Source organism: Mesorhizobium sp. CU3 (assembly GCF_006442965.1).
Taxonomy (GTDB): Bacteria; Pseudomonadota; Alphaproteobacteria; order Rhizobiales; family Rhizobiaceae; genus Mesorhizobium.
Map to the genome: position 1 here is coordinate 1 of NZ_VFWX01000027.1, position 50,997 is coordinate 50,997.

52 protein-coding genes are annotated in these 50,997 nt (G+C 64.1%); 26 read left to right on the forward strand and 26 right to left on the reverse strand.

The window, feature by feature from the left end:
* The first annotated feature begins 170 nt into the window (after positions 1-170).
* Positions 171-1,148: a threonine/serine dehydratase gene (locus FJ988_RS29355; RefSeq protein WP_140822642.1), complete on the forward strand. Its 978-nt coding sequence runs from the start codon at positions 171-173 to the stop codon at positions 1,146-1,148.
* A 9-nt stretch (positions 1,149-1,157) separates the two neighbouring features.
* On the opposite strand, the gene FJ988_RS29360 is transcribed toward FJ988_RS29355, so the two are convergent.
* Genes FJ988_RS29360 through FJ988_RS29375 form a run of 4 tightly spaced genes read right to left on the reverse strand, consistent with a single transcriptional unit; the run spans position 1,158 to position 4,859 of the window.
* Entirely contained in the window at positions 1,158-2,294 is a 1,137-nt protein-coding gene (locus FJ988_RS29360; protein ID WP_140822644.1) for an ABC transporter permease, read from the reverse strand.
* The gene (locus FJ988_RS29365; protein ID WP_140822646.1) at positions 2,291-3,211 is read right to left on the reverse strand and encodes an ABC transporter ATP-binding protein; all 921 of its coding nucleotides are present in this window, start codon (positions 3,209-3,211) and stop codon (positions 2,291-2,293) included. The genes FJ988_RS29360 and FJ988_RS29365 overlap by 4 nt, the downstream gene beginning before the upstream one ends.
* Complete coding sequence (locus FJ988_RS29370) at positions 3,208-4,161, reverse strand: HlyD family secretion protein (RefSeq protein WP_140822648.1); 954 nt, start codon at positions 4,159-4,161, stop codon at positions 3,208-3,210. Before FJ988_RS29370 ends, FJ988_RS29365 begins: the two co-directional genes overlap by 4 nt.
* On the reverse strand, positions 4,158-4,859 hold the full coding sequence (locus tag FJ988_RS29375) for a CerR family C-terminal domain-containing protein (protein WP_140822650.1): 702 nt from the start codon (positions 4,857-4,859) through the stop codon (positions 4,158-4,160). The genes FJ988_RS29370 and FJ988_RS29375 overlap by 4 nt, the downstream gene beginning before the upstream one ends.
* A gap of 90 nt (positions 4,860-4,949) precedes the next feature.
* Between FJ988_RS29375 and FJ988_RS29380 the strand changes: the two genes are divergently transcribed.
* From FJ988_RS29380 to FJ988_RS29390, 3 genes are read left to right on the forward strand one after another with little or no spacing between them, the layout of a single operon-like run.
* Complete coding sequence (locus FJ988_RS29380) at positions 4,950-5,423, forward strand: CYTH domain-containing protein (RefSeq protein ID WP_140822652.1); 474 nt, start codon at positions 4,950-4,952, stop codon at positions 5,421-5,423.
* Positions 5,420-6,352, forward strand: coding sequence for a CHAD domain-containing protein (locus FJ988_RS29385; RefSeq protein ID WP_140822655.1), 933 nt, complete (start codon positions 5,420-5,422; stop codon positions 6,350-6,352). Before FJ988_RS29380 ends, FJ988_RS29385 begins: the two co-directional genes overlap by 4 nt.
* A 41-nt stretch (positions 6,353-6,393) precedes the next feature.
* The gene (locus FJ988_RS29390) at positions 6,394-7,200 is read left to right on the forward strand and encodes a lipo-like protein (protein ID WP_140822657.1); all 807 of its coding nucleotides are present in this window, start codon (positions 6,394-6,396) and stop codon (positions 7,198-7,200) included.
* Positions 7,201-7,217: 17 nt separating this feature from the next.
* Here the strand turns inward: FJ988_RS29390 and FJ988_RS29395 are convergent, their stop codons facing one another.
* On the reverse strand, positions 7,218-8,003 hold the full coding sequence (locus FJ988_RS29395) for a helix-turn-helix transcriptional regulator (protein ID WP_140822659.1): 786 nt from the start codon (positions 8,001-8,003) through the stop codon (positions 7,218-7,220).
* 112 nt (positions 8,004-8,115) lie between these two features.
* Here FJ988_RS29395 and FJ988_RS29400 point away from each other — a divergent pair, with 112 nt between their 5' ends.
* Positions 8,116-8,976, forward strand: coding sequence for an SMP-30/gluconolactonase/LRE family protein (locus FJ988_RS29400; RefSeq protein ID WP_140822661.1), 861 nt, complete (start codon positions 8,116-8,118; stop codon positions 8,974-8,976).
* Positions 8,977-9,072: 96 nt separating this feature from the next.
* Complete coding sequence (locus tag FJ988_RS29405) at positions 9,073-9,993, forward strand: DMT family transporter (protein WP_140822663.1); 921 nt, start codon at positions 9,073-9,075, stop codon at positions 9,991-9,993.
* A 61-nt stretch (positions 9,994-10,054) separates the two neighbouring features.
* On the opposite strand, the gene FJ988_RS29410 is transcribed toward FJ988_RS29405, so the two are convergent.
* The 4 genes from FJ988_RS29410 to FJ988_RS29425 form a co-directional block, all read right to left on the reverse strand.
* Positions 10,055-11,764 carry a SulP family inorganic anion transporter gene (locus tag FJ988_RS29410; protein WP_140822665.1) on the reverse strand — a complete coding sequence of 570 codons (1,710 nt, stop codon included), beginning with the start codon at positions 11,762-11,764 and terminating at the stop codon, positions 10,055-10,057.
* 130 nt (positions 11,765-11,894) lie between these two features.
* Entirely contained in the window at positions 11,895-12,164 is a 270-nt protein-coding gene (locus FJ988_RS29415; RefSeq protein ID WP_140822667.1) for a helix-turn-helix domain-containing protein, read from the reverse strand.
* A 91-nt stretch (positions 12,165-12,255) separates the two neighbouring features.
* Entirely contained in the window at positions 12,256-12,957 is a 702-nt protein-coding gene (locus FJ988_RS29420; protein ID WP_140822669.1) for a phosphatase PAP2 family protein, read from the reverse strand.
* An 18-nt stretch (positions 12,958-12,975) separates the two neighbouring features.
* Positions 12,976-13,314, reverse strand: a complete 339-nt coding sequence (locus FJ988_RS29425; RefSeq protein WP_140822671.1) for a hypothetical protein — start codon at positions 13,312-13,314, stop codon at positions 12,976-12,978.
* 227 nt (positions 13,315-13,541) lie between these two features.
* Here FJ988_RS29425 and FJ988_RS29430 point away from each other — a divergent pair, with 227 nt between their 5' ends.
* Both FJ988_RS29430 and FJ988_RS29435 read left to right on the forward strand, forming a co-directional pair.
* Positions 13,542-15,539 carry a PhoX family phosphatase gene (locus tag FJ988_RS29430; RefSeq protein WP_140822673.1) on the forward strand — a complete coding sequence of 666 codons (1,998 nt, stop codon included), beginning with the start codon at positions 13,542-13,544 and terminating at the stop codon, positions 15,537-15,539.
* 122 nt (positions 15,540-15,661) lie between these two features.
* Positions 15,662-15,886: a hypothetical protein gene (locus tag FJ988_RS29435; protein WP_140822675.1), complete on the forward strand. Its 225-nt coding sequence runs from the start codon at positions 15,662-15,664 to the stop codon at positions 15,884-15,886.
* Between the two features lie 115 nt (positions 15,887-16,001).
* Here FJ988_RS29435 and FJ988_RS29440 read toward each other — a convergent pair whose 3' ends face one another.
* Together FJ988_RS29440 and FJ988_RS29445 are read right to left on the reverse strand one after the other, a co-directional pair.
* Complete coding sequence (locus FJ988_RS29440) at positions 16,002-16,682, reverse strand: GNAT family N-acetyltransferase (protein WP_140822677.1); 681 nt, start codon at positions 16,680-16,682, stop codon at positions 16,002-16,004.
* Positions 16,679-17,161, reverse strand: coding sequence for a MarR family winged helix-turn-helix transcriptional regulator (locus FJ988_RS29445; protein ID WP_140822679.1), 483 nt, complete (start codon positions 17,159-17,161; stop codon positions 16,679-16,681). Before FJ988_RS29445 ends, FJ988_RS29440 begins: the two co-directional genes overlap by 4 nt.
* Before the next feature lie 239 nt (positions 17,162-17,400).
* Between FJ988_RS29445 and FJ988_RS29450 the strand changes: the two genes are divergently transcribed.
* From FJ988_RS29450 to FJ988_RS29465, 4 genes are all read left to right on the forward strand, one after another.
* Positions 17,401-18,438 (forward strand): phosphatidylglycerol lysyltransferase domain-containing protein, encoded by a 1,038-nt coding sequence (locus tag FJ988_RS29450; RefSeq protein ID WP_140822681.1) that lies wholly within the window; start codon positions 17,401-17,403, stop codon positions 18,436-18,438.
* A gap of 174 nt (positions 18,439-18,612) precedes the next feature.
* Positions 18,613-18,939: a PadR family transcriptional regulator gene (locus tag FJ988_RS29455; protein WP_140822683.1), complete on the forward strand. Its 327-nt coding sequence runs from the start codon at positions 18,613-18,615 to the stop codon at positions 18,937-18,939.
* Positions 18,936-19,502 (forward strand): DUF1700 domain-containing protein, encoded by a 567-nt coding sequence (locus FJ988_RS29460; protein WP_140822685.1) that lies wholly within the window; start codon positions 18,936-18,938, stop codon positions 19,500-19,502. The genes FJ988_RS29455 and FJ988_RS29460 overlap by 4 nt, the downstream gene beginning before the upstream one ends.
* A gap of 31 nt (positions 19,503-19,533) precedes the next feature.
* Complete coding sequence (locus tag FJ988_RS29465) at positions 19,534-20,238, forward strand: GIN domain-containing protein (RefSeq protein WP_140822687.1); 705 nt, start codon at positions 19,534-19,536, stop codon at positions 20,236-20,238.
* Positions 20,239-20,264: 26 nt separating this feature from the next.
* Here the strand turns inward: FJ988_RS29465 and FJ988_RS29470 are convergent, their stop codons facing one another.
* From FJ988_RS29470 to FJ988_RS29500, 7 genes are all read right to left on the reverse strand, one after another.
* Positions 20,265-21,026 carry an ABC transporter permease gene (locus tag FJ988_RS29470; RefSeq protein WP_140822688.1) on the reverse strand — a complete coding sequence of 254 codons (762 nt, stop codon included), beginning with the start codon at positions 21,024-21,026 and terminating at the stop codon, positions 20,265-20,267.
* Positions 21,023-21,949 (reverse strand): ABC transporter ATP-binding protein, encoded by a 927-nt coding sequence (locus FJ988_RS29475; RefSeq protein ID WP_140822690.1) that lies wholly within the window; start codon positions 21,947-21,949, stop codon positions 21,023-21,025. Before FJ988_RS29475 ends, FJ988_RS29470 begins: the two co-directional genes overlap by 4 nt.
* A 256-nt stretch (positions 21,950-22,205) precedes the next feature.
* Complete coding sequence (locus FJ988_RS29480) at positions 22,206-23,903, reverse strand: phospholipase D-like domain-containing protein (RefSeq protein WP_181183716.1); 1,698 nt, start codon at positions 23,901-23,903, stop codon at positions 22,206-22,208.
* Between the two features lie 567 nt (positions 23,904-24,470).
* Complete coding sequence (msrA, locus tag FJ988_RS29485) at positions 24,471-25,214, reverse strand: peptide-methionine (S)-S-oxide reductase MsrA (protein ID WP_140822694.1); 744 nt, start codon at positions 25,212-25,214, stop codon at positions 24,471-24,473.
* Positions 25,215-25,468: 254 nt separating this feature from the next.
* Positions 25,469-25,735, reverse strand: a complete 267-nt coding sequence (locus FJ988_RS29490) for a hypothetical protein (protein ID WP_140822696.1) — start codon at positions 25,733-25,735, stop codon at positions 25,469-25,471.
* A gap of 90 nt (positions 25,736-25,825) precedes the next feature.
* Entirely contained in the window at positions 25,826-26,521 is a 696-nt protein-coding gene (locus FJ988_RS29495) for a thioredoxin family protein (protein ID WP_140822698.1), read from the reverse strand.
* 492 nt (positions 26,522-27,013) lie between these two features.
* The gene (locus tag FJ988_RS29500; RefSeq protein ID WP_348644352.1) at positions 27,014-28,129 is read right to left on the reverse strand and encodes a pilus assembly protein TadG-related protein; all 1,116 of its coding nucleotides are present in this window, start codon (positions 28,127-28,129) and stop codon (positions 27,014-27,016) included.
* 322 nt (positions 28,130-28,451) lie between these two features.
* On the opposite strand from FJ988_RS29500, the gene lepA reads away from it, so the two are divergent.
* The 12 genes from lepA (at position 28,452) to FJ988_RS29575 (ending at position 41,295) form a co-directional block, all read left to right on the forward strand.
* Positions 28,452-30,257, forward strand: coding sequence for a translation elongation factor 4 (gene lepA, locus FJ988_RS29505; protein WP_140822702.1), 1,806 nt, complete (start codon positions 28,452-28,454; stop codon positions 30,255-30,257).
* Positions 30,258-30,444: 187 nt separating this feature from the next.
* Entirely contained in the window at positions 30,445-31,434 is a 990-nt protein-coding gene (locus FJ988_RS29510; protein WP_140822704.1) for a hypothetical protein, read from the forward strand.
* A gap of 3 nt (positions 31,435-31,437) precedes the next feature.
* Complete coding sequence (locus tag FJ988_RS30995) at positions 31,438-32,148, forward strand: hypothetical protein (RefSeq protein ID WP_181183718.1); 711 nt, start codon at positions 31,438-31,440, stop codon at positions 32,146-32,148.
* On the forward strand, positions 32,112-32,699 hold the full coding sequence (locus FJ988_RS29515) for a 7-cyano-7-deazaguanine synthase (RefSeq protein ID WP_181183719.1): 588 nt from the start codon (positions 32,112-32,114) through the stop codon (positions 32,697-32,699). The genes FJ988_RS30995 and FJ988_RS29515 overlap by 37 nt, the downstream gene beginning before the upstream one ends.
* A 2-nt stretch (positions 32,700-32,701) precedes the next feature.
* Positions 32,702-33,130, forward strand: a complete 429-nt coding sequence (locus tag FJ988_RS29520; RefSeq protein WP_140822708.1) for a hypothetical protein — start codon at positions 32,702-32,704, stop codon at positions 33,128-33,130.
* A gap of 123 nt (positions 33,131-33,253) precedes the next feature.
* Positions 33,254-33,766, forward strand: coding sequence for a hypothetical protein (locus tag FJ988_RS31000; RefSeq protein WP_181183720.1), 513 nt, complete (start codon positions 33,254-33,256; stop codon positions 33,764-33,766).
* 11 nt (positions 33,767-33,777) lie between these two features.
* Positions 33,778-34,287, forward strand: a complete 510-nt coding sequence (locus FJ988_RS29535; protein ID WP_140822710.1) for a hypothetical protein — start codon at positions 33,778-33,780, stop codon at positions 34,285-34,287.
* A 205-nt stretch (positions 34,288-34,492) separates the two neighbouring features.
* The gene (locus FJ988_RS29545) at positions 34,493-34,840 is read left to right on the forward strand and encodes a hypothetical protein (RefSeq protein ID WP_140822714.1); all 348 of its coding nucleotides are present in this window, start codon (positions 34,493-34,495) and stop codon (positions 34,838-34,840) included.
* Positions 34,841-35,235: 395 nt separating this feature from the next.
* Entirely contained in the window at positions 35,236-35,607 is a 372-nt protein-coding gene (locus FJ988_RS29550; protein WP_140822716.1) for a hypothetical protein, read from the forward strand.
* 307 nt (positions 35,608-35,914) lie between these two features.
* The gene (locus tag FJ988_RS29560) at positions 35,915-36,541 is read left to right on the forward strand and encodes a CDGSH iron-sulfur domain-containing protein (protein ID WP_140822720.1); all 627 of its coding nucleotides are present in this window, start codon (positions 35,915-35,917) and stop codon (positions 36,539-36,541) included.
* A gap of 293 nt (positions 36,542-36,834) precedes the next feature.
* Positions 36,835-38,856, forward strand: coding sequence for a hydantoinase/oxoprolinase family protein (locus FJ988_RS29570; protein ID WP_140822722.1), 2,022 nt, complete (start codon positions 36,835-36,837; stop codon positions 38,854-38,856).
* A 273-nt stretch (positions 38,857-39,129) separates the two neighbouring features.
* On the forward strand, positions 39,130-41,295 hold the full coding sequence (locus FJ988_RS29575) for a malate synthase G (protein ID WP_140822724.1): 2,166 nt from the start codon (positions 39,130-39,132) through the stop codon (positions 41,293-41,295).
* A gap of 59 nt (positions 41,296-41,354) precedes the next feature.
* Here FJ988_RS29575 and efeO (FJ988_RS29580) read toward each other — a convergent pair whose 3' ends face one another.
* Genes efeO (FJ988_RS29580) through efeU form a run of 4 tightly spaced genes read right to left on the reverse strand, consistent with a single transcriptional unit; the run spans position 41,355 to position 45,504 of the window.
* A complete protein-coding gene (gene efeO, locus FJ988_RS29580) occupies positions 41,355-42,176 on the reverse strand; it encodes an iron uptake system protein EfeO (protein WP_140822726.1) in 822 nt (273 codons plus the stop codon).
* 33 nt (positions 42,177-42,209) lie between these two features.
* Entirely contained in the window at positions 42,210-43,499 is a 1,290-nt protein-coding gene (efeB, locus tag FJ988_RS29585) for an iron uptake transporter deferrochelatase/peroxidase subunit (RefSeq protein WP_140822728.1), read from the reverse strand.
* Entirely contained in the window at positions 43,496-44,671 is a 1,176-nt protein-coding gene (gene efeO / locus FJ988_RS29590) for an iron uptake system protein EfeO (RefSeq protein ID WP_140822730.1), read from the reverse strand. The genes efeB and efeO (FJ988_RS29590) overlap by 4 nt, the downstream gene beginning before the upstream one ends.
* Positions 44,668-45,504 (reverse strand): iron uptake transporter permease EfeU, encoded by an 837-nt coding sequence (gene efeU, locus FJ988_RS29595; protein WP_140822732.1) that lies wholly within the window; start codon positions 45,502-45,504, stop codon positions 44,668-44,670. The genes efeO (FJ988_RS29590) and efeU overlap by 4 nt, the downstream gene beginning before the upstream one ends.
* 242 nt (positions 45,505-45,746) lie before the next feature.
* On the opposite strand from efeU, the gene FJ988_RS29600 reads away from it, so the two are divergent.
* Both FJ988_RS29600 and FJ988_RS29605 read left to right on the forward strand, forming a co-directional pair.
* Positions 45,747-46,337 carry a DUF308 domain-containing protein gene (locus FJ988_RS29600; RefSeq protein ID WP_140822735.1) on the forward strand — a complete coding sequence of 197 codons (591 nt, stop codon included), beginning with the start codon at positions 45,747-45,749 and terminating at the stop codon, positions 46,335-46,337.
* 30 nt (positions 46,338-46,367) lie between these two features.
* Positions 46,368-46,985, forward strand: a complete 618-nt coding sequence (locus FJ988_RS29605; RefSeq protein WP_140822744.1) for a TetR/AcrR family transcriptional regulator — start codon at positions 46,368-46,370, stop codon at positions 46,983-46,985.
* A gap of 17 nt (positions 46,986-47,002) precedes the next feature.
* Here the strand turns inward: FJ988_RS29605 and FJ988_RS29610 are convergent, their stop codons facing one another.
* The 4 genes from FJ988_RS29610 to FJ988_RS29625 form a co-directional block, all read right to left on the reverse strand.
* Positions 47,003-48,532: a YifB family Mg chelatase-like AAA ATPase gene (locus FJ988_RS29610; protein ID WP_140822737.1), complete on the reverse strand. Its 1,530-nt coding sequence runs from the start codon at positions 48,530-48,532 to the stop codon at positions 47,003-47,005.
* Between the two features lie 131 nt (positions 48,533-48,663).
* Positions 48,664-49,614: a glycosyltransferase family 8 protein gene (locus tag FJ988_RS29615; protein ID WP_140822739.1), complete on the reverse strand. Its 951-nt coding sequence runs from the start codon at positions 49,612-49,614 to the stop codon at positions 48,664-48,666.
* A gap of 201 nt (positions 49,615-49,815) precedes the next feature.
* The gene (gene gshB / locus FJ988_RS29620; protein WP_140822740.1) at positions 49,816-50,757 is read right to left on the reverse strand and encodes a glutathione synthase; all 942 of its coding nucleotides are present in this window, start codon (positions 50,755-50,757) and stop codon (positions 49,816-49,818) included.
* A 78-nt stretch (positions 50,758-50,835) separates the two neighbouring features.
* A complete protein-coding gene (locus tag FJ988_RS29625; protein WP_281407764.1) occupies positions 50,836-50,985 on the reverse strand; it encodes a hypothetical protein in 150 nt (49 codons plus the stop codon).
* Positions 50,986-50,997 lie beyond the last annotated feature (12 nt).

Consider the following 50,997-nt stretch of genomic DNA (forward strand, 5'->3'; position numbering starts at 1 on the left):
AGGTGGCTCGGCGCGCAGCGCCGAGACGGAGTGGGGGTCGATCAGCGCTACATTAGACAACGCTGCGATGGATCACCGCCGTAACCTTGTCGCCATGACATTTTTTCGTTGGTGCGCCATCGTATTTTCCGTGCAGCATGGCGCAACCCATTCTCAGCGAGGCCTCCACCATGACCACCCCACCCGGCATTTCCGACATCCACGCCGCCGCGGCGCGGCTTGCCGGCCTGATCGTCGAAACGCCGTTGATCGAATCGCCGGAGCTCAACAAGCGCTATGGCGGACGCATCCTGTTCAAGCCGGAGACGCTGCAGCGCACCGGGTCGTTCAAGATCCGCGGCGCCTATAACAAGCTCTCGTCGCTCAGCGAAGAAGAGCGCAGCCGCGGCGTCGTCGCCTTCTCGTCCGGCAACCATGCGCAAGGCGTGGCGGCATCGGCGGCGCTATTCGGGGTCAAGGCGGTCATCGCCATGCCGGCCGACGCGCCGGCGCTGAAGATCGGCAATGTGCGCAAGATGGGCGCCGAAGTGGTGCCGTTCGACCGCTTCAAGGACGACCGCATGACGGTCGTGCGCCCCTATATCGAAAAAGGCATGGCGCTGGTGCCGCCCTTCGACGATCCGGCCATCATCGCCGGCCAGGGCACGATCGGGCTGGAACTGATCCGCCAGGCCAAGGCGCTCGGCGTGAGCCTCGACGCCGTCGTCATCCCTTGCGGCGGCGGCGGGCTGTCGAGCGGCATTTCCGTCGCGGTCAAGGATGCTTCGCCGAAGACCGCCGTCTGGGCGGTCGAGCCGGAGCATTTCGACGACACGCGCCTTTCGTTGGCCAAGGGCGAAAGGGTATCGAACGAACCCGGCCACAACTCGATCTGCGACGCCATCCTCACCGCCGAGCCCGGCATCATCACCTTCGAGATCAACCGCAAAAACCTCGCCGGCGCCATCGCCGTCTCCGACCATGCGGTGGCCCAGGCGATGCGCGACGCAATGGCGCATCTCAAGCTGGTGGTCGAGCCCGGCGGCTGCGTCGCGCTGGCCGCGCTGTCGTCCGGCGAGATCGATCTCGCCGGCAAATGCGTCGCCGTGGTGCTCTCCGGCGGCAATGTCGATTTCGGCACCTATGCCGGGATCATGACCGCGGCATAATTTGCCGGCTCAATCGAGCGTACGCCTAAAGCGCAGCAGCGCGGTGCCGGCGAACACGGCGACGAACACCGCCAGCCAACCGATCTCGCTGGCCACGGCATGGAGGTCGGCGCCCTTCAGCATGACGGCGCGGGTGATGCGCAAAAAATGCGTCAGCGGGAAGATCTCGCCCAGCGCCTGCGCCCAGCCGGGCATGCCGCGATAGGGGAACATGAAGCCGGACAGAAGCAGCGACGGCAGGAAGAAGAAGAAGGTGAGCTGCATGGCCTGCATCTGCGAGCGCGCCATGGTCGAGATGGTGTAGCCGAGCAGCACCAGCGACAGCACGAAGACCAGCACCGACGACAAAAGCAGCGTCAGGCTGCCGACGAAGGGGATGTCGAACAGAAGCTTCGCCGCCACCAGCACCACCGCCACCTGCACCGCACCGACGACGAGGAACGGCAGCACCTTGCCGAGCATGATCTCGGCCGGGCTCGACGGCATGGCGAGAAGGTTTTCCATCGTGCCGCGTTCGGTCTCGCGCGTCAGCGCCATGGCGGTCATCATCACCATGGTCATCTGCAGGATGACGCCGAGCAGGCCGGGCACGATGTTGTATTGCGATATGCCTTCGGGATTGTAGCGCTGATGCACCACGACCTGCAGCTGCTGCCTGGCGTTCTCGGCGGCGGCCGCCTGCATGCCTTGCGCGCGCAGCAACGCCTGGCTCGCCACCGTGCTCAGCGTCGAGATGGCGCCGCTCGCGGCGGAGGGGTCGGTCGCGTCGGCCTCGATCAGGATCTGCGGATTGTCGCCGCGCTCGACGCGTTTGGCGAAATCGGCCGGGATGGTGACGACGAAGGAGACATCGCCGCGCGCCATCAGGAACTCGGCCTCCTCGGCGCTCTGCGCGACATGGTCGAAGCGATAATAGCCGGTCGTCTGCAGGGCCGAGACCATGGCGCGCGTGTACTGGTCGTTGCTCATCGCCACCAGCGCCGTCGGCAGGCCCTTCGGATCGTTGTTGATGGCGAAGCCGAACAGCACCAATTGCAGCAGCGGTACGCCGAGCATCATGGCGAAGGTGATGCGGTCGCGCCGCATCTGGATGAATTCCTTGATCAAGAGCGCGCCGAGCCGCGCGAAGGAAAAGACCGCGTTCATGCCATGTTGTCCTTCGAGCCGGACATGAACTGGATGAACACATCCTCGAGGCTGGTCTCGCCGGGCTTCACCGTGACGCCTTCATGCTCCTTCTCGACATCGGCGAGCGCCTTCTCGAGCTCGTCCCTGTCGGAGCCGACGACATGCAGCGTGGCGCCGAACGGCGCCACCTGGTCGACGCCGGGACGGCCCTGAAGTGCTGCCGCAACCTTGTCGAGGCGCGGGCCCTGGACGACGAAGGTGGTTAGCCCCGCATTCTTCACCACTTCGGCCACGGTGCCGGTGGCCAGCATCTTGCCGTAGGAGATGTAGCTGATGCGGTGGCAGCGCTCGGCCTCGTCCATGTAGTGGGTCGAGACCAGCACGGTCAGCCCGCCATTGGCGAGGTGATGGATCTCGTCCCAGAATTCGCGCCGCGCCTTCGGGTCGACGCCGGCGGTCGGCTCGTCGAGCAGGAGCAGCTTCGGTTTGTGCATGATGCAGGCGGCTAAAGCCAGGCGCTGCTTCCAGCCGCCAGACAGCGTGCCGGCCAGCTGGTTGCGGCGGCTGGTCAGGCCGAGCTCTTCCAGCGTCTTCACCACATAATCCTCGACCGGCTTCAGCTGGTAGAGCCGCGCCACGAATTCGAGGTTCTCGCCGATCGTCAAATCCTCGTAGAACGAGAATTTCTGCGTCATGTAGCCGACTTCGCGCTTGATCCTGAGCGCCTCGGTGCGGATGTCGAAGCCGAGCACGGTGCCTTCGCCCTCGTCCGGGGTGAGCAGGCCGCACATGATGCGGATCGTCGTCGTCTTGCCGGAGCCGTTCGGCCCGAGGAAGCCGACGATCTCGCCTTCGGCCACCGTCATCGTCACATGGTCGACAACGGTCTTGTCGCCGAAGCGCTTGACCAGCCCGCGCACGTCGATGGCGTTCATTTTCCGAGATCCGCGAGCTCGACGTCGACGATCTGGCCGGGCTGCAGGATGCCCGCGTCGCCATCCGGCCGCGCCTCGACCAGATAGACCAGCTTCTGCCGGTTCTCGAGCGAGTAGATCACCGGCGGGGTGAATTCCGGGTCCGGCGAGACATAGCTGACGCGCGCCTTCACGCCGTCGCCGCAGCCGTCGCAATGGACGTCGAGCATGGTGCCGATCTTGACCGAGGAAAACGCCGTCTCCGGCACATAGACGCTGAGCTTGACGGCACCGTCCGGCAGCATCGAGATCACCGGCGCGGTCGGCCCGGCGGTGTCGCCGGGGTTGCGGATGACATCGTTGACGCGGCCCGGCGACGGCGCGGTCAGCACCCGCTTCGACAGCCGCCACTCTGCCTGCTCCAGCTCCGACTGCGCCTGCTGGACCTGGTTTTCGGCGGCCTTGATGGTTTCGGCACGCGCCGGCAGATTGCCAACGGCGAGATTGGCCTGCGCCTGGCCGACCTGCGCGGTGGCGGTCTCCAGCGAGGCGGACGCGGTGTCATAGTCGGCCTGCGTGCCGGTGCCGCGCTTGTAGAGGTCGCTGGCGCGATCATATTTGCGCTTGGCGTCGGCGGCCTGGGCCTTGGCCATGTCGACCTCGGCCTTCAGCACGTCGATTTCCTCGGGGCGCTTGCCAACCTTGAGATCGGCAAGCTGGGCCTGGGCCTGCGCCAGCGCGGCCTGGGCCTGCGCCACGGCGATCTTGGCGTCGGCGCTTTCCAGCGTCACCACCGGCTTGCCGGCTTCGACGCGGTCGCCGCGCCTCACTGCCACCGTGTCGACCTGCGCGACCTCGATCGGCGCCAGCAGCACGTAGTCGCCCTCGACATAGCCGACAGCGAGCGGCGCCGCTGGCGCGCAGGCGCCGAACAGCTGGGCCGCGAGCGGCAGCGCACAGAAGAAGCTCATGATTTGCCTCCCTTGCGGACCGCATCACGCGCGGTCAGCATGGCCTTCAAATTGCCGGTTGCGACCGCCGCCACCTTGGCGGCCTCGTCCGTGCCGATCTCGCGCCAGCCCATCCTGCGCATCACCACCTCGCGGCCGATGCGGAAATAGATGAGTTGGCCGATCATGGTGAAAACCGTTAGCCTGGTGGCCTCGCTTTCGGCCGGCTCGCCGGTCGCCTGCTCCCAGATATGGCAAAGCCGGCGATGCGTCGGCTCGAACACGCCGGCATAGATGCGGTCGAGCGCGGCGGTCGGCTGCGATAGCTCCCGAAGTCCAAATTGTACGACCTCGCCTGCCTGCGGGCTGGCTACGACGAAACTCGCCATTTGCTCCAGCGCGTTGAAGAGTTGAGCCCGAGCCGCTTCCCGGGTCGATGGCGCCGCGGATTGGATGGCGCCGAGCGCCGGGCCGGCAACTCCCTGGATCGTTTCGACGATGAAGTCGGCGACGGCGATGCGCAGGCCTTCCTTGCCGCCGAAGTGATAGGCGATCGAGCCGATATTGGCCTTGGCCTCGGCGGCGATCTCGCGGGTCGAGGTGCCGTCGAAGCCTTGCCGCCCGAACAGCTTGAGCGCCGCATGGACAAGCGCGGCGCGCGTTTGATCGGCGGGAGAGGCTTCGCGTTGCAGCTTTTTGGCGTTCGTTTGCTTGCTCATGCAATTCGTTTAATCAATCGATTGATTAAAGTCAAATTGAATCGCGACTCTGCTTGCCATCTCGATTTGCGCAGGCTTTAGTGCGCGGCCATGGTCAAGGAAGTCGAGCGCAAGTTCCTGGTCGCCAGTTCCGCCTGGCGAGACCGGGTCGAAGCGCATATTCGCATCCGCCAATTCTACGTTGCCGCCCAGCCCGGCCGCACGGTGCGCGTGCGCATCAGCGATGGGCGCTCCGCCAAGCTGACACTGAAATTCGGCGAACGGGCCCGCGAGCGCGACGAATTCGAATATCCCATCCCGCTGGCCGAGGCCGAGGAACTGATGGCGTTTGCCATCGGACGTGTCATCGAGAAGACACGTCACCATGTTAGACACCGCGGCTATCTTTATGAAGTCGATGTGTTCGGCGGAAAGCTCGTGGGTTTGACGATCGCGGAGCTGGAGACGCCGGAGGACGTGCCTGACGAAATGCTGCCCGACTGGCTCGGCCGCGAGGTGACCGGCGAGTCGAGATTTTACAACGCGTCGCTGGCCCTCGGGGGGTTACCGGAGATCGCCGCATGAGCTTCCGCATCGATCCGCGCTTGCCGCTGACCGGCGAGGTCCGGCGCATATTGGCCGACGAAATCGGCAAGGCGATCTCGCATCTGGAAACGGCGCGCGAGAGCCCGGAGCAGGGCCTGCACAAGTGCCGCAAGCGGCTGAAGAGCGTGCGTGCCTTGCTGCGCCTGGTTCGATCCGGAGACGAACCGTTCTGCCAGACCGAAAACGAGTGCTACAGGCAGGTGTCGGCGCTGCTCGCCGGCCCGCGCGAGGCGACCGCGCTGATCGAGACCGTCGACCGCTTGGCCGCCGCCTTTCCGGAGCAGAGTGCCGGCGGCGCGCTCGATCCAGTGCGCGAGCGGTTGGTGATGCGCCAGCACGAGCTTCATGCCGGCCCCGGCCTCGACGCCGCCGTCAATGCGGCCATCGCCGCTTGCCGGGAAGGCCTGGAGCGCGTCGACAAGCTCGCTTTGCCCGGCCGGCCGGAGCAGGCGGCCGACATTTTGGCCGAGGGCGCCCGCGCCACCTTGCGGCGCGCGAAGAAGGCGCTGGACAAGGCCGCGTCACGCGGCGAGGCCGAGGATTTCCACGACCTGCGCAAGGCGGCGAAAAGCCATTCCATGCACCTATCTTTGCTCGGCCGCCTGTGGCCGACGCCGATCAAGGCGCGCCGCAAGGCGGTCGACAAGCTCGGCGAAGAACTCGGCGAGTTGCACGACGTCTTTGTCATGCGCGCGCTGCTCGATGCCGACGGCGAGCCGCTCGGCGCGGCGGACGAGACGAAGCTCCTGCGAAAGCTTCTCAAGCGCTCGGAAAAGAGCCTGAGCAAGAGCTGCCTTTCCGATGCGGCCGAACTCTTCGGCGACAGCCCCAAGCGCTCGGCCAAAAGGCTTGCGCGCAAGGCGCGCGACGATCTCGCCGCGCCGCAGGAAGAAGCCAAAGCGGCCTGATCATGGTCTAAATTGCGGGTCTGTGCTAATCGGCGTCTGGCATGACTGCGCCGGCCGAAACCCTTCTGGATCGACTTGGCCGCTGGCTCGCCGGCCGGCTGCAGGATGAATCTTCGGGCTATGAGCCCTACACGCCATCAGATGCCGAAACGCTGCGCCGCACGCTGCAGCCCGGCGATATCCTACTCATCGAAGGCAACCAGAAGATCTCGGCGGTGATCAAGTATCTCACCCAGTCGACCTGGTCGCATGCGGCCTTCTATATCGGCGATGCCTTGCCGCAGCCCGAGGACGGTTCGGAGCGGCCGCGCCTGATCGAGGTCACGCTCGGCGAAGGTTGCGTCGCCGTGCCGCTCTCGCGCTACCGCACCTACAACACACGCATCTGCCGGGCGAATGGGCTGACGCCCGAGGATCGCGACAAGGTCGTTGCCTTCATGATCGGCAAGCTTGGCCTCAGATACGACCTCAAGAACATCTTCGACATGCTGCGGTTTTTCCTGCCGGCTCCACCGGTGCCGGTGCGCTGGCGCCGCCGCATGCTGGCTTTCGGCTCCGGAGATCCGACTCGGGCGATCTGCTCCACGCTGATCGCCGAAGCCTATGGCCAGGTCCGCTATCCGATCCTGCCCGAGATCACCCGTGCGCCCGGCCGCGCCTCGGCGCAGTCCAGCTATATGAAACGGGAAATCCTGCACATCCGCCACCATTCGCTCTACACGCCGCGCGACTTCGACCTGTCGCCCTATTTCCGCATCGTCAAGCCGACACTTGAGTATGGTTTCGACTACCGGACGGTCGCGTGGGAGGACACCGCGACCGATTCGGAAGAAAGGGCCGCCGAGTAAGTTCCTCCAGCGGCGGGTTATGCCGGCAGCGGCTGCTTCTCGGCACCGGCCCTTGCGCCCGCATCGCGCGGATGCGGTCCGATCGGCATGATCGCCGGGAACGGCGTGGCGCCGAAGGCAAAGGTCCATTTGCAGCCGACCAACTGTTCCTCCGGCGTGGTGTGCTGGTCGTGATGGGCAAGCAGTTTTGCGCGGTCGGCCAGTTCGTCGGCCTCGCGCCGCAACATCTCCGCCGTTTCCGGCCGCATGCGCCTGGAGAAGCTGACGAAGGTCGCTTCCCGCTCCATATGGCCGATCGCCCAGCCGATGAAATTCTTGTTGGTCATCTCGAAATGCGGCTTCAGCGGGCCCTCGAAATCCCACTGGATCGGCGTCTCGACCAGCAGCCTCGCCGAGAGACCGCGCCCGAGCGCCACCAGCCCGAGCTCTTCCAGATCGCGCAGATAGAGGAACATCGAGGCTTCGCTCAGGCCTTGCGATCGCATGATGCCTTGCGGCGTGAATTTTTCCGACAGCATGATGAAGACGAACAACAGCGCCGGCCGCGCCGCCAGCCGGCGCTCGATCTCCGGTCCGACGCGGTTCGCCGGGCCGGGGCCGCGATTCATGGCGCCCAGCACATTCTCCAGCTCTACCTCGGCCGCGGCGCAGATCTCCATCAGCCGGTCGAGCTTGCAGTTCTGTTCGTGGAAGATGCGCTTCACCGTCGGCTCGGAAACGCCCATGCGGTCGGCCAGCATGCGATAGGTCAGGCCCTTGGCCTTCAGCGTCCGTTTCAGCGCCTCGAAGATCGGACCGTTCATGGAATGCACCTCGCATGGCTGATTTCGTATCGATATTCGATACTAGCGCCAAAGCGTCTTCCAGAAAAGTATCGAAAAACTTAGCTCTTCGCCATCACCACAGGAGAGCACCATGAAAATCTTCATCGCTTCGGCGGCCTTCGCCGCCATCGCTGCAGTCGCCCCGACGCAGGCCGCCCAGGCGGGCGAAATCTGGCGCGCCACCGGTTTCGAGCAGCCGGAATCGGCGCTTGTCGACACCGCCAACAACCGCATCGTCGTCTCCAACATGGTCGGCGACCCAAGCAAGGCCGACGGCAATGGCTATTTGTCGCTGCTGTCGATGGACGGCAAGATCATCACCCGCCATTGGGTGGACGGCATGGACGCGCCCAAGGGCATGGCGATCTCGGGCGGCAAGCTTTATGCCGCCGACATCACCAAGGTCCGCGTCGTCGATCTGGCTAGCGGCAAACTGGTCTCCAGCATCGACATACCGGGCGCTGTCTTCCTGAACGACATGACGCAGGACAGCGAAGGCCACGTCTATGTCAGCGACATGCTGGCCGACACGATCTACCGCATCGACGGCGACAGACCGGAGCTGTTCGTCAAGGATCCGCTGCTCGCCTCGCCCAACGGCGTCTTCGCCGACGGCGACCGGTTGATCGTCGCCTCCTGGGGCAAGGGTATCAAGGCAGATTTCAGCACGGCCGAGCCCGGCGGCCTGCTGTCGATCGATCTCGCCACGAAGACAATCACGCCGCTGCCCGGCGCGCAGAAGTTCGGCGACCTCGACGGCGTCGTCGCCATCGGCGACACCATCTATGCCACCGCCAATCCGGTCGGAAAACTCTATCGCTACCGCGTCGGCGGCACGCCGGAAGTGGTTGCCACTCTCAAGCCCGGCTGCGCCGATATCGACACTGATGGCAAGCGCATCTTCGTGCCGCAGATGAATGAAGGCGAAGTCGTGGCGCTTAAGATGGACTGATTGTCGTTGCCCGCGGCGCCGTCGATCGGTATTGGACCGGCATATCGGCGGCGCTGCCATCTGGCTCCGTGCTTCGCTCCCGGATATCCGGCTCCGATGAACCAAGCCGTGAAGACACCCAGCCTGAGTGGCACCGCGACGATACCCGTGCTCACCTGCGCGCTGGCGATCTTCCTGCTGTGCGGAATGGACGCGGCGATGAAGTCGCTGATCCTCGCTATCGGCGTCTACAACACCTTGCTGTGGCGCAGCGTGGTCTCGACCGTGGTCGCGGGCGCGGCGTGGTCGGCAGGGCCGCGCGCATGGCCGAGTTTTTCGGTGCTGCGGCTGCATGCGCTGCGTGCCGCGATCGTCGGCGTCGTCCTGGTGTCCTTCTTCTGGGGTCTGGGCAGGCTGCCGCTCGCCGAGGCGATCGGACTGAGCTTCGTCGCGCCGCTGTTCGCGCTTTTCCTCGCAGCACTTCTGCTCAGCGAACGCATCCGGCGCCAGGCGATCTGGGCCTCGCTTGCCGGCATCGCCGGCGTCGCCATCATCCTGTTCGGCCAGTTCGGGCGCGAAAGCTATTCGCAGGACGCTTTGCTTGGCACCGCGTCGGTGCTCGTGTCGACAGTGTTCTACGGCTACAATCTGGTGCTTGCCCGGCAGCAGGCGCTGTTGGCCAAACCGGTCGAGATCATGCTGTTCCAGAACCTATGCGTCGCCATCATTCTTGGCCTCGCGGCGCCTTGGCTCGCCGTCGCGCTGCCGCCCAATCTCTGGCTTCCGCTCGCCGGCGTGGCGATGCTGTCGCTCGCCGGCCAGTTCCTCATGAGCTGGGCCTATGCGCGCGCCGAAGCGCAGTATCTGATCCCGACGGAATACTCCGCCTTCATCTGGGCGATCGCGTTCGGCTGGTTCTTCTTCGGCGAGGACGTGGCCTGGACCACGCTGGCGGGCGCCGCCCTGATCGTCGCCGGCTGCCTGATCGCCGCGCGCGCCAACCCGAAGCTGGCCGAGCCGATCGAAGCCGCGGTTTGAAGACGCTCTAAGGTGTGCTGAGATTCAGGTCAGGCCGGCCTCACCTGAATATCAACACACCTTAAACCGTCTCCCGTTTTCCCTTCAGCTGCGCCCGCGCGTCGCGGATCGATGCGGCATAGGTCACCAGCGGCCGCTTGACGCCGTGGTTGATCAGCATGCGTCTTATTGATGGTGCCGCGCCCGCGATGATGAAGCGCACGCCGGCGCGCTCGGCCTTGTGCGCGGCGCCCTCGATGACGTTGGCGGCGGTGGAATCGAAGAACGGCACGGCCGAGCAGTCGAGGATGAAGTTCCTGCGCTGGTCGGCGATGCGGTCGAGCACGGCGCCGACCGTCGAGGCAGCGCCGAAGAAGAAGGCGCCGGAGATGCGGTAGACGACGGTGTCGCTGTCGGCCGCCTCGTTGGAATCATAAGCGACGGCGCGGTCGGCGACATCCTCCGGCACCAGCGGTTGATCGGCCTCGACGGCTATGGATCTCGCCATGCGGTCGATGAACAGGATCGAGCCCAAAGCGAAGCCGACGACGATGCCTTCGGTAAGGTCGCGGAAGACGACGATCAGGAACGTCGCCAACAGCACCAGCGCATCGCCGCGCGAGCTTTTGAGCAGCGTGGCGAAGGCCTGCTTCTCGAACATGTTCCAGCACACCACCGCCAGCACGCCGGCGAGCGCCGACAGCGGGATGTAACTGGCCAGAGGCGCGGCCACCAGCATCAGCACGAGCAGCACCGCCGAGTGCAGCATGCCCGAGACCGGCCCATGCGCGCCGGCTCGCACATTGGTGGCGGTACGGGCAATGGTGCCGGTGGCGCAGATGCCGCCGAACAGGGCCGAGGCGATGTTGGCGAAACCCTGCGCCACCAATTCGCAATTGGAGCGGTGACGCCGCCCGCTCATGCCGTCGGCGACAACTGCCGACAGCAGCGATTCGATCGCGCCGAGCAGAGCGAACGCGATCGCGTCCGGCAGGACATCGATCATCCTGTCGATGCTGACCGGCGGCAGCGCCGGCCATTGCAGGCTGCGCGGGATGCCGCCATAGCGCGTGCCGATCGTTTCCGCCGGCAGCGCGAGCAGCGCCACCAACAGCGAAGCGGCGGCGATGGCAATCAGCATCGCCGGCCATCTCGGCCGCCAGCGTCGCATCAGGACGATCGTGACGATGGTCAGCGCGGCCACGAAAGCCGCCGACGGATTGACCGTGCCGATTGCCTCGCCGATCGCCGCCAGCTTGGGCACCAGCGGTCCGGGCTCCTTGCCGGCCAGCTTCAGCCCGAGCAGTTCGACGATCTGGCCGGAGAAGATGATGACGGCAATGCCGGCGGTAAAGCCGACGGTCACCGGATAAGGAATGAATTTGATGTAGGTGCCGAGCCTCAGATAGCCGATGGCGAGCAGGAAGATGCCGGCCATCATGGTGGCGAGCAGCAGCCCGTCGACGCCGACGCGCGCCACCGTCGCCGCCACCAGCACGATGAAGGCGCCGGCCGGCCCACCGATCTGAAAGCGGCTGCCGCCGAGCGCCGAGATGATGAAGCCGCCGACGATCGAGGTGTAGAGGCCGCGCTCCGGCGTGACGCCGGATCCGATGGCGATCGCCATCGACAGTGGCAGCGCGACGATCGCGACGGTCAGCCCGGCGATGGCGTCGGCCCTGAAATGCGCCGCCGTATAGCCCTCGCGCAGCACCGTCACCAGCTTGGGCGTGAACAACTCGGCGAAGGTCGGCCGCGCCTGATGGTGGATTGCCCGCCTCGCCTGATCCATGGACTGAACCCGCTCCCCAAAGCGGCGGGATCGTCGGCTTGATGTCGGCGGTCGCGTCGCGAAACCCTTACGACGCCGCATCGTACTTTTCCGAAATCGAAGACGATTTCGGGTCGATGCGGTTGCGGTCTCAGCCTTGCGGGTTCTGCGGCGTGGTGGCCTTGAGGCGCACGCCCCGGCCGCCGCGCTCGCTGGTCTGGTTGTCGCCGATCAGCTCCACCCCGGCCTCATCGAGAGCCTGGATGACCTTCATCAGCGTATCGACCACGCCGCGAACGACGCCGTCGCTCGCTTCCATGCGCTGTATCGTCGGAAGCGAAACCCCGGCGCGCTCGGCCAGCGTCTTCTGGTCGATGCCGGCCAGCGCCCGCGCGGCGCGCATCTGAGCGGCGGTGATCATCGGCCAGAGCCCATGTCTGAGTCTGCTGTATCAACGTATAATACAATCATAGTGATGTTTCAAGCATCATTAAGCATGGATGAGACATGGGTCACTCACTGTCCGCCACCATTTTGCGCCGCTGCAACAACCGCGCGACCAGCCAGCACAGCATGGCCCAGCCAAAGCCGGCGCACCAGCCGGCAAGCACGTCGGACGGCCAGTGAACGCCGAGATAGACGCGGCTCAAGCCGACCAGCAAGGTGATGAGCACGGCAAGCCCGAGCGCGAAGATCTTCGTGCGGCGGTCCGGCAGGAAGCGGGCAGCAAGCGAGCCGAGCGTCAGATAGGTCACCGCAGACAGCATGGCATGGCCGCTCGGAAAGGATAGAGAGGTCTCGTTGACCAGATGCGAGACGAGATCGGGCCGCGGCCGGTCGACCTCGAGCTTGAGCACGCTGGACAGAACCTGGCCGCCGGCGACCGCCGCGAACATGAACAGCGCCGTCGCCGGCCTGCGGATCAACAGCAGATAGACGATCGTCGCCGTCGTAATCAGGATCAGCACAGCGGAACTGCCGAGCGCGGTGACGTCGCGAACCGCGCCTTGCAGCCAGAGCGGGCCGATCGGGCTGTCCGGCTGTCCGGCATGGCGGAAGGCGAGCAGGATTTCGGTGTCGAAGGCGTGCGGCGTGGTGGCGCGCGCGACCTCCATCAGCTCGACGAAGCCCCAGCACGCCGCAGCGATCACCAGCCCGGCGATGAGGACAGGAAATTCCAGCTTGTTGAGTAGCGCGGTGGCGGTCGATTTCATTCCAGGCCTTCGGTTCAGCTACAAGCGCTGCATATAGGGCCCGAGCGTGATCAGCGCGACCGCGGCGATCGCCAGCACCACGCCGGTCGCCTGCAAGGCATTGAGCCGTTCGCCGAAGAAGGCCAGCGCCACGACGTTGACCGCGACAAGCTGGATGACGGCCGACAGGCTGAACGACACCGACATGCCGAACTCGCGCACCAACCTCAGCATGATGAGGTTGCCGGCAGTGTAGAGCGCCAGCGTCAAAAGGAGCTTGGCGGCGCTCGGCGCCATCCCCCATTGCTTGGCCGCCATCGCCGCCAGCAGGAACATCACCGTCGACAGGCCGAGCTGCCCCAGTCCCCAGAAACTCACTTTTGCCATCCCTCTGCCGGCTGTCGCCGGCGCTCTTGTTCCCGAAGCGCGCGATACCGTCAAGCTGATCCCTTAGCGAAAAAGGTGCCTGGACCGGCCGCGCCTTGACCAGCCGGCAAACAATTGTCCACGATCGATCACGGCGATGTCACGAAAATGTGATCGGCACGCTTTACGGGTCCAAAGGTCAAAGCTCCAGCCATCTCAAGAAGCCAGAGGAACAGCCGATGTCCGACTTGCCCGAAACCCGCTTCCGCACCAGCCAGCTTGAGGAGAATGACGGCCCGCCCGTCAATCCGAGCGACAACCGCACCATGGGCGAGATCATTGCCGCGCGCTTCTCGCGCCGCGGTTTCCTGATGGGATCGCTGGCCGTCTCGGCCATTGCCGCGACCGTCAGCCCGCTGGCGCTGATCGCCGCCGACGAGGCGCGAGCCGCAGAGGGCTCCGCCTTCAAATTCGACGAGATCGAGGCCGGCATCGACGACAAGCACCATGTCGCGCCGGGCTATGACGCCGACGTGCTGCTGCGCTGGGGCGATCCGCTGTTCGCCGACTCGCCGGAGTTCGACCCTACGAAACAATCGGCCGCCGCCCAGGCCCGGCAGTTCGGCTACAACAACGACTATGTCGGCTATATCGCGATCGACGGCTCGGCCGAGCACGGCCTGCTGGTCGTCAACCACGAATACACCAACCCGCATCTCATGTTCCCCGGCATCGTCTCGGTCGTCGAGAAGGACGGGAAGAGGAAGGCCGAGGTGGCGCCGCTCTCGAAGGAGCAGGTCGATGTCGAGATGGCCGCGCATGGCGGCACCATCGTCGAGATCCGCAAGGACGGCGGCAAGTGGCAGGTGGTGCGCGACGGCAAGCTCAACCGCCGCATCATGTCGACCACCGAAATGGCGATCTCCGGCCCGGCCGCCGGCCATGACCGCCTCAAGACCAACGCCGATCCTTCGGGCACCAAGGTCATCGGCACGATGAACAACTGCGCCGGCGGCGTCACGCCTTGGGGCACCTATGTGATGGCCGAGGAGAACATCCACGGCTATTTCTCGGGCGAATTGCCGGAGGGCCACAAGGAGGCCTCCAACTACAAGCGCCTCGGCATCCCGGAAGGCGCCTATGAGTGGGGCGCCCATTACGATCGGTTCAACCTCGCCAAGGAGCCGAACGAGCCAAATCGCTTCGGCTGGATCGTCGAGGTCGACGTCAACGACCCGGCCTCGACGCCGAGGAAGCGCACCGCCATGGGCCGTTTCAAGCATGAGGGCGCGGAATCGATCGTCGCCAAGGACGGCCGTGTCGTCTTCTATCTCGGCGACGACGAGCGCTTCGACTATGCCTATAAATTCGTCACCGCCGGCACGTTCAACCCAAATGACCGCGCGGCCAACATGAACCTGCTCGACGAGGGCACGCTCTATGTGGCGAAATTCGCCGAGGACGGCTCGGTCGAATGGATGCCGATCGTGTTCGGGAAAGGCCCGCTGACGGCCGAGAACGGCTTTGCGTCCCAGGCCGACGTGCTGATCGAGACGCGGCGCGCCGCCGACCTGCTTGGCGCCACCAAGATGGACAGGCCCGAGGACATCCAGCCCAATGCCGGCAACGGCAAGGTTTATGTCATGCTGACCAACAATTCGAAGCGCAAGGCCGAGCAGGTCGATGCGGCAAACCCCCGCGCGGAAAACGCCTTCGGCCACATCATCGAGATCGTCGAGGACGGCGGCGATTTCACCGCGACCAAGGGCAAGTGGGAAGTGTTGCTGAAATGCGGCGATCCATCGGTCGCCGATGTCGGCGCCACCTTCTCGACCGCGACGACCGCCAATGGCTGGTTCGGCATGCCGGACAATTGCGCGGTGGATTCGGCCGGGCGGCTCTGGGTCGCCACCGACGGCCAGGGCCCGAAGGCAACCGGCCGCACCGACGGTCTGTGGGCCGTCGACACCGAAGGTGCCGCGCGAGCGACGTCGAAGTTGTTCTTCCGCGTGCCGATCGGCGCCGAAATGTGCGGCCCGCTGTTCGCGCCGGACGACCAGACCGCCTTCGTCGCCGTCCAGCATCCGGGCGATGGCGGCGAGGATTGGGAAGGCTTTGGCCGCCCGTCCTACTACGAGGATCCGTCGACCCGCTGGCCGGACTTCAAGCCGGACATGCCGGTGCGGCCGTCGGTCGTGGCCATCACCAAGCAGGGCGGTGGCAAGATCGCGGTTTGACGCGCCAGATGTGGCATCGCGGAGGGGCTCGGCGGACCGAGCTCCTCTGTCGCCTGCTCAAGCCTTGGGAAAGACTGGGCTTTTACACTGGGTGCCCTAGGTCTTTATCCGGGAGACCCGCCATGCCGAAGTCCATTTATGACCGTGGCCTGCTGAAACCCGCCCAAGTGGCCACCTTGCAACGCGTGTTCGACGAAGCCTGCCGGAAGCGCGAGGCGCATCCGGAATCGCCCGAGGCGCGGGAGATCGCGCTGACCGTGCTTGCGCTCTACAATGCCGGCATGGTCGACGAAGAGATGCTGATGGAGACGGTTTGCTTCCGTCGGCCGGACTCGAGATCCGCCTAAAGCGCGTCGCGTAGAAACGGATCCACGCGACGCGCTTTAGGTCTTTGTTTTTATGCATGTCGTCTTCCCAAAGCCGAGGTCACTTTTGGGCGACATGCATTGATCCAGGCAGCCGCTATCCCGCCCGCTGAACCACGGCGATGTTCATCGCGCTGCGCAAGCGAAAGCCGATGGACTCGTAGAGCTTTATCGCCGCGGCATTGCTGGCATAGGCGTGCAGGTAAGGCACCTCGCCGCGCGCCATGATGCGGTTGGCGACAAACAGCGACAACAGCCGGGCGAGGCCGCCGCCGCGGAAATCCGGATGCGAGCAGACGCCGCTGAGTTCGGTATAGCCGGGCTGCTTCATGCGCTCGCCGGCCATGGCGGCCAGCCTGCCGTCGATCTTCACGCCCCAGAAGTCGCCGAGACTCAAGGCTTCCAGCGTGAACGGGCCAGGCCTCGTCAGCGAAGCCAGAGCGAGCATCTCTGCCGCATCCTGCCGCGTCAGTTGCTCGATGCGCGGATCGGAGACGGCCTGCAAGGGTCGCTCGGCAATCATCTGCACGGCATCGGCGGTCATCGTCGCGACAAGCGCCGGCGGCAGGACGATCGCATCGGCCTGAGCCAGGATAGCGCTTTCGCCGGCCGGAATGAGCGATCCCAGCGCATGCAGGTTTTCCGCATCATCCACTGCCGTGGCGGCAAACGGGATGATCGAAGGCCGGAAGCGGCGCGCGAGATCGCCGCCTTCGGCGAAAGCCCTCTGCCGCGTCTCGAGCGCACTCCAGACGGGGCGGTCGAGCATGTGTTTCATGGCGTGGCCTTTTCGGCGCGGCGGTCGAGCGAGGTCTCGGCGAGGCGGTCCTCGATGGCTGCCAGCTGGCCGAGAAGCGGCCCGGAAAGATCGGCGCACAGTTCCGCGACGGCGCTTTCGATGCGCGGCCAGGCGTCGCGCTTTGCCTCGGCGACCAGTCGGCGGCCGTTCTGCGAAAGCGAGACGATGCGCCGCCGCTGGTCGTCCTCGGACGCGCTGACCTCGACCACGCCGAGCTCGACAAGCAGCGCAACGCTGCGCGTCACGCCCGGCTGGGCAATGCCCAGCGACTGCGCCAGTTCGCCGACCGGAAGCGGCCCCAGCCTGTCCAAGGCCGCCAGCAGCGGGTATTGGCTGGACTGGATGCGCACATCCAGGCGATCGAGCACGCGCTGCGTGTCGGCCTGCAGTTGCTCGCCGATCCGCTTCAACCTGCTGCCGAGGCAGACGAAGCCAAGCGATCGCAAGATGTCTTCCATCGGGGCCACCTGAACAATAACCATAACTTGATATATAACGTCATATGGAAAATCAAGATGGTCGCCGGAAACCGCTTGCCCACCGCCAGCGAAGCGCGCGCCGGATCGTCGCGGATGTTTGCCCTTCATTCGCCACCGATTGCATCCTATATCGCGCTGACGCGACGCGGCCGGCATCGGCCGCCAACGATTCGCGACCTGAGGGGCGGCAGGTCTTCACTTCTTGGCATGCGGAGCTCATGGCGCCCCTGCGCATCTATTTCGACAGGCTTCTCGAGGCCGCGGCGCCCAAGGTGCCGCGGCGCGCGCTGAGCGATGCCGAGCGCATGGCGCTGGTGCGCCGCCATGGCGACTTCTCGCTTGCCTATTCCACCGCCGCGCAGCAGAAACTGTCCTATTTCAGCGACGACGAAGGCTACATCGCCTTCGGCACCAAGATGAGCCATCATTTCGCGCTGGGCGATCCGGTGGCCGATCCGGCCGACCGATCCCGCTACATCAAGCGCTTCGTCGAGGCTGCCGGCAGCCCCTGGTTCGTGCAGGTCGGCGCCGAGACGGCGAAGGTGCTGGCCGGGCTTGGCTATCTGGTCAACCGCCTCGGCGTCGACACCAGGCTCCATCTGCCGGCACATGATTTTTCCGGCAAGCGCAATGAGACCGTGCGCTATTCCGAGCGCTGGCTGACCAAGAAAGGTTTTACCCTCACCGAGGACAGGGGCGAAGGGCTGCACGAGGAGATCATTCAGCTGTCGGCCGCCTGGCGCAAAGAGCGCATCATCAAGCGCTGGGAGATGGGCTTCCTCAACCGTCGCTTTTCCGAAGAGATAGGCCCCGACATGCGCCGCTTCCTCCTGCACAGCCCGGAAGGCCGGCTGCTCGCCATCCTCGATTTCGACCCGCTGTTTCGCGACGGCAAGGTCATCGGCTACACCACCTCTTTCAAACGCAAGCAGGTCGACGCCACCCCGCATGCCGAGGTCGGCCTGACCAAATTCGCCGTCGACCGCTTTCGCGAGGAAGGCATCTCGCAGGTGACGCTCGGCCTGTCGCCGCTGCTCGACGTCGAGCCCAGCGGCTTTGCCGAATCCGATTTCTGGCGCGGCGCCTTCCAGCGCGCCTACAACTCGCCTTGGGTCAACCGCTCGCGCTTCAACCTGCAGGGCCAGGCGGCCTTCAAACGCCGCTTCCACGGCGTCGAGGAGCCGACCTACATCGCCTTCCGCAAAGGGACCTTTGTGGAGATGCTCGGCCTGCTGCGCCTGATGAAGGCGATCTGAGCCGGCGAGCCAGCCCGCTTTTCCGTTTACAACCCATTCAACGACCGGTCCTGACGAGGGAGGCCATTTCGCGGGTGGGTAAGATGCGTCAGCCAGTACCTTGCATAAACAGGTAGCTTGCTATATCTGTCTTGTAAACCGGAAGCTGAGCTATCCGGCGAACCGGAAGCAGGCATGACCGACTCGATCCAGGTGCAATTGCGAAAAGGCGCGCTCGATCTCGCCGTGCTGGCCGTGCTGTCGCGCGGCGAGAGCTATGGCTACGAGATCGCCAGCCAGCTGGTCGCCGCGGTCGGCATGGGCGAAGGCACAATATATCCGCTGATGCGGCGCATGCAGAATGACGGCCTTGTCGCCACGCGCATCGTTGAATCGAGCAACGGGCCGCCGCGCAAATATTACCGCCTGACGACGCTCGGCCAGCAGGCTTTCGAGGCGCACCGCCGCGACTGGCGCTCGCTTGCCGCGGCAATCGACAAACTTCTCGAGGATCTGCCATGACCAGGGACGCTTTCCTGCAGACGCTGCGGCAAGGGCTGGCCGGCCTGCCGGCGCATGAGATCGACGACATCGTCGGCGATTACAGCGCCCATTTCGCCGATGCATCCGGACGCAGCGAGGCGGAGGTTGCGGCGGCGCTGGGCGATCCGGCGCGGCTTGCCCGCGAGCTGCGTGCAGAAGCCGGGCTGCGCCGCCTCGAGGCGCATTGGAGCGTGTCGAACATGCTGGCGGCGATGCTGGCGCTTGCCGGCCTTGCCTTCGTCGACATCTTCTTCCTACTGCCGCTGCTCTTGACCGCCGTCATCCTTGGCCTCGGGCTTGGCATCGCGCTGGTCGCCATCGGCGCGCTGGGCGTCAAGATCGTCTTCTCCACGCTCATCTTCGACCCTGCCGGCACATTCTCGGCGACGCTCGGCCGCCTGTTCATCGGCGCCGGGCTGGTGTGCGGCTTTGTCGGCGGCGGCGCCTTGCTGCTGCTGGCGTTCAACGCCGGCATCCGCGTCCTCGGGCGCTATGCGCGCCTGCATTCGCGGCTGGCGCAGCCGGACCGTGACCAGGCCTGACTGTTTGTCTTCACGTTGAAGGAATTGGACCATGACTGGAAAACTGGCATTCGCCGCGACGGCGGGACTGATCGGCGCGGTCATCTTCCTGGCGGTGGGCATCGGGCTTTCCGGGCCGGACTGGGTTCATGCCGGCGGCTCGTGGATCGGCGGGGAATCGACCTGCGGCAAATCCACCTCGACGACAAAGGAGGTGACGCTGCCCTTCAGCGCCGGCGACAGTTTCACCATCGCCGTACCGGCAGCCGTGCGCTACCGGTCGGGAGACAAGGCCGAAGCCGTCGTCAGCGGCGATTCCGTCCTGGTCGACCATGTGCGGATCGAGGGTGGCAAGCTCAGTTTGGACTGCGAACCCGGTTGGTTCGACTCCAAGCTCGACGTCACCCTGTCGGGACCGGCGATAGCGGACTGGAAGATCCTGGGCAGCGGCGATCTCGCCCTGGACGGGATCAACCAGCCGGCGCTCAGGCTGGATATCCGCGGCAGCGGTAGCGTTACTGCCTCGGGGACCGCCCAGACGGTCGACCTCAGGATCTCGGGTTCGGGCGACGGGCGCCTCAGGGACCTGACCGCTCAATCCGCCTCGGTCGACGTCCGCGGCAGCGGCAATGCCGAGATCACCGCGCAGGCGGATGCCGATGTGCTGATTTCCGGCAGCGGCAACGTCGACCTCTACGGGCATCCGACCATGCGGCGTTCCGAGGTGCGCGGCAGCGGCAGCATCTCGCAGCACTAGCTGATGCTGCAAAATGAAGGGCGGCTTCAGTTCCGCAGCCGATACCCTGTTTTGAAGATCCAGGCGACGATGGCGATGCAGATCGCCAGAAACACTAGCGTCATGCCGAGGCTGACACCGACCGAGACGTCGGCCTTGCCATAAAAACTCCAGCGGAAGCCGCTGATCAGGTAGACGACCGGATTGAACAAAGTGATCGTCTTCCAGATGCCGGGCAGCATGTGGATCGAATAGAAGCTGCCGCCCAGGAAGGTCAGCGGCGTGACGATCAGCAAAGGCACCAGCTGCAGCTGCTCGAAGGTCTTCGCCCAGATGCCGATGATGAAGCCGAACAGGCTGAAGGTCACCGCCGTCAGCACCAGGAAGGCGATCATCCAGAACGGATGCTCGATCCTCAGCGGCACGAATAGAGCCGCGGTGCCGAGGATGATCAGGCCGAGCATGATCGATTTGGTTGCGGCACCGCCGACATAGGCGATGATGATTTCGAGATAGGAGACCGGCGCCGACAGAAGCTCGTAGATCGAGCCGACGAATTTCGGGAAATAGATGGCGAAGGAGGCGTTCGAGATCGACTGCGTCAAGAGTGACAGCATCATCAGCCCGGGCACGATGAAGGCGCCGTAGGGGATGCCGTCGATCTCGGTGATGCGCGAGCCGATGGCCGATCCGAAGACGACGAAATAAAGCGATGTAGAGATGACCGGCGAGATGATGCTCTGCAGCACGGTGCGGAAGGCGCGCGCCATCTCCGCCCGGTAGATCGCCCATACTGCGCGCAGGTTCATGGCTCTTGCCTCAGAAGACTGACGAAGATCTCTTCGAGCGAGCTATTCTTGGTGTCGAGATCGCGGAACTGGACGCCGGCCGCCTCGAGGTCGCGGATCAGCGAGGCGACGCCCGGACGGTCGCTCTGGTTGTCATAGGTGTAGGTGAGCTGGTTGCCGTCGCCAGACAGCTCCAGCGCATAGCGCGACAGGCCGTCGGGTATCGCGGCGAGCGGCGCGCGCAGCTCCATCGTCATCTGCTTGCGGCCGAGCTTGCGCATCAATTCGGCCTTGCCTTCGACCAGGATGATTTCGCCCTTGTTGATGACGCCGACGCGGTCGGCCATCGCCTCGGCCTCCTCGATATAATGCGTGGTGAGGATGATGGTGACGCCGTCCTCGCGCAGGCGGCGCACCATCGCCCACATGTCCTGGCGAAGCTCGACATCGACGCCGGCGGTCGGCTCGTCGAGGAACAGCACGCGCGGCTCATGCGACAGCGCCTTGGCGATCATCAGCCGGCGCTTCATGCCGCCCGACAGCGTGATCGCTTTCGAATCCTTCTTGTCCCACAGCGACAGGTCGCGCAGCACCTTCTCGACAAAGGCATGATTGGGCGCCTTGCCGAACAGGCCGCGGCTGTAATTGACCGTCGCCCAGACGGTCTCGAAGGCGTCGATGGTCAGTTCCTGCGGCACCAGGCCGATCAGGCTGCGCGCGGCGCGGTAATCCCTGCCGATATCGTGGCCGTCGACGCTGACTGAGCCCGACGAGCGGTTGACGATGCCGCAGACGATCGAGATCAGCGTCGTCTTGCCGGCGCCGTTCGGCCCGAGCAGGGCGAAGATCTCGCCGCGCTCGATGTCGAGATTGATTTCCTTCAATGCCTTGAAGCCGGTGGCATAGGTTTTCGTGACACCGGAGATCGAGATGATGGATGACATGCTGAAAACGGCCGGCTGGAAAAGTTGACCTGATATAGGTCGGATGGCTTCCCAAGCAAACCGCAAATCGATGCGGATCCTGACAGCTCTGGACAGTGAGGCAGCCTCTTTCTCCCCGTTTACGGGGAGAAATGCCCGGCAGGGCAATGAGGGGCGGCGCTGACCTATCAGGTAAAGCAGCACCCCAATTGCGAACGTCGGCGCTGCCCCTCATCCGCCCTTCGGGCACCTTCTCCCCGTGAACGGGGAGAAGGACTCAAGAAGTCCAGAACGCGATCTCCTGCGCCTTGGTCCTCAACTCCGTCTTCAGCCACTGGTCGTCGTCGTCGAGATAGCTCCAGGGCGTCTTGCCCTGGGCGCGCATCTCGCGGATGTAGGAGCGGTAGCGGTAGTGGCTGTAGACCGACATCGCGTAGGTGGCGTAAGCCTCGGCGAGTTTTTTGTGGCCGCGGATGATGACCAGGTTCTCGTCATTTTGCTTGCTCGCCGGCGCCGAGAAATTGTGGCTGCCGGTCACCACCACGCAATCCGCTGAATGCGGGTCGGTGACCAGGATCTTCGAGTGCACGATGGCATGGCCGATCTGCGACAGGAAGGTGGGGCGGTTGACCTCGGCGATCCAGGGCCCTAGCGGCGCGTCGAGGCCTTGCGGCTGCGCCACAGCGTAGCGGTCCGGCGTGAAGCTCCGGTCACTGCTGACGAGGTCGATGTCGAGAAAATTCTGCGCGCTGCCGCCCTCGTCGGCGCTCAGCGTCGAGACGACGCCGCGCACATACATGCCTTTTTCCCTGGCGCGCTGGCCGGCCAGCGTGTGCAGGCCCTGCTTGCCCGGCGTGAACATCAAGAACAGCACCGACTGCTTGGCCGAGTTGATCACGTCGCGCAGCGCATCCATGTCGGCGCCGTTCGAGGTGCGGGTGAACCACACCGTTGCCTTGGCGCCACCGACGGTAAATGTCTTCGACGCGTCATTGTCGGCCATCAGCGCCGGGGTGAAGTTGGCTGGGTCGGTCTTGGGCGGCGAAGCGTCCTTGAGCAGGTCCCAATGCTTGCGGAAATGCGCCGCCACCTTGCCGTCCTCGATCAGCAGGCCGTTGTTGACCTGCGTGCAGAGCCCCGTCGTGCTCCAATTGGTGCTGCCGGTCCACACCTTGGTCGGTGTGCCTGCCTCGGTGATGACGACGAATTTGTTGTGGCCCAGCCCCTTCGATTTCAGCATCCGGTCGATGGTTTTAATGCCGTGGTCGTTGAGGTTCTTGCGCGCATCCTTGTTGCCGTCGCCGGTCTTGTCGGAGCCGTTGGCGAGGATCAAATGCAGGCGCGGCCCAAGCCCGATCAGCGCCGTTTCCAGCGTCGCGTCGCCAAGCTCGTAAAGCGCGGCATGGAGTTCGTCGCCGGAACCTTGCGTGAGACCGAGCATGCGCAGGCCGAGATCGCCTTCGAGGAAGGCGCGAAACTTCGCGTCGCCATTGGTCTGCAGGCTTTTCTTGAAGGCGGCGGGGCTGAGCTTGTTCTTGGCCATATAGCGGGCCACGAATTGCGACAGCACCAGGCCGCGGTTGAAAAAGCAGGAGAAGCCGCCGCCGGCATCCGTCGACAGCGTGTGCCATTCGGTCCAGTCGCTTCTGACCCCCTTGGTCAGCGGCTTGCCCGAACCGGCGCTCACCATCGCCGTCACCCGATAGCGCACGATGTTGCCGACATCAGCCGCGTGGTCGGTCCAGTTGAAGCGCTGGAACGGCCAGACATCGGAGGGCCGGTGGTCGCCCGATTTCGGCTTGTCCTTGCTGAAGCCGACGCGATTTTCCACCGGATCGATCTTTTCCGTCGCACCCACCTTGCGGCCGCGTTCGAGCAGGAAGCCGCGGCATCCGGGAATGAAGTCGCTCGGCGCCCAGGCGACGAAGGCGTCGTCGCCATTGGTGTAGACCGAAACCTTTATGCTCAGGACCATGTGCCGTACCTTCCACATGCGGCGGTAGATCCGGTTTCCTGAACGCGCCGACAGCTATCCGCGCCGGAACAGGCTTCCGGATCGGAGCAGAATCGAAGGAAGTGACGGCGAAGACCCTGTGGCGGCAGAAGACCGAACATCAATCTTTGGCAGCGGTCGGTACAATTCTATGAACCGCTTCACATTCCCGTCTATTTGCCGGCAAAACAAAGGGCGGAGAGCCTGCCGACACTCCACGCTGACCTTGAGGCCGCCTGAGCAATTCCGGGAACCGTGTGAGTGTTTTCACCGTTCCTTGCCGTGAAATCAGCGCCGACGTTGGGGATTGGCTGAAGCCTCCCAACCTCGTCATCCCTGGGCGGAGCAGCCGCGAAGCGGCGTCGCGGAGACCCTGGGATCCATGCCGTGACCTTGATCGAAGGCCGCATCGGAGCAGAATTCTGCACCGCGGCAGCGCTCATGCGTCACGGAATGGATCCTCGGGTCTGCGCGCGTCGCTGCGCTCCTTGCTCCGCCCGTGGATGACGAGGCCGGGCCGTTTCGGCCAGTCTCAAAGGCCCGTGTTCGTCAGCTTTTGCTGGAGGCCAGGACGAGCACCGGTTTCTCGCTGTAGAGCGCCGGGAACAGCGCCTTCAGATTCTCGACCTTGGGCAGGTCGTTGTAGACGATATAGGGATAGGTCGGGTTCAGCGTGAGGAAGTCCTGATGGTAGTCCTCGGCCGGATAGAAGGTCTTGCCGGTCTCCAGCGTGGTGACGATCGGCTTCGGGAACACCTTGGCCTTGTCGAGCTGGGCGATGTAGCTCTCGGCGATCTTCTTCTGCGCATCGTTCTCGGCAAAGATGGTCGAGCGGTACTGCGTGCCGGAATCCGGTCCCTGGTAGTTCAGCTGCGTCGGGTTGTGCGCGACCGAGAAATAGACCTGCAGCAGCTGGCCGTAGGTAACCTTGGACGGGTCGTAGGTGATCTCGACCGACTCGGCATGGCCTGTGCGGCCGGTGCCGACGACTTCATAGACGGCGTTCTCGGCGCTGCCGCCGGTATAGCCGGACACCGCCTTGCTGACGCCCTTGACGTGCTGGAACACGCCTTGCACGCCCCAGAAGCAGCCGCCGGCGAATACAGCCTTTTCGCTGCCGGTCGCCGCCTTTTCATCCATTGCCGGCGGCGGGATAACCACCGCGTCTTCGGCCGAGCGGGCCGGCGTCTGCCAGAGCGCCGCGGCCGCCACGGCCGCGAGGCCGAGCACGGCCAGCGCGCCGCGCGCGAAGAAGGGCGATCGCCGCGCGGCTCTTTTGTTCATGCCGTTCATGTTGGATCTCCTTTTTGTTGTTCCACTATATACGAAGGAAGCCGCGTATAGGTTCTCACTTTGATGTGCGGCGGCGTGTAGCCGTCGACGGCGCTCCCCCTCATCCGGCCGCTTCGCGGCCACCTTCTCCCCGGTGGGGAGAAGAGATTGGCGCCGCGCCTTTCCTCTCCCCATCGGGGAGAGGTCGGATTGCCCCGAATTGCTCTTCGCAATTCGGTTGGCAATCCGGGTGAGGGGCCGTGCCGTAGCTCACCTCACTGCGCGGTGGTGTCCGCCGGCTTCATGGCGTCGGTTGCCGGCTTCATCGCATCCGTCGCCGGCTTCATCGCATTGGTGCTCATCGCATCAGGCTTCATGGCGTCCGCCGGTTTCATCGCATCCGTCGCCGGCTTCATCGCATCGGTCGCCATCGCGTTGGCGGGCTTCATCGCGTTGGTCGTGTCGTCGGCGCGGGCGCCGGCGACGAAGACGGCGGCCGAAAGCGCGAAGGCCAGAGCCGGCAGGGTCAGATACTTGGTCATGGGTAGTCTCCTTGGGTTTTGGCGCGCGCGAGCGGGCCTTGGTTAAGCGTTGCCGCTCTCATGCGGCCCCGCGCGAAGAGGGACAGAAAATCAGTTGGCGGCGGCGGCCAGGATCGGCCCGCCGCTCGGGCTCTGCACCAGCACGGCGGTGGCGAAGCCGCCTGATGCCGCCGGCAATGGCAGCGTGGTGGCCTTGCCGGTCCAGCTGCCGAGCTTTGTCAGCGCATGCACGACATTGGCATGGGGCAGCGTGCGTCCGGTGTTTTCGCCGCGCGCCACCGGCACCTCGACGACACCCCGGTGGTAACGCACCAGCCAGATGTCGGCCCTACCGCCAGGTGCGGCGCCGGCGCCGATGCTGACCTTGCCGCCGGACAGCGCGATATCGGGCCCCTGCGGGTGGCCGCTTTTGGCGATCAGCGTCTGGATCTCGCCGGGCGCGGCGCCCACGGCGTCGGCCTTGCCATTCACCACCACTTGCGGCGTGAAAGGCCCGTCACGGCCGAGCGGCGGCTCGTAGGAGACCTGGCGCTGGGTGAATTCCTGGCGCCCAAACGTATCCTTCCAGCCGAGATAGTCCCAATAGGTGACGTTGAAGGACAGCGCCAGCACGCCCGGCTGGTCCTTGACCTTGATCAGATTAGCATTGGCCGGAGGGCAGGACGAGCAGCCCTGGCTGGTGAACAATTCGACCACGGTGAGCGGCTGGGCGGACGCCGCACCGATGCTGGCGGCCAAGGCGGCGCCGGCGAACAGGGCTCCGAGCGATGTCTTCAATAGTTTCATGGGAAGCAGGCTCCACTGTGGGGTCATGCTCCCATTTCGCCGTGGCGAAGGGCTTCGTTACAGGCTTCACCGGTTTGTGATTGCGACGCCTGTCCCGCCAACCTATCACTTCGTCATTCTAGGGCGGAGCAAGGAGCGAAGCGACGCGCGCAGACCCTAGAATCCATTCCGTGACGGCTGAACGCCGCAGCGATGAGAGAAGATTCACCAGCCGGCTTCGCGAAAAAACTTCGAGCCATTCCGGATCCCGCGATCTCACGCGGCGCGGTCATTGGCGGCTATTCTGTACCGTTGCAACGCTCGCAGGTAACGGCATGGATTCTAGGGTCTGCGCGCGTCGCTTCGCTCCTTGCTCCGCCCTAGAATGACGAAACGATAGGTTGGGCGCTCCCTTACGCCCCCCTCTGGCCTGCCGGCCATCTCCCCCACAAGGGGGGAGATCAGCAGCGGCGACGTCGCGCTTACCCCGCAAGGGAGAAGGGGAAAACCGCGCTACTGCGTGAGCACCGTTTCCGACGGGCGCTGGTTGTAGTCGCACTTGCCCACCACGGTGTAGAAGAAGTCGGCGTTGGAGACCGGGGCCGGCACCGCGTTGCCGCCGTCTTCCCAGGCCTGGTAGCCCGTCGTGCCGCACGGCACCGCGGTAAAGATATCGACCTTCTGCCCCGTCGCCACTTCGGGCATGTTGGTGGCGCTGGTGCCGATATAGAGCCGGTTCGAGGTGTTCGGGTCGTTCGACTTGAGCACGGTTGGATTGCCTGAAGGCACGCTCATCTGCAGATAGAGCTGGTCCATCTGGCTGACATCGATCACCGCGCCGGCGCCGTTGGCGGGATAGTACGTATCGACGCAGTAGTAGCTCGTGCCGTAATTGTCGGTCTGGATCGTCGTACCGGACGGCACGCTCTTCTGCAGGTTCTTCAGCGTTCCAGTGGTGCACGCCTGCTTCTGCACCGTCGTCGAGGTCGACCCGTTGACGGTGTTGACGGTCGTGGTGCCGTAGCCTTTCGGATCGCCATAGCCGTTGTAGGTGTAGCTGATCGTCATCAGCGGCTTGGAGACGGTCGAGCCGAACTGGGTGCCGTAAAGCGTCATGGTCTTGGCCCAATAGCCCGACACCTTGGCCACCTTGAACGTCGCCTGCACCAGCGCCGGCGTCTTGCGCACGGTGGAGGCGACCCCGACCTGCACGGAATTCACCCTGGCGATCTGCATGAATTCGGTCGGCATCGGATAGCTTGCCGTGGCGGCGAAGGTCGCCGTGCCAAAACTGTCGACCGTGACGCTGGTAAGCGTCGCGGTGCCCTGGCCGGCATTGGCGGCATAGACCTGCTGCAGCGCCGTCTGCCGGTCGGTCAAGGTGGTCGTGGTAGGCAGCGTGGTGATGCCAATGACCGCGGCGTCGAGCGCATTCTGCATGTTGGAGCGCGTCGTCACCGCCTGGGTGTAGTCGACGGAGAGGCCGACGCCGATCAGCAGCGGAACGGTCAAGATCAGCATCGCCGGCAACATCGAACCGCTGCGGGAGCTAAGAAAAAGCTTCGCAACCCTGGCCGCCCCGGCCGGGCTGAGTTTCTGCGCAAAACTGAACATCTGGCGGACCTTCATCCTTACGGCATTGCGCCGATTTACCATACGGGGGCGAATGATGGCCTAAAGCGATGGATGAAAGTTTAAGCAGTTTTGAATGTTTCTGGGGCGCGCAGCCTTCCCTTCGCCCCGTTTACGGGGAGATCGGCGCGCAGCGCCGAGACGGATGAGGGGTGAGTCGACTCGGCGGCAATCTTCGCCATTGGAGGCGCGAGACGCACACTCGCCGCGCTCCGGACTCACCCCTCATCCGCCCTTCGGGCACCTTCTCCCCGTAAACGGGGCGAAGGAAAAGGCGCCCGGCTTGCCCGCACCCCTTGCCCCTGCTAAAGCGCGCCGCATGACCACCCCGCTCGACCACATCCGCAATTTCTCCATCGTCGCCCATATCGACCATGGCAAATCCACGCTTGCCGACCGGCTGATCCAGCTCACCGGCGGGCTGGAGGAGCGTGACATGAAGGAGCAGGTGCTGGACTCGATGGATATCGAGCGCGAGCGCGGCATCACCATCAAGGCGCAGACCGTGCGGCTGAAGTACCGCGCCAAGAACGGCGAGGACTATGTCCTCAACCTGATCGACACGCCCGGACATGTCGACTTCGCCTATGAAGTGTCGCGGTCGCTGGCCGCCTGCGAGGGTTCGCTCCTGGTGGTCGACGCCTCCCAGGGCGTCGAGGCGCAGACGCTGGCCAATGTCTACCAGGCCATCGACAACAACCACGAGATCGTCGTGGTGCTGAACAAGGTCGACCTGCCGGCGGCCGAACCCGAGCGCATCCGCGAGCAGGTCGAGGAGGTGATCGGCATCGATGCCTCCAACGCCGTGCTGATCTCGGCCAAGACCGGCCTCGGCGTGCCGGACGTGCTGGAGGCGATCGTCCACCAGCTACCGCCGCCGCGCGAGGGCGACGTCAAGGCACCGCTGAAGGCCATGCTGGTCGACAGCTGGTACGACGCCTATCTCGGCGTCATCGTGCTGGTGCGCATCATCGACGGCGTGCTGAAGAAGGGCCAGACCATCCGCATGATGGGCACCGGCGCCAAATATCTGGTCGAGCGCACCGGCGTGTTCACGCCGACCCGCGTCAATGTCGACGAGCTCGGCCCCGGCGAGTTCGGCTTCTTCACCGGCTCGATCAAGGAAGTGGCCGACACCCGCGTCGGCGACACCATCACCGAGGACAAGCGCCAGACGGCGCAGGCCCTGCCCGGCTTCAAGCCGGCGCAGCCGGTGGTGTTCTGCGGCCTGTTCCCGGTCGACGCCGCCGATTTCGAGGATTTGCGCGCCGCCGTGGGCAAACTGCGCCTCAACGACGCCTCCTTCTCCTATGAGATGGAGACGTCCGCCGCGCTCGGCTTCGGCTTCCGCTGCGGCTTCCTCGGCCTGTTGCACCTGGAGATCATCCAGGAGCGGCTGGAGCGCGAGTTCAACCTCGACCTCATCGCCACAGCACCCTCCGTCGTCTACCGCATGAACCTGATCGACGGCACGGTGAAGGAACTGCACAACCCGGCCGACATGCCCGACGTGGTCAAGATCGCCTCGATCGAGGAGCCGTGGATCCGCGCCACCATCCTGACGCCGGACGACTATCTCGGCGGCATCCTGAAGCTTTGCCAGGATCGGCGCGGCATCCAAGCTGATCTTTCTTACGTAGGAAAACGCGCCATGCTGACCTACGATCTGCCGCTCAACGAAGTGGTGTTCGATTTCTACGACCGGCTGAAGTCGATCTCCAAGGGCTACGCCTCCTTCGACTATCACCTCACCGACTATCGCGAGGGCGATTTGGTGAAGATGTCGATCCTGGTCAATGACGAGCCGGTCGACGCGCTGTCGATGCTGGTGCACAGGTCAGCAGCGGAAAAGCGCGGCCGCCAGATGTGCGAGAAGCTGAAGGAGCTGATCCCGCAGCATCTCTTCAAGATCCCGATCCAGGCCGCGATCGGCGGCCGCATCATCGCCCGCGAGACCGTCTCGGCGCTGCGCAAGGACGTCACCGCCAAATGCTATGGCGGCGACGTGACCCGCAAGCGCAAGCTGCTCGACAAGCAGAAAGAGGGCAAGAAGCGGATGCGGCAGTTCGGCAAGGTGGATATCCCGCAGGAGGCGTTTATCCAGGCGCTGAAGATGGGGGATTGAGGGAGCGGTTGGCGCGCGGAGCGTCATATCCGCTATGTTTCGAATACGAACCATAGCAAATTGGCGATTTTGCTGTGACGGTCTCGGCGAGGCTGCTGCGGCTGGAATGCAGCTTCACTCTAAATGGTTGCAGTGTCCGTTGTGTTTTGGCATGTTCTCTCCTGAATGACTTGGGGGAGAGGTCTTCATGGAATTGCTTATTGGGGCCCAAAAGTTGGATGGCCCGGTATTAATACCTTCAATCTCAAATTTTGAAACGCAAGGCTTGGCCGTCGAGGCCATAAAATTGCAGCACGCACTAAACGAACCAATAACGTTGGTATCGGCCCACGATACCGCTGGGAATAAAGACCTTGTCGATAGAGTTATAGAATTTCGAGATAATAACAAACTGGTCTTCATTGATAGCGGTGGATATGAATCGTCCCGCATTGGGAGATACGTTGACAATTATAGTAAGAAATGGGATTTCGCTGCGTTCCGACAAGCCGTGACTTCTTGCCCTTATGATCTGGCCGCCAGCTACGATTACTTCATTGAAGAATCCATGAGTGCTGGCGACTATGCCTATAAATTACTAGACGGAATGCGAGATCACGACTTTATCGACGATGGGAAGCTCGTCCCCGTTGTTCATTTGAAAGACTTTTCTGGCGCTCGTTATCTATCGCGCAGTGAAGCGGTGGATATTGTCGATCGAGTTGCGATAGAATTAGACCCTCAGTTTATCGCAATTCCCGAGCGAGAACTTGGAAACGGGTTGGCGCAAAAGGCCGAACTTGTGAGAGCTATTGTCGACAAGCTGCGGTCCAAAGGGCGCCGTACAGAACTCCACATTCTTGGATGCGGAAACCCGTTGTCATTTGCCATTCTGGCAAATGCAGGTATCGCAATGGCTGACGGGCTTGAGTGGTGCCGAACATTGGTAGGACCCCAATTTCACCTCCATCATTTTCAGCAAGCCGAGCTTTTTCCCCAGCCAGAAAATGCTGTTTATAACCCGATGGCCGAATTGATCAGAGATGAGGTCGACAGTTATCAGACTAAAACGCTTGCTCGGAACCTGCATGCCCTGCAGGGGTTCGCCCAACAAGTTTCTGGGGCCATAAGGGCGGGATCCATGAAAGACTTCGTGAACGCGAATTTCGGCCCGGATGCGGCCGCCATTTGCGGTTGACCGGTGGCGGTGCTTATCAATCAGATTCTTCGCGACCTTGTCGATGACTATCACTCGGGGTCCTTTGGAACATTTGAAGAACGGAGGTATTCCTACCCGAATACCGGCGCTGTTGAGAAAATACTCATCACTTGTATCCTCTCAAGCAATTGGGTGTTTGAAAGGGCTACACAAGCGGCAGATCGTCTCTTTGATAAGTTCCTGCTAGGCTCAGCGAACGTGAGGCTGCCGACTTACTCGGGATTAGAGAGTTTTTTGACGAGCGAAACCGTCAAATGTCGATATCCAAAAGCCAAGGCCGGGCAACTCTGGGGATCGCTCCATGCCTTACGATCGCTTGGTGCCCCGCTACCAAACTTTGCGCAACGGTTCGACGACGAGCTGCGGCTTCGTGAGTATTTCTTTGAAAATTTCCCGGGCCTCGGATTGAAGCAATCTAGTATGTTTCTTAGAGACACCGGCGTAGCGTCGAACCTTGCAATAGTAGATATCCACATTATGTGGTACCTAAATCACGCAGAAGATTGGGCCATAAACTCTTTAACGCCGAAAGAATATTTGAGAGCCGAGCAGCATCTATTGGCAATGGCCAGGGATCTGGATATTCCAATGGGTGTGCTTGATAGTATTATTTGGGTCATGGTAAAGCAGTTAAAAAAGAATCGAAGGAGCTACAGTTGCGAGACGCAGTATGCCTTGCCTCTGGAGGGTTAGACTCCACGGTATGTCTGGCCCTTCTTCTAAGAAGCGGCATCCGCCCCCTTCCTCTGTTTATCAACTACGGCCAGATAAACGCAAATAAGGAATATGCGTCTCTTCAGGCGTCATGCGAGAAGCTCGATCTAGGACCGCCGCTCACCATTGATTTGCGAGGGTATGGCACGGCCATCAAGAGTGGATTAACTGAGCCAACCCTGGATATCGTTGGAGACGCATTTACTCCCTGCCGGAACCTACTGTTTATCGTAATGGCTGCTGCCGTTGCTAATCAGAATGGAATTACCAAGATAGTTCTAGGCTTGCTGACAGAGGCAACAATGTTGTTTCCTGACCAAAGTGATAGGTTTCTTCTGTCGGCAACACGAGCGGTTAGCGATGCGCTTGGCGTCGAGATGGAAATCGTCGTACCATTGCGAGAGTTTCACAAAGCAGATGTCGTTCGGTTGGCCGGGGAATTGAACGTAAAAAACCATTATTCCTGTCATGCCGGGACTACGCCGCCTTGTGGCGTTTGCATTGCCTGTAAGGAATACGAAGGAGTCTAATCATGGGTGGCGGTGGAGGCGGAGGCTATAGCCCTCCAATCAATCTCGACAAACTTACTGAGAAGGCCAATCAGCGAATACAGGGGGCATTTCAAGGGAAGCAACTTGTAGTCTTCGTTTGCCATCGCGTTGACGCGGGTGATTTGCGGCGACGCATTGACGCCAGCGTATTCCGTGAACGCGAATACGTTATTGTAACCGACCCCGCTCTTATCGATGAGGAATGCGCCAAGGCTGGCTTGGTCGTCTGTTTCGTATCTAAGAGCGAGGAGCATAGTCTCGTAGACAACGCTATTAAGATAGCGTCAGAGCTTAAGAAGCAAACGATATTTGTCCATGCCTCTGAGCAGTATTCAATGCCTAACTATGTTCTTCAATTCAGGGTTAGGAATGTCAGCTGGGCGCAATTTTTGGAGATATTCGTCGGCTAGCCGTGCCGCTAGTTGTCCATTGTCCGACCTTCGATCTAGGTCGGTATACGGTACATTCCTTTTCAGCCGTATCACATCCCGCCAGCTCGTTGTATTCTCTCCTCCAGCTTGGGGAGACATCACATGCGCTCAACCTCGGACACCATCGCCTCTCTCGGCCTCGCCATCGGCGGCGCGCTGGGCATGGCTGGCACCTTTGTCGGCAGCGATGCACTGCGCGAGACGTTGTGGACCATCGACGGCGTCGGCATCGTCGTCGCCGCCGCGCTGCTGACGATGAAATACCAGCGGCTGGGCAATGAACTCGTCGCAGCCGGCTTCTTCACCTTCGTTGCCGGCGAAAGCCTGCTTCTGGCCGGCAATGCGGCGGGGTTGCAGGCCTCCGTGCCTTCCTATGCCGGCGGCATTGCGCTGTGGGCGGCGGGGCTGGTCATGGTCAGCGCGCAAGCCACTTTCGCGCTGTGGATGCGGCTCACGGCTTTCGCCGCCGCTTCGCTGTTCGCCGTCTCGGTTCTTATGATCCTGTGGGGCGCGCCGCTTTTGCCCACCTCGGCGCCGCTGCCGGCGCTCGGCTATCCGTTCCTTGTGCTGACCTTCATCGGCTGGATCTGGACTTTGCTCAAAGCGGAGCGTTGAATCGGCAAGCGATGGCCGCGCCGCTCGAAATCCGCAACAGCCCGACGGGAAAGCTCTTCCCGGCGCTCGGGCCGTTCCTGATCGGCGGCATTTTCGGCTTCGGCGCGCTGCAGGGCGTGGCCGCGGGAGCGGATGGCGGGCATGTGCTGTGGATCGCGCTGCTCAGCGTCGCCTGCCTCGGGTTCGGCGCCGTGATCGCGCGCGGCGCTTTCGACAGTTCGGTCAAGGTGACGCTGAACAGCCAGGGTTTCCGCGATACCCGCGCCGGCGACGTGCTGGTGCCGTGGAAGAAGGTGCGGAGCGTGCGGCTTTCCTCCGGCGGCAAGGGCGGCGCGATGCTCAATTTCGAGCTCACCGAGGAGCCGCCCGACGAAATCAAATACTCCGCCGCCAACGCCTTCGGCATCATGCCCTTCGGCAAGACGACCGTGCATATGGAGATTTCCTCGCTGGACGTGCGGGGACAGGACATGGTGGACGCGGTGCGGCAGTTTGCGCCGCATGTGGTGGTGAAGCGCTGATTCTTCCTTCCCCCCTTGTGGGAGAAGGTGGATCGGCGCGCAGCGCCGAGACGGATGAGGGGTGTTCCAGCCGAGTGAGACGTCGGCTTTCTCTGGGGCACCCCTCATCCGTCCGAGCTTCGCTCGGCCACCTTCTCCCACAAGGGGAGAAGGGGAGGTCGCGCGGCCTCTCCACCCGTGCTCTACTCCTGCCGGGGACCTCACCATGATTCGCGCTCTGCTCGCCTTCCTCTTGCTGTCCACCCCGGCCTTCGCCGCCGACATGTCCGTCTTCGTGCGCAACCAGCGCTCGGACAATGTCGCGGTGGAGCTGTTCAGCCGCGACAGCCAAAAGGTCTGGCCGGGCGACGACAAGGTCTATCTGATCCGTCCAGGCGCGAAGAAATCGGTGCCGATCTCCTGCGAGCCCGGCGAGCACATCTGCTGGGGCGCCTGGGCGGTCGGCAACGATCATGTCACCGCCGGCGTCGGCCCCGACAACGACCAGCCCTGCGACCAATGCTGCTTCATCTGCACCGAGCATTCGACCGAGACGGTGGATTTGGCGGAGTAGGTATGGCGCGACGCCGACGCTGCCAATCTCCCCCCTCGTGGGGGAGATGCCCGGCAGGGCAGAGGGGGGCGCGAAGGATCGCTACCTTTGCTGCTGTCGAAACGGCGAAACCTTCGAAGGAGTTCGATCTCCGATCGAATTGAGAGGTTGTCGCGAGGCGCCCCCCTCTGGCCTGCCGGCTTTCGTCGCTCGGAAAGCCAAGCAATTGGCTTCCCGTCCGCTACGCGGACCGCTCCTCAACCCCCACAAGGGGGGAGATCAGCTGTCGCGCCGGCCTTCGCCAAGTCTTCCCAAATTCCGTCAGCTATTTTTCGTCCGCACCCCTTGGCACCGGCCAGCACCGTGCCATCATCGCGCAATCGGCCGTGGGAGCCGATTCTACCTCGGGGGTTTTCATGTCCATCACTGTCGCGCGCCGCCTTGCCGCCGCGCTTTCGCTCGCCATCCTCATCGCGCCCGCCGCTCACGCCGGCGACGTCACCTTCCAGATCAAGAACAACCACCCCAACGCCATGCGGCTCGAGCTCTACAGCCAGGACCGCGACTATGTCTGGCCGGGCAATGGCAAGGATTTCTATCTCGACGACGGCGAGACCAAGCAATTGCCGATCTCGTGCAATGACGGCGAAAAGATCTGCTACGGCGCCTGGGTCGACGGCGACGAGGAGACCTATTGGGGCGTCGGCCCCAACAACCAGCAGACCTGCGAGGACTGCTGCTACACCTGCAGCGGCGGCCAGACGGAAGAGATCGATTTGGAGGAGTAGGGCGCGACGCCGAAGCCGCTGATCTCCCCCCTCGTGGGGGAGATGCCTGGCAAGGCAGAGGGGGGCGCTGTCCCGCCGACTTCTCCACCATCCAACGCTGAGACCGCGGGAAACTTCTGCTCGTTCGAAAGACATGAAGGCCGCGTTCCTTCGCGCCCCCCTCTGTCCTGCCGGACATCTCCCCCACAAGGGGGGAGATCAGCCGGCGCCTCCGTTTTCGCCATTCTCCCACGGCTGCGCATCCGGTCAGCTTGACGCGCCTCTCGCCGCCGCCCTAGCCTCGCTCTACCCACCAGAGGAGAACCCCATGGCAGGCACGGTCGAAGGCGAGAAGATCGACGTTTCTTTCAACGGCAAGCGCTGTATCCATTCGCGCAATTGCGTGCTGGGCAACCCGCATGTCTTCGTGCCCAATGCGCCGGGCGAGTGGATCCACCCGGAAGCGGCTGATGTCGAGCAGGTGGTGGCGCTGGCGGAGAACTGCCCGTCAGGCGCGATCTCCTACCACCGCAAGGATGGCGGGCCGCAGGAGAAGCCGCCGGTGGTCAACACCATCCGCCTGCGCGAGAACGGGCCGCTGGCGGTGCATGCCGAGATCGTGCTCGGCGACGAGACCTCTTTTCGCGCTACGCTGTGCCGCTGCGGGCAATCGCAGAACAAGCCGTTCTGCGACAACAGCCACATCAAGTCCGGTTTTTCCGCCACCGGCGAGCCGCCGCTGAAGGAAGCGCAAGTGCTGGAGGCGCGGGACGGACCGCTGAAGGTGACGCCCACCGTCAACGGGCCGCTCAAGGTGGAAGGCAATGCCGAGATCGTCACCGGCACGGGGCATACGATTGCGCGCACGACGAAGGTGTTTCTGTGCCGCTGCGGGCACTCGCAGAACAAGCCGTTTTGCGACGGGAGCCATAAAAGGGTGGGGTTCGTGGGATAGATACAAACGCTGGCGCGAGGCCCCCCTCTCTGCCCTGCCGGGCATCTCCCCCTCAAGGGGGGAGATTGGCGGTTTCGCCGACGGCGCCCTCCTTGGAACGTTGGAGATTGGCGAAAGCCGGCGTGACATCTGATCTCCCCCGTTGAGGGGGAGATGGCCGGCAGGCCAGAGAGGGGGGCCTCGCGCCGACGTCTCAACAAACACCCCAGCACCCCTGGCCCACCCCTCCTACCTTTATCCATCCGCTCGTATCGGCTAAGGGCTTCGCGACAAAGCCACGCCCGGACCTTTCCATGACCGCCAAACCAAAACCCCTCTTCCTCGGCATCGACACCGGCGGCACCTATACCGACGCCGTGCTCTGGTCGGACGATGGCGGGCCGAAAGGCAAGGTGCTGGCCAAGGCCAAGTCGCTCACCACACGGCACGATCTTGCCGTCGGCATTTCCGGCGCGGTCGATGCGGTGCTGGAGAAATCCAGAACCGATCCGGCGGCGATCAAGCTCGTCTCAATGTCGACCACCTTGGCCACCAACGCGCTGGTCGAGGGGCAGGGCGGGCGCGTGGCGCTGGTCATGATCGGCTTTGGCGAGGCCGACCTTGGCCGCGACGGGCTGAAGACGGCGCTGGGCACCGACCCTGTGGTGTTCTGCCCCGGCGGGCACGACGTGCACGGCAATGCGGCCAAGCTCGACCTTTCCGGGCTCGAGGCGGCGCTGCCGGAGCTGGGCGGTTCGGTGTCGGGCTTTGCTGTCTGCGCCTATTTCGCCACCCGCAATCCGGCGCATGAGCTCGCCGCGCGCGACCTGATCCGCGACAAGACCGGCCTGCCGGTCACCGCCAGCCACGAATTGTCGGCCAAGCTCGGTGGGCCGCGCCGGGCGCTCACCACTTTGCTCAACGCAAGGCTGATCTCGATGATCGACCGGCTGGTCGCGGCGACGGAAGGGTTTCTGGCCAAGCGCGGCATCGCGGCTCCGCTAATGGTGGTGCGCGGCGACGGCGCGCTGGTGTCCGCAGCCTTCGCCCGCCAGCGGCCGATCGAGACCATCCTGTCCGGCCCGGCCGCCTCCCTGGTTGGCGCCCGCCATATGACCGGGTTGGACGACGCGATGGTCTCCGACATCGGCGGCACCACGACCGACGTCGCCGTGCTCGACAGCGGCCGGCCGCGGCTCGATCCGGAAGGCGCCACCGTGGGCGGCTTCCGCACCATGGTCGAGGCGGTGGCGATGCGCACTTTCGGCCTCGGCGGCGATTCCGAAGTGGCGCTGGAAGACGGCGCGCTCAACCCGAAGATCCTGCTCGGGCCGCGCCGCCTTGTGCCATTGGCGCTGGCCGGCCTGATGCATGGCGAGACGGTGACATCAGAGCTCGAGCGGCAGTTGCGCGCGCCAAATCCCGGCCGCATGGACGGGCGCTTCGCCGTGCGCACCGGCGTGCCTGACCGCCTCGCGGCCGGCCTGACCGCACCGGAGGCAAAGCTCTACGAGGCGATCGGTTCGGTGCCGCTGGCGCTCGACAAGCTGCTCACCTCCAATGCCCAGAACGCGACGCTGAACCGGCTAGTGGCGCGCGGCCTCGTCCACATCTGCGGCTTCACCCCGTCCGACGCCGCCCATGTGCTCGGAAAACAGGCCAACTGGGACGCCGCCACCGCGCGCCTCGGCGCCGAGCTGTTTTCGCGCCGCCGCGACGGCCGCGGCCAAAACATCGCCGCATCTCCCGAGGCGATCGCCGAGCGCGTGCTGGTCACCCTGACGCGCTGGTCGGCCGAATACATCCTCGAAACCGCCTTCGCCGAGGACGGGCTGGATGGCGCCGCGACCGTCGCGCATGCGCTGGTGCAGCGCGCCGTCGACGCGCATCCCGGGATCGCCCGCTTCACCGTCGCGCTCGACCGGCCGGTCATCGGCCTCGGCGCCTCGGCGCCGCTGCACTATGCCGGCCTACCGCCGCTGATCGGCAATGGCTGCGTGGTGCCGGAAGACACCGACGTCGCCAACGCGCTCGGCGCCGTGGTCGGCCAGGTGCGCGTCTCGGCCGAAGCCCGCGTCAGCCAGCCCAAGGAAGGGCTGTTTAGGCTGGCGTCAGGACAGACGGTGCGCGACTTCACCGACGAGGCGAAGGCAATCGCGGCGGCGCAAGCCGATGTGCGGGCGATCGCGGCGGAACGGGCGAAGGATGCCGGCACCGACAGCGCCGAGATCGACGTCGCCACCGAGTTCAAGGTCTCGACCATCGAGGGCCAGCGCATGTTCATCGAGGCGCATGTGGTGGCCGTGGCGTCGGGACGGCCAAGGATTGCGGTGTAGGCGCCCCTTTCCTTCTCCCCGTTTCACGGGGAGAAGGTGCCCGAAGGGCGGATGAGGGGCGGCGCCGACCGATGCGATTTCACGATACGGCCACTTTACGCAACGCCGCGCCGCCCCTCATCTGGCTGCCGCCATCTTCTCCCCGTAGAACGGGGAGAAGGACGCTTTCACCCTAAGCCGAATTGACCCTCGCCCCCCAAACATGCCAAAGGCCCCCGAGCCAGCCAATTTAAGGCCGACCTCCCCGGCCTGGACCCTTCTGGAGACGTGCTGATGACCGACCGCATCGAGATCGCCGGGTTGCAGATCGCCCGGGAGCTCCATGATTTCGTGGCCGAGGAAGCCGCCCCCGGCACCGGCATCGACGCCGAACAATTCTGGGCCGGTTTTGCGGAGATCGTCCATGAGTTGGCGCCGAAGAACCGGGCGCTGCTGGCCAAGCGCGACGCCATGCAGGAGAAGCTCGACGACTGGTACCGTGCCAACGGCGCGCCGCTCGACATGGCGGTCTACAAGGACTTCCTCAAGGAGATCGGCTATCTGGTGCCGGAAGGCGCGGCCTTCAGCGTCTCGACCGACCATGTCGATCCCGAGATCGCCGTCGTCGCCGGTCCGCAGCTCGTCGTGCCGGTGATGAATGCGCGCTATGCGCTCAATGCCGCCAATGCCCGCTGGGGTTCGCTCTATGACGCGCTCTACGGCACCGACGCCATCCCCGAGACCGGCGGCGCGGAGAAGGGCAAGGGTTTCAACCCCGCGCGCGGCGCCAAGGTGATTGCCTGGGCCAAGGATTTCCTCGACCAGTCCGTGCCGCTGACCTCGGGGAAATGGGCCGGGGTCAACGGGCTCTCAATCGCCAACGGCGCGCTGAAGCTCGGCGAGGGCGCTGGCGCCACGACGCTGGCCGAGCCGAAACAGTTCGCCGGCTATCGCGGCGATGCCGAGACTCCCGAAGCCGTACTGCTGGTGAAAAACGGCCTGCATATCGAGATCGTCATCGACCGCGCCAACCAGATCGGCCGAACCGATCCGGCCGGCATCGCCGACGTCATCCTCGAATCGGCGCTGACCACCATCCAGGACTGCGAGGATTCGGTCGCCGCCGTAGATGCGCAGGACAAGGTCGTCGTCTACCGCAACTGGCTCGGCCTGATGAAGGGCGATCTCGCGGAAGAGATCAGCAAGGGCGGCAAGACCTTTACCCGCACGCTCAATCCCGACCGCCGCTACACCGCGCCGAATGGCGGCCAGCTGCTTTTGCCCGGGCGCTCGCTGATGCTGGTGCGCAATGTCGGCCACCTGATGACCAATCCGGCGATCATCGACCGCGAGGGCCATGAGGTGCCCGAGGGCATCATGGATGCCGCGCTCACCGCGCTGATCGCGCTGCACGATGTTGGGGAAAATGGCCGCCGCGCCAACTCCCGCGCCGGCTCGATGTATGTGGTGAAGCCGAAGATGCACGGGCCGGAAGAGGTCGCCTTCGCGGTGGAAATCTTCGACCGCGTCGAGGCCCTGCTCGGCATGGCGAAAAACACCATCAAGATGGGCATCATGGACGAGGAGCGGCGCACCACCGTCAACCTCAAGGAAGCGATCCGCGCCGCGAAGGAGCGCGTCGTGTTCATCAACACCGGCTTCCTCGACAGGACGGGCGACGAGATCCACACCTCGATGGAAGCCGGACCGATGATCCGCAAGGGCGACATGAAGCAGGCCGCCTGGATCTCGGCCTATGAGGCCTGGAACGTCGATACGGGGCTCGAATGCGGGCTGGCCGGCCATGCCCAGATCGGCAAGGGCATGTGGGCGATGCCGGACCTGATGGCGGCGATGCTGGAGCAGAAGATCGCGCACCCCAAGGCCGGCGCCAACACCGCCTGGGTGCCGTCGCCGACGGCGGCGACGCTGCACGCCACGCATTATCATAAAGTGGATGTGCACGCCGTGCAGGCGGCGCTGAAGAGCCGGCCGAAGGCCAAGCTCGACGACATATTGTCGGTGCCGGTGGCGGTGCGGCCGAACTGGACGCCGGACGAGATCCAGCGCGAGCTCGACAACAACGCGCAGGGAATCCTGGGTTACGTCGTGCGCTGGATCGACCAAGGCGTCGGCTGCTCGAAAGTGCCCGATATCAACGATGTCGGCCTGATGGAGGACCGCGCCACGCTGCGCATCTCCTCGCAGCACATCGCCAACTGGCTGCGCCACAAGGTGTGCTCGGAAATCCAGGTCCGGGATTCGCTGCAGCGCATGGCGGCGATCGTCGACCGCCAGAATGTCGGCGACCCGCTCTACCGGCCGATGGCGCCGGACTTCGACACCTCCATCGCCTTCCAGGCCGCCTGCGACCTGGTGTTCAAGGGGACCAGCCAGCCGAACGGCTATACGGAGCCGGTGCTGCATAGGCGCAGGCTGGAGCTGAAGGCGCAGGGTTAGTAACAAAACAAAGGCGGCAGATCGACGGATCTGCCGCCTTGTCGTTTAGGCCCGACCGATCAATTCAGCCCGAGCGTGCCCCGCAGCTTCGACAGGTCCTCGGCCAGCGCCGTCACCGGGCCGGCCAGCGCCTTGCGGTCGGCGTCCGACAATTTGTCGAAGGTCTCGAAACCGTCGGCGGTCTTGTACTTGGCCAGGATGGTGTCGATGGTGGCGAAGTTGTCGTTGACGGTCTTGATCAGCGCCGGGTTCTCCTTCTCGACCAGCGGCTCGACCAGCGCCACGATCTTCTGCGCGCCGTCGATATTGGCCTGGAAATCCCACAGGTCGGTGTGGCTGTAGCGATCCTCCTCGCCGGAGATCTTTGACGAGGCCACTTCCTCGAGCAGGCCGGCGGCGCCGTCCACCGCCTTTTCCGGCGGGACGGTCAGGCCCGCGACGCGCTTCTGCAGGTCGAGGACGTCGGCGTTGAGCTTGTCGGCGAGCGGGCCGAGGCCGTCGGTCGTGTTCTGGCTGAACAGCGTGTATTCGATGCGGTGGAAGCCATAGAAGTCGGCCGACTTCTCCTTCTGCTCATGGTCGTCGGCGCGCGAATCGATCGCGCCGTCGAGGTCGGAGAACAGTTCGGCGATCGGCTCGATCGTCTCGTAATTGACGCGCGCCGGGGCATAGAGCGCCTTGGCCTTGGCGAGGTCGCCGGCCTTGACCGCGTCGGTGAATTCCTTGGTCTTCGCCACCAGCGTGTCGATCTTGCCTTGGACATAGATCTTGTAGTCGGCGATCGGCTGCACGAGGTCGAGCGGCGAGACGGCGGCGTAGGCCGGGGCAAGGCTGGCCGACAGGGCGATCAACGATGCGGCGGTTGCGTGGCGAAGTTTCATGGGATGTCCTCTCCTTGTTCATGGGAAACGTAATCAGCTGTGGGTGCTGGACGACGCGGCCGCCTCGAGCAGCGCGCGCCCCAGAAAATCGTTCTCGTCCTTGACGCCGGGCAGGGCGAAGAAATAGCCGCCGCCGAAAGGTTTGATGTATTCCTCCAGCGGCTCGCCGCTGAGGCGCGTCTGGACGGCGATGAAGCCGCTTTCGAGATCGGCCTGATAGGCGATGAACAGCAGCCCCATATCCATCTGATTGGCCTTGCTGACGCCGTTCGAATAGTTGAACGGACGGCGCAGGATACGGTGCTGCATGGCCTCGGCGGTGCGCGGATTGGCCAGGCGGATATGCGCGTCGAGCGGCGTCGTCTTGCCTTGCGGGTCGCCGGGATAGTTGGGAACATCGGCCTCGGTGGCGCCGCCGAAGGGCGCGCCGCTCGCCTTCAGGCGGCCGATGATGGTCTGCTGCTCCTGCAGCGGCGTGCGGTCCCAGCGCTCGACGAAATTTCTGATAAGCCGCACCGCCTGATAGGAGCCGCCGGCCGCCCAGCCCGGCTCGCCGGCGCCCGGCTGCACCCAGACGATCTCCTTCATCAGATCCGTATCGCCGGCATCCGGATTGGCCGAGCCGTCGCGGAAACCGAGGAAGTTGCGCGCGCTTTCCTTCGGCTTGCCGGGGCTTGGCGGGCGCACCGGCACCGAGCCTTCCTGCTTCCAGCGCAGCAGCAGCGAATCCGGCGTGTTCTTCACGATGTCGCGCAGCGCGTGGATGTTGGTGTCGGGCGTGTTGGAGCAGAATTGCAGCAACAGGTCGCCATGGCAGAATTCATCCTCCAGCGCGTCGTTGGAGAAGGACGTCATGCGCGACAGGCGCCTCGGCTTTTGCGGCGCAAGCCCAAAACGCTCGTCGAACAGCGAGGCGCCGAGCGAGGTGGTGATGGTCAGATTGTCCGGCGTCACCACCGGGCCGAGGATGCCGGAATCGGCGGCGGGGAATTTCGGGTCGAGCGCAGGCGGCGTGCCGCCCTGCATCAGGAAGGCGGTTCGTTCGGTCAGCGTCTTCAGCAGGCGCTCCAGCCCGGCGCGGTTCTGCGCCAGGACGTCGAACGACGCGACGAGGCCGGCGGCCGGCCGTGGCGTGACGATGCCGGGCTGATGCTCGCCATAGAAGGGCTGGCGCTGGTGGACGCTGTCGCTTTCCGGCGCATCGGTCACGCCAGCGCTGCCGCCAGAGGCGGCAGTCGCGACCTGTGGCGCCAGCGCGCCGGCCACCGCCCCGATCAGGATCGAGCGGCGCGTTGCATTGGATAGGATAGACTTGGTCGTCATTGGCTGAGGTCCATGGTTTCGCGCAGTCGGGAAATATCGGCGGCGAGCGTTGTCGCCCTCTTGCCCAGATCGGCCTTGGCGGCATCGTCAAGCCGCTCGGCGCCTTCACCGCGGCGGGCGGCGATCATGGCGTCGAGGCCGGCAAGATCCTTGTCGAGCGCAGCAACGATGTCGGGTTCGGGCTTGGCCGCCACCGGCCGCAACAGGTCGTAGACCTTGCGCGCGCCGGCAATCGTCGCGGCGAAGGATGACAGGTCGGCATGGGCATAGGGGCTGTCGCCGAAAGCGGGGCCGGCGGCCGCGACGCGCTCGACGATCGCCGCCGCCCCGCCCGCCATGCTTTCGGGCATGATGCGCAGATCGTGGATGCGCGCCTTGAGCTGAGTTGCATCGCGAACCAGTCTGTCGGCGACCGGCGCAAGGCCGTCGAGATTGCGCTGGCTGAACAGTCCGTATTCGAGCCGATGCAGCCCGCCAAAGGCCGGATCGGCCTCGCGCCGGCCGAAGGCGTCGGCGCGGGCGTCGATCGCGGCATCGAGATCGGAAAACAGCGGCGAGATTGCCGCCATATGGGCGTAAGCCGTCTCAGCCGGCAGATAGGCCGCTTTGGCGGCCGCCAGGTCGCCGGATTTCACCGCACCGGCGAAAGCGCCGGCCGCATCGGCGAAGGCATCAGCCTCGCTCGCCAGGAACACCTTGTATTCGGCCAGCGCGCCGATGAAGGCGGTGAGGTTCGGCCTCGCCACGGGTGTGGCGTTGGCGACGGGGAGCACATGCAGCCTGCCGCGCGGATTGGAAAGCAGGCCGCAGGTTATGGCGTAGTCGCCGGGCTCGAGCCGGGCGCTGAGCTCCTGCGTGAAACCGGGCGCAATGTTCTCGCGCTCCTCCAGCACCATGACGCCGTCGAGGATTTCCCATTCGACGGCGCGATCCGAACGGTTGGTGATCCGGAAGCTGTTTTGCCCGGCCGAAACGGTGAGCTCGTTGGGCTCGCAGGCCTGGCCGGTGATCGCCACAACGGTCGAGGCAGCTTGATCGCGGCGGCTCTTCTGCACGGTGAGCGTCGCATAGGTAAAAGCGGCGGCCGCGGCGACCACCAGCGCCAGCGATGCGGCCAGGCCGGCGCGCACGGCGCCGCGCGGCAAGGCCTGTGGTTGGGTCGACGCGCTCATGCCGCCGGCCTTTCCGCCGGCTTTGCCGGCGCGCCGGTCCGGTCCGCCAGGAACAGCCACAGCGACGGCACGAGGAAGCCGAGATAGACGGCGAGCTCACTGACGGTCGGCGCGTCGATATAGCCGAGGATGCCGGAGAGCACCGAGCCGAGCGGGCTGTCCATCGGTAGCACGCCGCTGATGTCGAACACCACCGCCTGCCCATGGTTCCACAGGCCGGCCTCATGCAGCGCATTGACCGAATTGGCGATGAGGCCGGCGGCGACGATGAGGATGAAGGCGCCGGTCCAGCGGAAGAAGCGCCTCAGATCGAGCCGCACGCTGCCGGCATAGACGCCATAGCCGACGAAGCCGGCCAGCACCACGCCGGCCAAGGCGCCAAGCGGCGCATAGGCGCCGGCCTGCTGGAAGGCGGCGAGCAGGAAGAACACCGACTCCACGCCTTCGCGCGCAACGGCGAAGAAGACCATGGCGATCAGCCCAAAGCCCTTGTGGCTGGGGGTGGCGAAGGCGGCGTCGATGGAATCCTGCAATTCGGCCTTGATCGAGCGCGCCGCCTTGCGCATCCAGAACACCATCGAGGTCAGCACGCAGACGGCGACCAGGCCGATAATCGCCTCGAACAGCTCCTGCGCCTTCTGCGGGAATTCGACCGCGGCAAGCTGCAGGACCGCGCCGACGCCGAGCGAGAAGGCCAAGGCGAGAAAAATGCCGATCCACACCACCGGCATCCAGGCGCCGCGGCCGGTGCGGTTCAAGTAGCTCGCGATAATGCCGACGATGAGCGCCGCCTCGACGCCCTCGCGAAACATGATCAGGAACGGTACCAACATTTTTCCGAGCCGCGCTGCGGAGCGACCCCCCAAGGTCGCGCCCGCCTGAAGCCCACCGGTCAAGGCAAGCCGAAAACTTGTGTAAAGTGGTCATCTTTTATGATCAGCCGCGGCGCGGGCACAAGCGAGCTGCCGATCACATAAACGAGATGGTGAGGTGATCGTCGATCGGCCTTCGACGGCTTGACGTTCTAGAATCTACCTACTAGTTGGTAGGCAAAGCCTTAATGAGAGACCCGATCATGTCTGCGCAAATGAACATCCAAACCCTCGCCCCTTCTTCGAACGCTTGGCTCAAAAGCTACTACTATCTGCGGTTTGCCGTATCGGCGGCCTGGGTTGCCCTGGCTTTCACCGTCGCGAAAAGCAATCCGCCGCTCGCCGCAATCATGCTGGTGGCCTACCCGGCATGGGACGCGCTGGCGAACTATGTCGACGCCCGGCGCGCCGGCGGGCTCGGCCGCAACAGATCGCAGCTGCTCAACGTCGTCGTCAGCCTCGTTGCCGCGATTGCGATCGCCATCGCGCTTGCGCTCGGCATGAACGCGGTGCTTGCGGTCTATGGCATCTGGGCCATCGTCGCCGGCGCCTTTCAGCTCTTGACCGCGGCGCGGCGCTGGAAAACCAGCGGCGCGCAGTGGGCGATGATCCTGAGCGGCGCCCAATCGGCGCTGGCCGGCCTCTTCTTCGTCAAGATGGCGGGCGGCACGGAGGCGATCGGCATTGCCAATGTCGCGCCCTATGCGGCGTTCGGCGCCTTCTACTTCCTCGTATCCGCCGTGTGGCTTTCCGTGAGCGATATCCTTCGCAAGTCGCCGCAGGCCGCGCGTTGAGATTTTCTGCACCGGAGGTTAGGCATGTCCATGGATAAGCCCTCGAACACCGCCGATGACATCCTGGCCGCCGCGCGACGCTTCATCGTCGCCAGCGGCTACAACGGCTTCAGCTATGCGGACATCGCCGAGGCGGTCGGCATCCGCAAGGCCAGCATCCACCATCATTTTCCCAGCAAGGTCGACCTCGTGCGGACCCTGGTCAGGCGCTACCTCGAGGACGCGGTCACAGGCATGGCGGAGCTCGAGCGAAATGTGCCACAGCCGGCCGAGCTGCTTCGAACCTATACCGGCTTCTGGGCGCAATGCATCGAGGACGCGAGCAGGCCGTTCTGCGTGTGCGCGCTGCTGGCGAGCGAGCTTCCGGTTCTGCCGCCGGAAGTGGCTGCGGAAGTGCGGTCGTATTTTCGGTTTCTCTCGGGTTGGCTGACCGGCGTTATCGAGCGCGGCGCCGAACAAGGCACGCTGACGATTTCCGCTTCGCCGCGCATGGAGGCGGAGGCCTTCATGGCGACCGTGCACGGCGCAATGCTTTCCGCGCGAGCCTATGGCGATGGATCGATCTTCGGCATGATCCTGACGCCGACGCTGAACAAGCTGATCCTGCAACCGACTGAGACGAGATTGGTCTCGGCGGATTCGGCGTAGCTTCGAACGCTTTCCGACTAAGCCGCCTGCGCCATCCGTTCCGCGCTCATGCGATAGGAAATCGCTTCGGCGAGATGGATGCGGCCTACTGTCTCGCTGGCGTCGAGGTCGGCCAGCGTGCGCGCGACTTTCAGCACGCGGTGATAGGCGCGGGCGGAGAATCCGAGTTTCTCGCTGGCGTCCTTGAGCAGCGTCAGCCCGGCCGCGTCGGGCCTGGCGATCTGCTCGACGATCGAGGGCGGGCAGTGCGCGTTGGTGGTGGCGGCCGCCCCCAGCTTCTCAAGCCGCTCGCGCTGCATGGTGCGGGCGCGGGCCACGCGCTGCGCGACGACGGCGCTGCTCTCGGCCTTGTCCGGACGGATCAGGTCGGCGGCCGAAACCGCCGGCACCTCGATGCGCAAATCGATGCGGTCGAGCAGCGGGCCGGAGATGCGCGCCTGGTATTCGGTGCGGCAGCGGTCGCCGCGCAGGCAGCGATAGCCGGGCTCGCCCGACATGCCGCAGCGGCACGGGTTCATCGCCGCGACCAGTTGGATGCGCGCCGGATAGGTGACGCGGTGGTTGGCGCGCGCGATCGCGCAGTCGCCGGTCTCCAAGGGCTGGCGCAGCGCATCCAGCGTCTGCGGCGAGAATTCGGGGAATTCGTCGAGAAAGAGAACGCCGTGATGGGCGAGCGACACCTCACCCGGCCGCGCGCGCAGGCCGCCGCCGACCATCGCCGCCATCGAGGCCGAATGATGCGGGGCGCGGAATGGCCGCCGGTCGGTGAGCTTGCCTTCGCCGAGTTCGCCGGCGACGGAGGCGATCATCGAGACTTCGAGCAGTTCCTTCGGCGCCAGCGGCGGCAGGATCGACGGCAGGCGCTGCGCCAGCATCGACTTGCCGGCGCCGGGCGGGCCGACCATCAGGAGGTTATGCCCACCGGCGGCCGCCACTTCCAGCGCCCGCTTGGCGCTTTCCTGGCCCTTGATGTCGGCGAGATCCGGCAGGTCGCGCACCGCCAGCTGGATACCGGCTTCGGGCCGCGACAACACCTGCGTGCCGCGGAAATGGTTGGCGATGGCGATCAGGCTGCGCGGCGCCAGGATATCGAAATCCTTGCCGGCCCAGGCCGCTTCCGGCCCGCAGGCGTGGGAGCAGATCAGGCCCTTGCCCTCGGCATTGGCGCCGATCGCCGCCGGCAGCGCGCCGGCAACCGCCGCGGTCGTGCCGTCGAGCGACAATTCGCCGAGCACCACATAACCGGCAAGCATGTCGCCCGGAATGGCGCCAAGCGCCGCCATCAGGCCGAGCGCGATCGGCAGATCGTAATGGCTGCCTTCCTTGGGCAGGTCGGCCGGCGCGAGGTTGACCGTCACCTTCTTCGACGGCATCGACAGGCCTGACGCATGCAGCGCCGCCTGGACGCGCTCGCGGCTTTCGGCGACCGCCTTGTCCGGCAGGCCGACAATCTGCATGCCGACCTTGCCTGGCCCGACCATCACCTGGACATCGACCGGCACGGCCTCGATGCCCTGAAAAGCCACCGTACGAACCCGCGCCACCATGTTTTTCTCGCACCCCGGATATCAGCCCACCCGCACCCTGCGATCAGGCCGCGAACGAGATCAGGTCAGACAACCACAGATTTTCGCTTTGGGCAAGAACATTACGAGAACACAGGCAACTGCGCATCTCGTTACGGCGCAGCAGTCGAATGTTGCGGCGGCAACGGGACCTTCGAGAACATCTTACCCAGGCCTCGTAGATGCGGTTTGGTAAAGCGACGGCGATAGTAGTGATTTGCCAGGGCGGCGGACCAGTATTTTCTTCGCAGCCCGATAAGGCCAAGGATCATCTTGCGCCTGCGGGCGGATTTCAAAATCAGCGTGCCCTCCGGAATATCCAGTCCCGACAGGGTTCTGTAGAAATTGAAAACATCGGCGAAAGGCACGCGCTTGTAGCGCCAGGGTTTGGCCGATCCGGCATAGTAGATCACCTTGGGAAGCCGCCGTTCGATTTCCAAATACCGGTCCGAAAAGAAATTCCATTCCCTGCCCAGGAAAAGAACGCGTCCGCGCACCACCTGGTTCAAGGCTGTCTGGTCGAGGTATCGAGACTTGGCAGTCCCCCGAACTGTTGCGAAGATCCTGTCCGCGATGCCTTCCCTGCGCCAGGCGGCTAGGTTCATCGTCAGAACGCCGGAATTGATATATTCGTTGCGGGACATTTCGATCTCGTCGAGTTCCTCCTGTTCGACGAAACCGTCAATCACGCCGGCGACCAGATTGTCGCCCAAATCCGCCGACCAGAGATCACCGAGATCGGACACCACCAGCGTATCCGCATCCATGTAGATGGCCTTGTCGCAATCGGGCAATATCTCCGGAATGAGTATCCGGGCATATGCCGCAGTGGTCAGCAGCTTGCCTCGTGTCGGCAGATCGGAGATCCGCTTGGCGTCTGCCTGGACGAGCTGACAGTCAATTCGATTTCGTTCGCAAAAACGGCGAAGCTTGGTCACGCTCGCGGGTTCTATTCCTGCGTCGATGACGACGAACTTCGCCTCGCGATTGTGAACCCAAGCGGAAAAAATGCATAAGAAAAGTCCGGGCACAAAATTATTGTCGCTTGCGGTAACAATTATCATGAAACTGCGATTCCAGGGAAACAGGGAACCACGCCCTGCTGCGGTTGATCGAGCACCAGAGCGTCCCCGGTCATGGGCAGCATATCGGCATCTCGCCTCTCAGATAGCTCATCGTCTATTCCATGCGCGGGTTTCGCCGCTACCCATCCGGCGACATCGACGAGCCCGACGCCTGGAACGCCGCCTGCATCGTGCAGAGAATTACCCCCGCTTGTCCTCCACGCAATCCCAGAACAGCGCCGCGATATCGGCGCCGCCGAAGCGCTGCACCTCGCGCACGCCGGTCGGCGAGGTGACGTTGATCTCGGTCATGTAGTCGCCGATCACGTCGATGCCGACGAGGATGAAGCCACGCTGTTTGAGGGAAGGCCCGATGCGGGCGCAGATCTCGCGCTCGCGCTGCGTCAGCTCGGTCTTTTCGGCGCGGCCGCCGACATGCATGTTGGAGCGGGAATCGTGGTCGGCAGGCACCCGGTTGATGGCGCCGACCGGCTCGCCGTCGATCAGGATGATGCGCTTGTCGCCCTTGCGCACGTCCTTGAGGTAGCGCTGCACGATATAGGGCTCGCGCGACAGCTGGCCGAACATCTCGAGCAGCGAGGCGAGGTTGCGGTCGTCCTCCTTGAGGTGGAAGATGCCGGCGCCGCCATTGCCGTAGAGCGGCTTGACGATGATGTCGCCGAATTCCTTGCGGAAGGCGGCGACCTCCGTCGGATCCTTGGTGATCAGCGTCTCCGGCATCAGGTCCGGGAATTCGGTGACGAATATCTTTTCCGGGCTGTTGCGCACCCAGGCCGGATCGTTGACCACCAGCGTCTTCGGGTGGATGCGCTCCAAAATATGCGTGGTGGTGATGTAGTTCATGTCGAAGGGCGGGTCTTGCCGCAGCAGTACCACGTCCATCTCCGACAGGTCGGTGCGGACCTTCTCGCCGAGCGAGAAGTGGTTGCCCTTCTCGTCGCGCAGCTGCATTTCCTCGACGCGGGCGAACACCTTGCCGCCCAGCATCGACAACCGGTCGGGCGTGTAATGGAACAGCTTGTGGCCGCGCCGCTGCGCCTCCAGCGAAAGGGCGAAGCTGGTGTCGCCGGCTATCGACACGGTGGAGACATGGTCCATCTGGACGGCAATTTTCAGCGGCATCTTCGGTCTCCGGGAACTCTGCCGCCGATATAAGGAAGTCGAAGGCTCCTGCCAATCGTGCTTGCTTGGTGCAGAGACTCAGCGGTCGAAGACCAGCCTGGAGTAACCGAGGAAGGACAGCGACATGGCAACGACAGAGGCAAAGGCGAGCGCGACAAGGGGCGGCAGGGCGGGCAGCGCGAAGAGCAATGTGCAATAGACCAGGTAGTTGACGATGCTGGTGGCGATGCCGACGCCGCC

What these genes read in the sequence shown, in the direction of transcription:
- FJ988_RS29355 (WP_140822642.1), top strand. Translation starts at nt 171, where the DNA reads ATGACCACCCCACCCGGCATTTCCGACATCCACGCCGCCGCGGCGCGG.
- FJ988_RS29360 (WP_140822644.1), bottom strand. Translation starts at nt 2,294, where the DNA reads ATGAACGCGGTCTTTTCCTTCGCGCGGCTCGGCGCGCTCTTGATCAAG.
- FJ988_RS29365 (WP_140822646.1), bottom strand. Translation starts at nt 3,211, where the DNA reads ATGAACGCCATCGACGTGCGCGGGCTGGTCAAGCGCTTCGGCGACAAG.
- FJ988_RS29370 (WP_140822648.1), bottom strand. Translation starts at nt 4,161, where the DNA reads ATGAGCTTCTTCTGTGCGCTGCCGCTCGCGGCCCAGCTGTTCGGCGCC.
- FJ988_RS29375 (WP_140822650.1), bottom strand. Translation starts at nt 4,859, where the DNA reads ATGAGCAAGCAAACGAACGCCAAAAAGCTGCAACGCGAAGCCTCTCCC.
- FJ988_RS29380 (WP_140822652.1), top strand. Translation starts at nt 4,950, where the DNA reads ATGGTCAAGGAAGTCGAGCGCAAGTTCCTGGTCGCCAGTTCCGCCTGG.
- FJ988_RS29385 (WP_140822655.1), top strand. Translation starts at nt 5,420, where the DNA reads ATGAGCTTCCGCATCGATCCGCGCTTGCCGCTGACCGGCGAGGTCCGG.
- FJ988_RS29390 (WP_140822657.1), top strand. Translation starts at nt 6,394, where the DNA reads ATGACTGCGCCGGCCGAAACCCTTCTGGATCGACTTGGCCGCTGGCTC.
- FJ988_RS29395 (WP_140822659.1), bottom strand. Translation starts at nt 8,003, where the DNA reads ATGAACGGTCCGATCTTCGAGGCGCTGAAACGGACGCTGAAGGCCAAG.
- FJ988_RS29400 (WP_140822661.1), top strand. Translation starts at nt 8,116, where the DNA reads ATGAAAATCTTCATCGCTTCGGCGGCCTTCGCCGCCATCGCTGCAGTC.
- FJ988_RS29405 (WP_140822663.1), top strand. Translation starts at nt 9,073, where the DNA reads ATGAACCAAGCCGTGAAGACACCCAGCCTGAGTGGCACCGCGACGATA.
- FJ988_RS29410 (WP_140822665.1), bottom strand. Translation starts at nt 11,764, where the DNA reads ATGGATCAGGCGAGGCGGGCAATCCACCATCAGGCGCGGCCGACCTTC.
- FJ988_RS29415 (WP_140822667.1), bottom strand. Translation starts at nt 12,164, where the DNA reads ATGATCACCGCCGCTCAGATGCGCGCCGCGCGGGCGCTGGCCGGCATC.
- FJ988_RS29420 (WP_140822669.1), bottom strand. Translation starts at nt 12,957, where the DNA reads ATGAAATCGACCGCCACCGCGCTACTCAACAAGCTGGAATTTCCTGTC.
- FJ988_RS29430 (WP_140822673.1), top strand. Translation starts at nt 13,542, where the DNA reads ATGTCCGACTTGCCCGAAACCCGCTTCCGCACCAGCCAGCTTGAGGAG.
- FJ988_RS29435 (WP_140822675.1), top strand. Translation starts at nt 15,662, where the DNA reads ATGCCGAAGTCCATTTATGACCGTGGCCTGCTGAAACCCGCCCAAGTG.
- FJ988_RS29440 (WP_140822677.1), bottom strand. Translation starts at nt 16,682, where the DNA reads ATGAAACACATGCTCGACCGCCCCGTCTGGAGTGCGCTCGAGACGCGG.
- FJ988_RS29445 (WP_140822679.1), bottom strand. Translation starts at nt 17,161, where the DNA reads ATGGAAGACATCTTGCGATCGCTTGGCTTCGTCTGCCTCGGCAGCAGG.
- FJ988_RS29450 (WP_140822681.1), top strand. Translation starts at nt 17,401, where the DNA reads ATGGCGCCCCTGCGCATCTATTTCGACAGGCTTCTCGAGGCCGCGGCG.
- FJ988_RS29455 (WP_140822683.1), top strand. Translation starts at nt 18,613, where the DNA reads ATGACCGACTCGATCCAGGTGCAATTGCGAAAAGGCGCGCTCGATCTC.
- FJ988_RS29460 (WP_140822685.1), top strand. Translation starts at nt 18,936, where the DNA reads ATGACCAGGGACGCTTTCCTGCAGACGCTGCGGCAAGGGCTGGCCGGC.
- FJ988_RS29465 (WP_140822687.1), top strand. Translation starts at nt 19,534, where the DNA reads ATGACTGGAAAACTGGCATTCGCCGCGACGGCGGGACTGATCGGCGCG.
- FJ988_RS29470 (WP_140822688.1), bottom strand. Translation starts at nt 21,026, where the DNA reads ATGAACCTGCGCGCAGTATGGGCGATCTACCGGGCGGAGATGGCGCGC.
- FJ988_RS29475 (WP_140822690.1), bottom strand. Translation starts at nt 21,949, where the DNA reads ATGTCATCCATCATCTCGATCTCCGGTGTCACGAAAACCTATGCCACC.
- FJ988_RS29480 (WP_181183716.1), bottom strand. Translation starts at nt 23,903, where the DNA reads ATGGTCCTGAGCATAAAGGTTTCGGTCTACACCAATGGCGACGACGCC.
- msrA (WP_140822694.1), bottom strand. Translation starts at nt 25,214, where the DNA reads ATGAACGGCATGAACAAAAGAGCCGCGCGGCGATCGCCCTTCTTCGCG.
- FJ988_RS29490 (WP_140822696.1), bottom strand. Translation starts at nt 25,735, where the DNA reads ATGACCAAGTATCTGACCCTGCCGGCTCTGGCCTTCGCGCTTTCGGCC.
- FJ988_RS29495 (WP_140822698.1), bottom strand. Translation starts at nt 26,521, where the DNA reads ATGAAACTATTGAAGACATCGCTCGGAGCCCTGTTCGCCGGCGCCGCC.
- FJ988_RS29500 (WP_348644352.1), bottom strand. Translation starts at nt 28,129, where the DNA reads ATGAAGGTCCGCCAGATGTTCAGTTTTGCGCAGAAACTCAGCCCGGCC.
- lepA (WP_140822702.1), top strand. Translation starts at nt 28,452, where the DNA reads ATGACCACCCCGCTCGACCACATCCGCAATTTCTCCATCGTCGCCCAT.
- FJ988_RS29510 (WP_140822704.1), top strand. Translation starts at nt 30,445, where the DNA reads ATGGAATTGCTTATTGGGGCCCAAAAGTTGGATGGCCCGGTATTAATA.
- FJ988_RS29520 (WP_140822708.1), top strand. Translation starts at nt 32,702, where the DNA reads ATGGGTGGCGGTGGAGGCGGAGGCTATAGCCCTCCAATCAATCTCGAC.
- FJ988_RS31000 (WP_181183720.1), top strand. Translation starts at nt 33,254, where the DNA reads ATGCGCTCAACCTCGGACACCATCGCCTCTCTCGGCCTCGCCATCGGC.
- FJ988_RS29535 (WP_140822710.1), top strand. Translation starts at nt 33,778, where the DNA reads ATGGCCGCGCCGCTCGAAATCCGCAACAGCCCGACGGGAAAGCTCTTC.
- FJ988_RS29545 (WP_140822714.1), top strand. Translation starts at nt 34,493, where the DNA reads ATGATTCGCGCTCTGCTCGCCTTCCTCTTGCTGTCCACCCCGGCCTTC.
- FJ988_RS29550 (WP_140822716.1), top strand. Translation starts at nt 35,236, where the DNA reads ATGTCCATCACTGTCGCGCGCCGCCTTGCCGCCGCGCTTTCGCTCGCC.
- FJ988_RS29560 (WP_140822720.1), top strand. Translation starts at nt 35,915, where the DNA reads ATGGCAGGCACGGTCGAAGGCGAGAAGATCGACGTTTCTTTCAACGGC.
- FJ988_RS29570 (WP_140822722.1), top strand. Translation starts at nt 36,835, where the DNA reads ATGACCGCCAAACCAAAACCCCTCTTCCTCGGCATCGACACCGGCGGC.
- FJ988_RS29575 (WP_140822724.1), top strand. Translation starts at nt 39,130, where the DNA reads ATGACCGACCGCATCGAGATCGCCGGGTTGCAGATCGCCCGGGAGCTC.
- efeO (WP_140822726.1), bottom strand. Translation starts at nt 42,176, where the DNA reads ATGAAACTTCGCCACGCAACCGCCGCATCGTTGATCGCCCTGTCGGCC.
- efeB (WP_140822728.1), bottom strand. Translation starts at nt 43,499, where the DNA reads ATGACGACCAAGTCTATCCTATCCAATGCAACGCGCCGCTCGATCCTG.
- efeO (WP_140822730.1), bottom strand. Translation starts at nt 44,671, where the DNA reads ATGAGCGCGTCGACCCAACCACAGGCCTTGCCGCGCGGCGCCGTGCGC.
- efeU (WP_140822732.1), bottom strand. Translation starts at nt 45,504, where the DNA reads ATGTTGGTACCGTTCCTGATCATGTTTCGCGAGGGCGTCGAGGCGGCG.
- FJ988_RS29600 (WP_140822735.1), top strand. Translation starts at nt 45,747, where the DNA reads ATGTCTGCGCAAATGAACATCCAAACCCTCGCCCCTTCTTCGAACGCT.
- FJ988_RS29605 (WP_140822744.1), top strand. Translation starts at nt 46,368, where the DNA reads ATGGATAAGCCCTCGAACACCGCCGATGACATCCTGGCCGCCGCGCGA.
- FJ988_RS29610 (WP_140822737.1), bottom strand. Translation starts at nt 48,532, where the DNA reads ATGGTGGCGCGGGTTCGTACGGTGGCTTTTCAGGGCATCGAGGCCGTG.
- FJ988_RS29615 (WP_140822739.1), bottom strand. Translation starts at nt 49,614, where the DNA reads ATGATAATTGTTACCGCAAGCGACAATAATTTTGTGCCCGGACTTTTC.
- gshB (WP_140822740.1), bottom strand. Translation starts at nt 50,757, where the DNA reads ATGCCGCTGAAAATTGCCGTCCAGATGGACCATGTCTCCACCGTGTCG.